The 57,671-nt window shown below is 37.3% G+C and carries 54 protein-coding genes (1 of these 54 running past the window's edge); 24 read left to right on the top strand and 30 right to left on the bottom strand.

The genetic code is table 11. The features are described 5' to 3' along the window. The 5 genes from avs4 to ruvX all read right to left on the bottom strand — a co-directional run. On the bottom strand, positions 1-1,553 hold the start of the coding sequence (gene avs4 / locus BUA76_RS14265; RefSeq protein WP_072885472.1) for an AVAST type 4 anti-phage nuclease Avs4. 3,115 nt of this gene lie to the left of the window's left edge; the window shows 1,553 of its 4,668 coding nt (coding positions 1-1,553); its start codon is at positions 1,551-1,553; its stop codon lies beyond the left edge, outside the window. A gap of 52 nt (positions 1,554-1,605) precedes the next feature. Next, positions 1,606-2,073, bottom strand: coding sequence for a hypothetical protein (locus BUA76_RS14260; protein WP_143149916.1), 468 nt, complete (start codon positions 2,071-2,073; stop codon positions 1,606-1,608). 263 nt (positions 2,074-2,336) lie between these two features. Next, positions 2,337-2,900: a DUF5606 family protein gene (locus BUA76_RS14255; RefSeq protein WP_072885470.1), complete on the bottom strand. Its 564-nt coding sequence runs from the start codon at positions 2,898-2,900 to the stop codon at positions 2,337-2,339. Positions 2,901-2,999: 99 nt separating this feature from the next. Beyond that, positions 3,000-3,572, bottom strand: coding sequence for a peptide deformylase (gene def, locus BUA76_RS14250; protein WP_072885469.1), 573 nt, complete (start codon positions 3,570-3,572; stop codon positions 3,000-3,002). Next, on the bottom strand, positions 3,569-3,985 hold the full coding sequence (gene ruvX / locus BUA76_RS14245) for a Holliday junction resolvase RuvX (RefSeq protein WP_072885468.1): 417 nt from the start codon (positions 3,983-3,985) through the stop codon (positions 3,569-3,571). Before ruvX ends, def begins: the two co-directional genes overlap by 4 nt. Before the next feature lie 111 nt (positions 3,986-4,096). On the opposite strand from ruvX, the gene BUA76_RS14240 reads away from it, so the two are divergent. After that, positions 4,097-4,576: a SixA phosphatase family protein gene (locus tag BUA76_RS14240; protein WP_029298721.1), complete on the top strand. Its 480-nt coding sequence runs from the start codon at positions 4,097-4,099 to the stop codon at positions 4,574-4,576. An 800-nt stretch (positions 4,577-5,376) separates the two neighbouring features. Here the strand turns inward: BUA76_RS14240 and BUA76_RS14235 are convergent. After that, the gene (locus BUA76_RS14235) at positions 5,377-6,921 is read right to left on the bottom strand and encodes a serine hydrolase (protein ID WP_072885467.1); all 1,545 of its coding nucleotides are present in this window, start codon (positions 6,919-6,921) and stop codon (positions 5,377-5,379) included. A 244-nt stretch (positions 6,922-7,165) separates the two neighbouring features. Here BUA76_RS14235 and BUA76_RS14230 point away from each other — a divergent pair, with 244 nt between their 5' ends. From BUA76_RS14230 to BUA76_RS14215, 4 genes are all read left to right on the top strand, one after another. Further along, positions 7,166-7,663, top strand: a complete 498-nt coding sequence (locus BUA76_RS14230) for a metallophosphoesterase family protein (RefSeq protein WP_072885466.1) — start codon at positions 7,166-7,168, stop codon at positions 7,661-7,663. 81 nt (positions 7,664-7,744) lie between these two features. Beyond that, on the top strand, positions 7,745-8,239 hold the full coding sequence (locus BUA76_RS14225; protein WP_072885465.1) for a Smr/MutS family protein: 495 nt from the start codon (positions 7,745-7,747) through the stop codon (positions 8,237-8,239). Between the two features lie 18 nt (positions 8,240-8,257). Beyond that, complete coding sequence (locus BUA76_RS14220) at positions 8,258-8,974, top strand: DUF3822 family protein (protein ID WP_072885464.1); 717 nt, start codon at positions 8,258-8,260, stop codon at positions 8,972-8,974. Between the two features lie 60 nt (positions 8,975-9,034). Further along, positions 9,035-9,607: an RsmD family RNA methyltransferase gene (locus BUA76_RS14215; RefSeq protein ID WP_072885463.1), complete on the top strand. Its 573-nt coding sequence runs from the start codon at positions 9,035-9,037 to the stop codon at positions 9,605-9,607. A gap of 76 nt (positions 9,608-9,683) precedes the next feature. Here the strand turns inward: BUA76_RS14215 and BUA76_RS14210 are convergent, their stop codons facing one another. From BUA76_RS14210 to BUA76_RS14185, 6 genes are all read right to left on the bottom strand, one after another. Beyond that, positions 9,684-10,481: a T9SS type A sorting domain-containing protein gene (locus tag BUA76_RS14210; protein WP_178337341.1), complete on the bottom strand. Its 798-nt coding sequence runs from the start codon at positions 10,479-10,481 to the stop codon at positions 9,684-9,686. Between the two features lie 699 nt (positions 10,482-11,180). Then, positions 11,181-12,011, bottom strand: a complete 831-nt coding sequence (gene murI / locus BUA76_RS14205; RefSeq protein ID WP_072885461.1) for a glutamate racemase — start codon at positions 12,009-12,011, stop codon at positions 11,181-11,183. 109 nt (positions 12,012-12,120) lie between these two features. After that, positions 12,121-13,245, bottom strand: coding sequence for a radical SAM family heme chaperone HemW (gene hemW, locus BUA76_RS14200; protein WP_072885460.1), 1,125 nt, complete (start codon positions 13,243-13,245; stop codon positions 12,121-12,123). 50 nt (positions 13,246-13,295) lie between these two features. Continuing rightward, on the bottom strand, positions 13,296-14,246 hold the full coding sequence (locus tag BUA76_RS14195) for a PorP/SprF family type IX secretion system membrane protein (RefSeq protein ID WP_072885459.1): 951 nt from the start codon (positions 14,244-14,246) through the stop codon (positions 13,296-13,298). A gap of 51 nt (positions 14,247-14,297) precedes the next feature. Next, positions 14,298-15,371: an RluA family pseudouridine synthase gene (locus BUA76_RS14190; RefSeq protein WP_072885458.1), complete on the bottom strand. Its 1,074-nt coding sequence runs from the start codon at positions 15,369-15,371 to the stop codon at positions 14,298-14,300. Between the two features lie 71 nt (positions 15,372-15,442). Next, complete coding sequence (locus BUA76_RS14185) at positions 15,443-16,540, bottom strand: PASTA domain-containing protein (RefSeq protein ID WP_072885457.1); 1,098 nt, start codon at positions 16,538-16,540, stop codon at positions 15,443-15,445. Positions 16,541-16,691: 151 nt separating this feature from the next. Between BUA76_RS14185 and BUA76_RS14180 the strand changes: the two genes are divergently transcribed. The 3 genes from BUA76_RS14180 (at position 16,692) to BUA76_RS14170 (ending at position 18,941) form a co-directional block, all read left to right on the top strand. Beyond that, complete coding sequence (locus BUA76_RS14180) at positions 16,692-17,681, top strand: D-alanine--D-alanine ligase (RefSeq protein ID WP_072885456.1); 990 nt, start codon at positions 16,692-16,694, stop codon at positions 17,679-17,681. Positions 17,682-17,760: 79 nt separating this feature from the next. Then, positions 17,761-18,228 carry a pantetheine-phosphate adenylyltransferase gene (gene coaD / locus BUA76_RS14175; RefSeq protein WP_072885455.1) on the top strand — a complete coding sequence of 156 codons (468 nt, stop codon included), beginning with the start codon at positions 17,761-17,763 and terminating at the stop codon, positions 18,226-18,228. An 80-nt stretch (positions 18,229-18,308) separates the two neighbouring features. Continuing rightward, a complete protein-coding gene (locus BUA76_RS14170; RefSeq protein ID WP_072885555.1) occupies positions 18,309-18,941 on the top strand; it encodes a trimeric intracellular cation channel family protein in 633 nt (210 codons plus the stop codon). Positions 18,942-19,039: 98 nt separating this feature from the next. On the opposite strand, the gene BUA76_RS14165 is transcribed toward BUA76_RS14170, so the two are convergent. Both BUA76_RS14165 and BUA76_RS14160 read right to left on the bottom strand, forming a co-directional pair. Beyond that, the gene (locus tag BUA76_RS14165) at positions 19,040-19,606 is read right to left on the bottom strand and encodes a hypothetical protein (RefSeq protein WP_072885454.1); all 567 of its coding nucleotides are present in this window, start codon (positions 19,604-19,606) and stop codon (positions 19,040-19,042) included. A 90-nt stretch (positions 19,607-19,696) separates the two neighbouring features. Next, positions 19,697-20,191 (bottom strand): dihydrofolate reductase, encoded by a 495-nt coding sequence (locus BUA76_RS14160; RefSeq protein ID WP_072885453.1) that lies wholly within the window; start codon positions 20,189-20,191, stop codon positions 19,697-19,699. 74 nt (positions 20,192-20,265) lie between these two features. Between BUA76_RS14160 and BUA76_RS14155 the strand changes: the two genes are divergently transcribed. The 5 genes from BUA76_RS14155 (at position 20,266) to BUA76_RS14135 (ending at position 24,699) form a co-directional block, all read left to right on the top strand. Then, complete coding sequence (locus tag BUA76_RS14155) at positions 20,266-20,874, top strand: LemA family protein (RefSeq protein WP_072885452.1); 609 nt, start codon at positions 20,266-20,268, stop codon at positions 20,872-20,874. After that, on the top strand, positions 20,874-21,305 hold the full coding sequence (locus BUA76_RS14150) for a TPM domain-containing protein (RefSeq protein ID WP_072885451.1): 432 nt from the start codon (positions 20,874-20,876) through the stop codon (positions 21,303-21,305). Before BUA76_RS14155 ends, BUA76_RS14150 begins: the two co-directional genes overlap by 1 nt. After that, positions 21,286-22,086, top strand: coding sequence for a TPM domain-containing protein (locus BUA76_RS14145; RefSeq protein ID WP_072885450.1), 801 nt, complete (start codon positions 21,286-21,288; stop codon positions 22,084-22,086). Before BUA76_RS14150 ends, BUA76_RS14145 begins: the two co-directional genes overlap by 20 nt. Before the next feature lie 210 nt (positions 22,087-22,296). Next, positions 22,297-22,818 carry an NAD(P)H-dependent oxidoreductase gene (locus tag BUA76_RS14140; protein ID WP_072885449.1) on the top strand — a complete coding sequence of 174 codons (522 nt, stop codon included), beginning with the start codon at positions 22,297-22,299 and terminating at the stop codon, positions 22,816-22,818. A 3-nt stretch (positions 22,819-22,821) separates the two neighbouring features. After that, positions 22,822-24,699, top strand: coding sequence for a monovalent cation:proton antiporter-2 (CPA2) family protein (locus BUA76_RS14135; protein ID WP_072885448.1), 1,878 nt, complete (start codon positions 22,822-22,824; stop codon positions 24,697-24,699). Here the strand turns inward: BUA76_RS14135 and BUA76_RS14130 are convergent. Continuing rightward, a complete protein-coding gene (locus BUA76_RS14130) occupies positions 24,696-25,514 on the bottom strand; it encodes a head GIN domain-containing protein (RefSeq protein WP_072885447.1) in 819 nt (272 codons plus the stop codon). The genes BUA76_RS14135 and BUA76_RS14130 overlap by 4 nt on opposite strands. Positions 25,515-25,741: 227 nt before the next feature. Here BUA76_RS14130 and BUA76_RS14125 point away from each other — a divergent pair, with 227 nt between their 5' ends. The 3 genes from BUA76_RS14125 (at position 25,742) to BUA76_RS14115 (ending at position 29,108) form a co-directional block, all read left to right on the top strand. Next, positions 25,742-26,107 carry an SPW repeat protein gene (locus tag BUA76_RS14125; protein WP_072885446.1) on the top strand — a complete coding sequence of 122 codons (366 nt, stop codon included), beginning with the start codon at positions 25,742-25,744 and terminating at the stop codon, positions 26,105-26,107. 138 nt (positions 26,108-26,245) lie between these two features. Continuing rightward, the gene (locus BUA76_RS14120) at positions 26,246-28,387 is read left to right on the top strand and encodes a M3 family metallopeptidase (protein ID WP_072885445.1); all 2,142 of its coding nucleotides are present in this window, start codon (positions 26,246-26,248) and stop codon (positions 28,385-28,387) included. 343 nt (positions 28,388-28,730) lie between these two features. Then, entirely contained in the window at positions 28,731-29,108 is a 378-nt protein-coding gene (locus tag BUA76_RS14115) for a YchJ family protein (RefSeq protein ID WP_072885444.1), read from the top strand. 74 nt (positions 29,109-29,182) lie between these two features. On the opposite strand, the gene BUA76_RS14110 is transcribed toward BUA76_RS14115, so the two are convergent. From BUA76_RS14110 to BUA76_RS14100, 3 genes are all read right to left on the bottom strand, one after another. Next, on the bottom strand, positions 29,183-29,683 hold the full coding sequence (locus BUA76_RS14110; protein WP_072885443.1) for an FKBP-type peptidyl-prolyl cis-trans isomerase: 501 nt from the start codon (positions 29,681-29,683) through the stop codon (positions 29,183-29,185). A 102-nt stretch (positions 29,684-29,785) separates the two neighbouring features. Beyond that, the gene (locus BUA76_RS14105; RefSeq protein ID WP_072885442.1) at positions 29,786-30,037 is read right to left on the bottom strand and encodes a VF530 family protein; all 252 of its coding nucleotides are present in this window, start codon (positions 30,035-30,037) and stop codon (positions 29,786-29,788) included. Between the two features lie 76 nt (positions 30,038-30,113). Beyond that, positions 30,114-30,968, bottom strand: a complete 855-nt coding sequence (locus BUA76_RS14100) for a hypothetical protein (RefSeq protein WP_072885441.1) — start codon at positions 30,966-30,968, stop codon at positions 30,114-30,116. Positions 30,969-31,051: 83 nt separating this feature from the next. Between BUA76_RS14100 and BUA76_RS14095 the strand changes: the two genes are divergently transcribed. Genes BUA76_RS14095 through BUA76_RS14085 form a run of 3 tightly spaced genes read left to right on the top strand, consistent with a single transcriptional unit; the run spans position 31,052 to position 35,765 of the window. After that, entirely contained in the window at positions 31,052-32,257 is a 1,206-nt protein-coding gene (locus tag BUA76_RS14095; RefSeq protein WP_072885440.1) for a metallophosphoesterase family protein, read from the top strand. 3 nt (positions 32,258-32,260) lie between these two features. Beyond that, positions 32,261-35,296 carry an AAA family ATPase gene (locus BUA76_RS14090; protein WP_072885439.1) on the top strand — a complete coding sequence of 1,012 codons (3,036 nt, stop codon included), beginning with the start codon at positions 32,261-32,263 and terminating at the stop codon, positions 35,294-35,296. A gap of 22 nt (positions 35,297-35,318) precedes the next feature. After that, a complete protein-coding gene (locus tag BUA76_RS14085; RefSeq protein WP_072885438.1) occupies positions 35,319-35,765 on the top strand; it encodes a PH domain-containing protein in 447 nt (148 codons plus the stop codon). A 41-nt stretch (positions 35,766-35,806) separates the two neighbouring features. Here the strand turns inward: BUA76_RS14085 and BUA76_RS14080 are convergent, their stop codons facing one another. The 3 genes from BUA76_RS14080 to BUA76_RS14070 all read right to left on the bottom strand — a co-directional run bounded on the left by BUA76_RS14080 (position 35,807) and on the right by BUA76_RS14070 (position 40,137). Beyond that, positions 35,807-36,826 (bottom strand): LLM class flavin-dependent oxidoreductase, encoded by a 1,020-nt coding sequence (locus tag BUA76_RS14080; protein ID WP_072885554.1) that lies wholly within the window; start codon positions 36,824-36,826, stop codon positions 35,807-35,809. 80 nt (positions 36,827-36,906) lie between these two features. After that, positions 36,907-37,983 carry an acyltransferase family protein gene (locus BUA76_RS14075; RefSeq protein ID WP_083573240.1) on the bottom strand — a complete coding sequence of 359 codons (1,077 nt, stop codon included), beginning with the start codon at positions 37,981-37,983 and terminating at the stop codon, positions 36,907-36,909. A gap of 12 nt (positions 37,984-37,995) precedes the next feature. Further along, entirely contained in the window at positions 37,996-40,137 is a 2,142-nt protein-coding gene (locus BUA76_RS14070; RefSeq protein ID WP_072885437.1) for a S9 family peptidase, read from the bottom strand. A 253-nt stretch (positions 40,138-40,390) separates the two neighbouring features. Between BUA76_RS14070 and BUA76_RS14065 the strand changes: the two genes are divergently transcribed. Together BUA76_RS14065 and ygiD are read left to right on the top strand one after the other, a co-directional pair. Further along, entirely contained in the window at positions 40,391-40,903 is a 513-nt protein-coding gene (locus tag BUA76_RS14065) for a YceI family protein (protein WP_029298650.1), read from the top strand. A 218-nt stretch (positions 40,904-41,121) separates the two neighbouring features. Further along, positions 41,122-41,949, top strand: a complete 828-nt coding sequence (gene ygiD / locus BUA76_RS14060) for a 4,5-DOPA-extradiol-dioxygenase (RefSeq protein ID WP_072885436.1) — start codon at positions 41,122-41,124, stop codon at positions 41,947-41,949. A gap of 64 nt (positions 41,950-42,013) precedes the next feature. On the opposite strand, the gene BUA76_RS14055 is transcribed toward ygiD, so the two are convergent. The 4 genes from BUA76_RS14055 to hutH all read right to left on the bottom strand — a co-directional run bounded on the left by BUA76_RS14055 (position 42,014) and on the right by hutH (position 46,221). After that, positions 42,014-42,286 (bottom strand): hypothetical protein, encoded by a 273-nt coding sequence (locus BUA76_RS14055; RefSeq protein ID WP_072885435.1) that lies wholly within the window; start codon positions 42,284-42,286, stop codon positions 42,014-42,016. A gap of 304 nt (positions 42,287-42,590) precedes the next feature. Then, the gene (locus BUA76_RS14050; protein WP_072885434.1) at positions 42,591-44,087 is read right to left on the bottom strand and encodes a S8 family peptidase; all 1,497 of its coding nucleotides are present in this window, start codon (positions 44,085-44,087) and stop codon (positions 42,591-42,593) included. 112 nt (positions 44,088-44,199) lie between these two features. Then, entirely contained in the window at positions 44,200-44,646 is a 447-nt protein-coding gene (locus BUA76_RS14045) for a GNAT family N-acetyltransferase (protein WP_072885433.1), read from the bottom strand. 87 nt (positions 44,647-44,733) lie between these two features. Beyond that, on the bottom strand, positions 44,734-46,221 hold the full coding sequence (gene hutH / locus BUA76_RS14040; protein ID WP_072885432.1) for a histidine ammonia-lyase: 1,488 nt from the start codon (positions 46,219-46,221) through the stop codon (positions 44,734-44,736). A 131-nt stretch (positions 46,222-46,352) separates the two neighbouring features. Here hutH and BUA76_RS14035 point away from each other — a divergent pair, with 131 nt between their 5' ends. After that, positions 46,353-47,114, top strand: a complete 762-nt coding sequence (locus BUA76_RS14035) for a hypothetical protein (protein WP_072885552.1) — start codon at positions 46,353-46,355, stop codon at positions 47,112-47,114. Between the two features lie 147 nt (positions 47,115-47,261). Then, on the top strand, positions 47,262-49,055 hold the full coding sequence (gene uvrC, locus BUA76_RS14030) for an excinuclease ABC subunit UvrC (RefSeq protein ID WP_072885431.1): 1,794 nt from the start codon (positions 47,262-47,264) through the stop codon (positions 49,053-49,055). 35 nt (positions 49,056-49,090) lie between these two features. Here uvrC and BUA76_RS14025 read toward each other — a convergent pair whose 3' ends face one another. From BUA76_RS14025 to BUA76_RS14015, 3 genes are read right to left on the bottom strand one after another with little or no spacing between them, the layout of a single operon-like run. Next, a complete protein-coding gene (locus tag BUA76_RS14025) occupies positions 49,091-49,849 on the bottom strand; it encodes a hypothetical protein (protein ID WP_072885551.1) in 759 nt (252 codons plus the stop codon). 10 nt (positions 49,850-49,859) lie between these two features. Further along, on the bottom strand, positions 49,860-50,939 hold the full coding sequence (locus BUA76_RS14020; RefSeq protein WP_178337347.1) for a putative type IX sorting system protein PorV2: 1,080 nt from the start codon (positions 50,937-50,939) through the stop codon (positions 49,860-49,862). Positions 50,940-50,953: 14 nt separating this feature from the next. Beyond that, the gene (locus BUA76_RS14015) at positions 50,954-51,832 is read right to left on the bottom strand and encodes a DMT family transporter (protein ID WP_072885429.1); all 879 of its coding nucleotides are present in this window, start codon (positions 51,830-51,832) and stop codon (positions 50,954-50,956) included. Between the two features lie 461 nt (positions 51,833-52,293). Between BUA76_RS14015 and BUA76_RS14010 the strand changes: the two genes are divergently transcribed. Then, on the top strand, positions 52,294-53,922 hold the full coding sequence (locus BUA76_RS14010; protein ID WP_072885428.1) for an acyl-CoA carboxylase subunit beta: 1,629 nt from the start codon (positions 52,294-52,296) through the stop codon (positions 53,920-53,922). Positions 53,923-54,289: 367 nt separating this feature from the next. On the opposite strand, the gene BUA76_RS14005 is transcribed toward BUA76_RS14010, so the two are convergent. Then, on the bottom strand, positions 54,290-55,729 hold the full coding sequence (locus tag BUA76_RS14005) for an AAA family ATPase (protein ID WP_072885427.1): 1,440 nt from the start codon (positions 55,727-55,729) through the stop codon (positions 54,290-54,292). Between the two features lie 49 nt (positions 55,730-55,778). Further along, on the bottom strand, positions 55,779-56,900 hold the full coding sequence (locus BUA76_RS14000) for a vWA domain-containing protein (RefSeq protein ID WP_072885426.1): 1,122 nt from the start codon (positions 56,898-56,900) through the stop codon (positions 55,779-55,781). Between the last annotated feature and the right edge of the window lie 771 nt (positions 56,901-57,671).

Below are 57,671 nucleotides of genomic sequence, written 5' to 3'. Positions count from 1 at the left end.
TCAATTTCTTTACTGTTTTCAGATAAATGGTCAGATAACCACAATCTAAACGCTCTACGAATAGGTAATGAATTTCCTAAGTCTTCAAAAAATTCTTTTGTGTTTGAATAATTTGAAAAACTTCGGGAAACTATTTTGTTTAATGTCCATTCTTCATAAATGTCATGAGTAATGAAATAACCATTATGAACGTCGTCATATCCAAGTATTTCGTCTTGTCTTAATTGAAACAATGCAGACTGTGGCAAATTATCTATATTGATATAAAATCGTCCTGTTTCACATCTTTGTCTAGCAATGCTGATAATACACCTTTCCCTTTCAAGATTTAAGTTATCTTTTGTTATGGTATTTTGTATTCTCTTTTTCCAAAGCAAATCAATAAACTCATTATAATTTCCCTTTTTGTCAATGTTTGAATACTGTTGAACATATTCTCTTAGATAAAACAAGTTTCTAAGGCGTTCTAAGAATTTTTGATTGTCGGGAAGTGAGAATTTGAATTCATCTGCTATTGATTTTAATTCATCAGCATTAATCAAAGAAACGTCAATTACGTCAAATGGCAGCTGATAATTCTCCTTAATATGAAAAGTTAAGTCGTTAAGATATGCGTAACGTGTTGTAAAAATGACATTCCAATCATTCTCTTTTAACTTTTGTATTAGTGTGGTAAGAATATCGTTATTAGAAATCTCTGCGAGTTTTTCTGCGGAATCAATGACAAATATTTTAAGTGGCTCATCTTTGTAAGCATTGAGAAACTGAGCAAATGTAAATTTGTGGTCAAAGTAAAATACGTCATTAATATGATTTACATTAAGTTCATTTGCTTTAAAAACACAAATCGGTATTATCTTAAAGCAAGAATTATAAAACTCCTTAAAAATCGAGGTTTTACCGCAGCCACCTTCACCTGAAATAATTATGTTTTTTTTATTTTGAGAAGTGTTTGCAATTGCTTCAACAACAGAACTTCGGTCAATTTTAATTTGTTTGTTTGCGAATGATATTTCTGTTTGAATTGCTTGTAAAATATTCTCGTTGTGTTTAGAAATTTCATCAAGCAAATATCCTTCGTTTGGGTCAAGACTGAAAAAAATGTCATTGATGTATTTGTTATCTGGCAAGGACAATTGTACTTCAAAATGACTTGGAACACGCCATTGAATTACAATTCCGGCTATTTTTGCGGCATTCTCAATATCTATTTGATACTGTGGCTTTTTTTTGTTTTTGTTGCTGCTTTCAGAAAGTTCCTGATTAGTATAAAAAAGTAATTCGTCTAAATGCATGTTTTTAGACTTAGCTTTTTTTATTGAGTCAATGATATCACTTTTGTTGTCAGCTATTGAAGTCGTATAATATTTAGATTGAAAGCCATAATACTTTCCATCCTTTTCTATTGGTTCTGTTTCGATTCCTGCTTGATTTTTGTAACGAAATAACCCTATCCTATTATTAAACTCTGCACAAAAAAGCAAATATGACATTTGTTCAAACGCCCACGTTTCTTGCTTATCGTATTTAATATTAAAAATACTCCAATTCATTGATTTTTAGATTTCAGGATATAACATTAAATTTTCACAGTTAGTATGTATTTCAAATAATATTATTAATTTTTATAAAATTTATAATATCAAGCATTATTTCATTAGACCTATTTGTAAGTTTTAGAACTTTATTTGATTTATCAAACCTTTCCCAATCGGAGCTACCATTAATATTATTTATTTGATGCTTTATAATGTTATAGCCATTATTTATCAAGAAAGCTTCTGTGTCAAGCTGATTTTTACCGTTCAATTGTTCAGCTAAAATTAAAATATCAGGTAATCCTTTGTAATTTTGAAATCTTTGACCAAGTTTCACACCAGATTCAGAAGGAGATGATGAAATTACATATGGATTAACTTTTAAAGTTGAAAATATTAAAGGATTGATAAATAAATTCTGCCAACCAGCACGTAATTGCTTTAAAGTACGATTTTGATATTGATTAACAAAATGTAATATCGTTGAAGTCTTACCAGAGTTTTGAATTCCCTCTATTATTATAGCTAATTTCATATAAATGTTATTTAAGGTTAGATTATGGTTATGAGTCATATAACTACACAATAATCTTATTAAATCTTTATAAAATAAAATGTATTGAACTATTGAATTCAATTTCACTTATATCTTCATTACCAAATGTAATAATAAGAATTTATTCATCTTTACGGCAATCCGTATTTTCACTGAATTATTAATAGAATTTTTTTATTTTATCGCAAAACAAAAAACCCCATCAAATCTGATGAGGTTCATATTTTAAGTAAGATAAATAATTATCCCTGTTTTCTGTGCGTGCTTTTCGGAGCGGCTTTGGCTGCAGAAGTGGCTTTTACTTTTGGAGCGGCCGGCTTTTCAGCTTTTGGGGCTGCTTTTTTAGGCGCTTCTTTTTCTACGTTGAGTTCTTCCGTTGCCGGTTCGCCATCCAAAGTTTCAGGCTCTGCTTTTACAAAGCTTTCCGGAGTGATGTATCCTGCTTTCTGAAGGATGTTGTACCACTGCGCCAGCTTTTTGATATCGGAAGCATATACTCTTTCGGTATCGTAGTTTGGAAGAGAAGCCGTCATGAATTCTTTCAGTTCAGCATCCGTTGCTTTGTGGTGGATGGCTTCCTTGTACTCATAGTTTTTTGCAATATTTTCAAAAACTTCGAACAAAGGAACTTCTTTATCAAAGGTAAACATGGCGATATTATCCAGTAAGCTTACCTGGCTGGAGTTCCCGATGCTTACTTTTTTCTTCGTGGTAACATCTTCAATGATAAATCCGTTTCTTAATTGAGAAACTAATTTGTAAAGTCCTGGTTTTCCTGAAATTGAAATTATTTTTTCTAACAGCATAATTTTATTTTTTGTAAATTCTGCAATCGGCTATTCCACTTCAACAAGCTCGGTGTGACAACGTTTTGCTTTTCTAATTTTCTTTATTCTTAATGTAAACTATTTTGGAAATCTCATTTTATAATTGATGCTTACGTCACCCTGGGTAATTTTGGTCAGCTTCCCTTTTACCAGCTTCTTTTTCAGCGCGCTGAGGTGGTCTGTAAACAAAATTCCTTCAATGTGATCATATTCATGCTGAATTACGCGGGCTCTAATATCGGAAAAAGTTTCTGTATGTTTTACAAAATTTTCGTCATAATATTCGATCACGATCGTACCTTTTCTCTTCACATCTTCTCTCACATCCGGAATAGAAAGACATCCTTCGTTGAACTTCCACTCTTCCCCGGATTCTTCAAGGATTTTCGCATTGATGAACACTTTTTTGAATTCTGCCAGTTCGTCCTTGATGTCCTCATAATCCTCGTCTTCCGCCAAAGGGCTCACATCGATCACAAACAGACGGATATCCAGCCCGATCTGCGGGGCCGCCAACCCAATTCCATTGGCACTGTACATGGTCTCGAACATGTTCTCAATCAGTTCCTGCAGGTTGGGATACTCTTTGTCAATATCCTTTCCTACTTTTCTTAACACGGGGTCACCAAAGGCTCTTATCGGTAAAATCATCTTGTTCTTTGTTCTAAAAAATTCTGCAATATGATGGTTGCACTTACTTTATCTATTAATCCTTTCTGCTGCCTCTGTTTTTTATTCTTTCCGCTCTGGGAGATAAAAAAAGAAGCCATCTTGGATGTAAATCGCTCATCGAAGCGGTTGACCTTAACAGCCGGAAATTCTTTTTCAAAAATTTCTATGAACTGCAAAATGTCGTTTTCCACTTCGGAGATATTTCCTTTCAGGTCTACAGGAAGCCCGATCACGACTTCATCCACCTTATTTTCGCTGAAATATTTCTTTAAAAATTCAGTGAGAAGCGGCGTCGATACCGTATCCAGACCGCTTGCAATGATCTGCATATCGTCGGTTGCAGCGATACCACAACGTGCCTTTCCATAGTCTATTGCAAGGATTTGTCCCATAGGTTTGCAAATTTAGTAAATTTTAATGATTTTATTCCAAACACATTTTTTTTATAAATCATGTTTATTCCGCTAATTTTTTTATAATTTTAATTTTCTAAAAACGAAAATATGAAGAAACTCATTCTTGTAAGACATGCGAAGAGCGACTGGCCGGAAGAAACGGAAGACTTCGACAGACCATTGGCAGACAAGGGGTTGGAAGAAGCAATGCATATGTCCCGATTCATGAAAAATAATAACGTGGCGATCGATTATTTTGTCTCGAGCCCCGCCGTGCGTGCATTGAATACGTGCAAAATTTTCAACCAGTCCTACAACATCAATATTACAACGAATGAGAAGCTGTATAATCCTTCGGAAAGCAATTTTGAATCGGTGATCTATGATCTGGATGACAACGTGAATTCCGTAGCGTTTTTCTCTCACAACAACGGGATTTCCAATTTCGCGAATTCTATTTCCGAAGATATTTTCCATTTCCCGACCTGCGGCGTTGCGGGTTTTGAGATCGACTGCAATTCGTGGTCGGAATTTGACGGTGCCAAAAAGAGATTGATCTTCTTCTACGATCCCGGAAAGATTAAATAAAACATCGAGATTCTGTTTAAATTTTACGTAATAATTTTTGAGACATTTTTCTTAATTTGCTTCATTCAAATAAACTTTGTTTATTCTTAATTCTACATTAAGAAATTTAGTTTATTACACCTAAAATATAAGAAATCAATACATTGATTTTAAATTAAGATAATTAAGAAAATATCTTAACTTCTTAATGTTAAAATATAATTCTGTCTACTTTTTATATAACCACAAAAGTCTCAAAAGATGAGTTTGACTTATATGTAAAGTTGATGGCTACCAATTAAAAAGATCAAATAGATTAAAAAATCTTCAATTTTTATTCTTTTGTGTTCTAAAATAGGCGCAAAGCTTTATCCTTTAATCTAATGTGACTTATGTGTTTAAAAGTGTTTGTAATATTTATGGTAAAATCTCCCACAGATTGCGCAGATTTTCACAGAGAAATTAACACATGAGTCACAGAAGATTTTTTTTAAATATTGAAAATATTTCAGAGCACATTAGAAAAAAAAATCAAAGATTTTTCACTTTTGTACGCTTTTCAACATCAAGAATTCAACATCTTTATACAGCCTAACATCTTTTGCCACTTTTGCGGTTAAAAAAGTTCCCACAGATCGCGCAGATTTCACGGAGAAATTAACACATGAGTCACAGAAGATTTTTTTTAAATATTGAAAATAGTTTTAGAACACATTAGAAAAAAATCAAAGATTTTTAAAGACTTATGTGTTCTAAATATACGCAAAGCTTTATCCTTTAATCTAATGTGACTTATGTGTTAAAAAGATTTTGCGGTTAATTTATTTCCTTCTCAAATCCAGATCATCAAAATCAAAGCTGAAATCCGTCACATCGGAAATCGGTTTTAATCTCGCCGACCGGGCTTTTCCCGTTTCATCATAATCAAAAATAATGTAGGCATCGGCATCATAGCTTCTGTCGTCCCATTTGATGATGAAAGAATTATTGGAATACGGAAGCAGCTCGCCTTTTAATCTTGGAGAATTTTTGCATACGATTCTGTAGCTATTCCCCTGCTGGGAAATTTCCACATCTCCAAACCATTGATCAGTGTACGTTCCGGTAAATTGTTCTGCTTTTGGCTGAAGGTTTTTATCTTTTCTGAAAGCTTCCGATTTTGCAAACGCTTCTTTTTTCTGTTGGTTAAAACTTTCTTCCATTTTTTTCATCCTTTCGCCGTAGGTTTTCAGCCAGTTTCGGTCTGCAATTCCCAGGTAAGAGTCTTTCACCGTATTAGTAATCGTATTGAACGCCGCTCCGGACTGTTGGTTGGTTAATACGACAATTCCCAGTTTCATATCCGGAATTAAGGTAAACTGCGTAACCGTACCGATCAATCCTCCCGTATGCTGAACCTGTTTATGACCTTTCACATCACTTAAAAACCAGCCTAACCCATATCCGTAGAAACTGGTGTCATAAGGATTTTTAGCAGCAACTGCTTCAGGAATTTGGAGACTCCAAAGCTGCTGTACATTTTTATCGGAAACCAATTTTTTACCGTCTTTGGTGGTGAAATTATTAAGAAGACATTCTGCCCAAAGCATCATATCTTTGATGTTGCTCATAATTCCTCCGGCTGCATTGGCCGTTTCATTCCAGTCGTGAGGAACAGCGATGGCTTTTCCGTCAACCGGAGCGTGTGCGTCAATTTTATTGGCAACCGCCTTTGCCCTGTTGTAACTTCCGAAACTGGATGTCATCCCAACCGGTTTCATGATTCTCTGCTCAATAAATTCAGCCCAGCTTAACCCGGAAATTCTGTGGATCACTTCTCCTGCTACAATGAACATGATGTTGTTATAATCTAATGTGGTTCTGAAAGGATTTTCCGGTTTTAAATACCGTACATTGTGAACAATATCGTTGACCGTTAAATTTCCTCCTTCCGGAAAGAACATCAAGTCTCCCTGCCCCAGTCCTAATCCGGCTCTGTGCGTTACCAGATCTTTGATGGTTACATTTTGGGAAACATAGGGATCGTACATCTGGAATTCCGGGATGTATTTTGATACTTTATCATCCCAGTTCAATTTTCCTTCATCGGCTAAAATTGCAAGGGCTGTACAGGTAAAACCTTTGGAGTTGGAGGCAATGCCGACCAGCGTATTGTCGTCCATCGGCTGCTTGGTCGTTAAAGAACGTACACCAAATCCTTTAGAGTAAATTACTTTTCCGTCTTTGATTACTCCAACCGACATTCCCGGAACATCGAATGTTTTCAATGTATTTTGTACCAATTCATCCAGTTTTTTCTCTTCAACCTGCGCATTGGCCAAACCAACCGTCAGCAAAAGAAGGAAAATAGAAAGTTTCTGCTTCATTTTTTAAATTTTTTCAAATGTAGTAAATAAAGCCGTTTACAATCTCCTGCGTTGAATCATTTTTATAAAGGTTGTTTAAACTAATCAATTAATCTCTGCGCCTTTTGCTTTTAAATAAAATTTGAACATATTTTAGATTCTTCTTTTCATAATGCTCCGCAAAATTTCATTCAGAATGACATCCGTATCTATTCAATGAAATAATTTAATTTAAACTTATCTTTGTACAAAATTCAAATATTCAATGACCAAAATCCTGCTCCTTTCCGATTCCCATTCATATATCGACGACCGAATTTTAGAATATGCAGGTCAGGCGGATGAAATATGGCACGGCGGAGATTTCGGCAGCATGGAGGTAATTGAACAGCTGGAAAAAATAAAGCCGCTAAAAGGCGTTTACGGAAATATCGACAATGCAAAAATACGTTCGGAATTTCCCGAGGTGAATCGTTTCTTTTGTGAAGATGTGGAAGTTCTGATGATCCATATCGGTGGCTATCCCGGAAAATATTCTCCTTTGGCAAAACAGGAAATTATTTCAAAAGCGCCAAAATTATTTATTTCAGGACACTCTCACATCTTAAAAGTGATGTCTGACCCGAAAAACAATCTGCTGCATCTGAATCCGGGAGCCTGTGGAAAGCAGGGATGGCATAAGGTAAGAACGATGATGCGTTTCGTAATTGACGGTGCAGAAATCAGGGATCTGGAAGTTATTGAATTGGGACCGAAGTTTTAAAATAATTTTTAAACCATTAAGAAAAAAAATGAGGAGTTAAGAATAGTAAGAGATTGCTTCGTTCCTCGCAATGACAGTACTATGAAAATTGGAGATAAAGTTTCTGTAGTGGATGAAGATTTGAGCGGAATTGTAACTTCGGTCAATGGAAATATTGTTGTCTTTAAAGATGAGTACGGCTTTACCTATCAGTATCCGAAAGAAAAGCTGGTTCCGAAGATTTCCGATTTATATGAAAATATCAAAATTGTAAAAAAAGCGGAGCCTAAAAAGAATATTTCTAAAAAGCATCAGAAAAACGCTTTGGTTCTGGATCTGCATTTTCATAATCTCGTTAAAAATCCTAATGATTACGACAGTTTTGAAAGGCTTTTTATTCAGAAGGAAAGATTACTCGAAACGTTGAGTTTTTGCAGGAAAAACCATCTTAAGCGACTGGAAATCGTACACGGAATTGGCGATGGTGTCCTTCAGAGGATGGTTTTAGACGTTCTTGAAAGCCAGACCGGACTTGATTTTTACAATAAGGAAATACTTCACCATCAATCGGGTGCTGTAATGGTAGAATTTCACTAAATTTGCAGGAATTGAACTATGAACATACTTAATTTACTTTTCACCAAAGACGGATTGACGTACCAGATTGCTAAAAACAAAAGCATCGTGGAGGAAAAATCCTACTTCAAAGATGAAGAATCTCCGGAGAATCTTATTGCAGATCAGCTGGATGAAGTATTGATCAAACAGCGGTTTGATGAAATTCATGTTATTTCCGCGCTCAACCATTTTACATTGATGCCGGAAGGCTTTTCCGAACATGAAACAGGATTTGACCTGATTGCTTTTAATGCTCCCGTTGATAAGGAAAAAGAAGAGCTGATGCTGTCGATCAATGAGAAATTTAAGGTTCAGTTTTATTACACCTTTCCGAAGAATTTTTATAAAAAAATAAAAGACCTGGCTTTGCCTGTAAACTTTAATTTTTCGGGTGAAAAGTTTCTGAATTCCATTCAGAATAAAAACAATAAGGAGATTCATATCAACCTTTATCATAATCAGTGTGAATTTTTTGCCATTGACCAGAAAAAAATTATCTTATACAACAATCTGGATGTGAATTCTGAGGTGGATTTTCTGTATTTCATCATGTTTACTTTAAGCAAAATCGGTTTCGGGATCAATGAAACCCATTTCTTTGCCTACGGTGAAACTACGGAGAATGAAACTTTCATTTCAGAATTACAGAAATTTGTGAAAAATCTGAAAATCGTCTACGATAATATTCCGAATAAAAATTTTATATTAAATTAGATTGCAGAACCATATCAGGCATCATTTCCTGATATTTACTTTAATCTACAACCCAACATTATGTACAGAATCATATCCGGCAAATGGAAAGCCAAGAAGATAGCAGCACCGAGAAATTTTGACGTAAGGCCTACCACAGACTTTGCAAAAGAGGCACTTTTCAGTATTTTGGAAAACACGTATGACATGCAGTCGGTTTCCGTGCTTGATCTTTTTGCAGGCATCGGTTCCATTACGCTTGAATTTGCTTCCAGAGGCTGCCAGGATATAACTTCTGTAGAAATGAACCCAAAACATACCGCTTTCATTAATGCAACAGCTGCTGAACTGGATATGGCTTTACAGGTGAATGTTCAGCGCGGAGATGTGTTCGACTGGCTGAAAAAATTCAGGAATAAAAAGTCCTTTGAAATCGTGTTTTCCGATGCGCCTTTCGAAATGGAAGAAAAGAAGTATCAGGAAATTATTTCCCTGGTTTTAAACAATAAATACCTCAAAGAAAACGGAGTTTTAGTGTTAGAACACCAAAGCAGGATGAAATTTGACCACCCGAATTTGGTTGATACCAGAAAATACGGAAACGTGAGCTTCAGTTTTTACGAACCGAATCACGAGGAATCTGAAAATCTTTGATTCTGTTAAGATGATATAATTAAACAGAGTGGAGACATTAGCTTCCACTCTGTTTATAAAAAACAAAATTAGCTTTTTATGGATTTGAATTCTTAATCAGCTTTGCAGAAACTGTTTTTTTATCTTTTGTTTTGATACTTAGAATGTACGTTCCATCTTCTAATGTAGAAATATTTACTTTTTTATGATCACCAACATGAGCGTCCATAATTTTTTTCCCGGAAACATCATAAAAGGTTACGAATGAACTTTTTTCAGGAAGTGTAACTTCTGATATAGCCGGATTTGGGAATATAAGACTCTCGTTTTTAGACTCTTGCACTTCATTTGTTCCTAGTAAAGTTTTCTGACCTGCCAATATCGACTGATTGGGAGTAGAGTTATAGGCATAAGATTTTACTGTAAGCACTCTTGTATTGGAGAAATTTACCAAGACCCAACCATAGTATGTATTGGTTCCAATCTTAAATCTTACACCAATATAGCGATCTCCTAATCCACGAAAATTAGCATCTGTAGTACTTTCGCCAACAAACGGTTCGGGATAGGAGTTTCCCCAAGTTAAACTAGCATCTATTGTCTGGTTAGCCTGTAGAGGTACAAGTATTTTACCTCCAAAAGCAGTAACTGCCGTTCCTTTTAATGCCATTTGATTGTTAGGTCCTCCGAAGGTCATATGCATAAACCATTCATTTCCCGGCGGCCCCCAATCTTCCCATCGGAAATCGTATTCTTTAGTTCCATCACTATTAAAGTCTATTGGAATAATATCATTATATGCACCACCATTTGAATACATCGTAATTGTAAAATCAGGGATAATATCCTTGTAGACGATCTGCGCCTTAAATAGCTGAAAAAATGAAACTATCAAGAAAACACATGTGAGTTTCGTGAAGATTTTTAAGTTTGTTTTTCGAAAAAGTAATTTTTGCACCATAATTTGTTGTTTAAAAGTTAAAGCACCAAATATACAATTTTTATTAATATCACAATAAAATATTTAATTATATGAATTAAATTCAATTATTTTAAAAATTTAAACAATAATATACAAATTATTGTCATATAAATAATTTATGATGCAATATCAATATTCATAAATCTATTATGTATTTTTATCAAGAAGGCTTATAAAGCTAACACTCAATTTTTTCTGCGGAGACTTATTGTATTTCGAAATGCCAGTAAAATAATTCATTAGATCGCATGATGCTAATGAAAATACGAAAGTTTGTTTGCTGTAACCATCGGAGAATGATCTAAAAACAACAAAACCAAGCGGTACATACGCCGAAAAGAAGATTACAAATTAAGAATTTAATTATAGACATTAATAAACCTAATTTTTCAGGAGCTTTTCTCGCTTTCCATTACAATCTTTTTTTGCAAAAAAGGATTTTCATTGCAATCGGGGCTATTATAGTTTACTCAGTAGTATATAGACCTTTTGTTATCCCGTAGGAATCCGTTTGCGTATGCTTCGTTTGGATCTTTACGGGGTGACAAAGTGCATGGTTAGAATCAACCAGCCGAAAAAGATAAAGCTGTTTCCGGTAGAAACAGCTTTTATTTACAACACTTTTAATTCAAGATCGATGGTTTTGCCAAAAAATTTCTTTGAAATTTTCTCGAAGTTTTTAGTTAGATCCGAAAGGTAAAAATGATAGTTCGGATTCGGGTTCTGATCATTCAGCAGATGATATTTATCCAGAATACTTTTCAGATGATTGGCTACTATATTTGGAGAATCAATCACACGGACACGGTTTCCGTAATACTGTTTGATTTCGTCAATAAGAAGAGGATAATGAGTACATCCTAAAATTAAGGTCTCGATATTTTTCAGCTTACTGTTGCTCAGGTAATTATAAATAATCGCGTGGGTAATCGGATGGTTTTTAAAGCCTTCTTCAATGGCAGGAACCAATAGCGGTGTAGCCAGTTCATCCACTTTAATCCACTTATTGTGTTTTCTGATGCTTTTTTTATATAAGCCCGAATTCACTGTTGCTTTCGTTGCAATTACTCCCACATTATTATGAATTTCGTACGAAACTTTTTCTGCAACAGGATTGATCACGTCAATTACCGGAACTTTTCCTGCCACTGACTGCATGACTTCGTTCAAAGCATTTGCCGTGGCGGTATTGCAGGCAATCACTATTGCTTTACAGTTCTGCTCCAGCAAAAAATTGGTGATCTTTGTAGAATATTCAATGATGGCTTCCCTGGATTTTTCACCGTAAGGAAGATGTTTGGTGTCGCCAAAATAAATAAGATCTTCATGAGGGAGAAGCCTCTTAATTTCTTTAGCAACCGTTAAACCTCCAACTCCGCTGTCAAAAATACCAATCGGCTGTTTGGATGAAAGATGAGCGTAATCTTGCTTTTTCGTTTTCAAAATTGAACTGAAATTTTATACAAAAATAGTGAAATTGTTGGATGCCTGAAGCCGGAAGCCGGAAGTTTTTTACAAACCATTCTTCTGTCGCCCGGTTCAAACCTTCTATCTAAACCATAAACAAATCCGCAGCAATTCCGTCTGCCATAAACCAATGTCTTTCAGGTATTTTTAAATGATTTTCTTCAATGACCAAAATACCTTCTTCAAGCTTTGATTTAATTTCGTTATAGAAATATTCCATTATTTCACCGTTGAATTTTTCATTCAGACCATTGAGATCAACACCCCAGGTTGTCCGCAAACCGATCATCATCATTTCGTTAAACTGATCCTTCTGTGAAAGAATTTCTTGCTCTTTTGCCAAAAGACCGGAACTTAATTTTTTAACGTATTGCTGATTGTTGGCAACATTCCAGCTTCGGACATTAAATCCGTTGTAAGAGTGTGCCGAAGGCCCAATTCCCAAATACTCTTTATATTTCCAGTATGCGGAATTGTGCCTTGAGTAAAATCCGGGTTTTGCAAAATTGGAGACTTCGTAATGTTGAAACCCTTTATCTTTAAGAAAATCAGATAAATAATAGAATTCCTGATTCTGTTCTTCCTCTTTCGGGCTGATTATTTTCCCCTTTGAAATCCAGTTTCCCAACGCTGTTTTGGGTTCTACTGTTAAAGCATAAGAAGAAATATGCGGAACTTCCAGCGCAATCGTTTTATTTAAATTTTGTTTCCAGATTTCCATATTGGAAGTTGGCGAACCGTAGATTAAATCAATACTTAAATTCTCAAATCCGAAATCTTGGGATCTTTTAATCGAGTCCTCTGCTTCGGAGGAGCTATGTGCACGGTTCATCAGTTGTAAGTCTGCTTCAAAAAAACTCTGCGTGCCGATAGACAAGCGGTTTATCGGAGAATCAGAGAGCCCTTTCAGAAAGCTTTTATCCAGATCATCGGGATTGGCTTCCAGCGTTATTTCAATATCGTTTTCAAAATTAAAATGTTTTACAACCTCATCAATTAGAGATTTTATTTCATCCGGTGAAAGTATGGAAGGGGTTCCGCCTCCAAAATAGAGAGACTGAAGGGTTTTATTTTGCAATTCATCCTTCCTGAGGAGGATTTCCTTCTTCATCGCAGCCAGCATTTCATCTTTAAAATTCAAAGATGTTGAAAAATGAAAATTGCAGTAGCTGCATTTCTGTTTGCAAAAGGGAATGTGAATATAGATCATAAAAAAAGCTCTGAAAAATTCAGAGCTCAAATTTATTTAAATTAAATCAATTAATATCTATAACCTCTGTGGTTAATAAAGTTATCGAAGTTGTATCCAACTCCAAGCATGAAGCTGTTTCCTCCATATTCCTGGATATCAGACAATCCGATGTTGTAAGTTGCACCAATCATAAATTTGTTGAATCGTACTTTCACTACCGGCGCAATCTGCAATTGCTGGCTGTCGAATCTGTTCTGAACAGATCTGTAGTTTACCCCGAAAGAGAATGCATTGATATCATTAAAGAACGTTGCCATCAAATTGTAATCAATCGTTCTTGTAGAGTTTGTATTAAGGTTGATTAAAGCTGAAGGAGTGAAATAGATATTATCACCTACATGCCAGTCATATCCTAAATTTAAAAAGAATTTAATTGGAGAAGGCTCACGTCCGTTAACAATCGCTTCGTCGTTGGTAAGGGCAATATCATTCACGGAAACTGCTGCAAAGATATTTCTGTACGTTGCCGCTACCCCGAAATTTGCATAAGCCATAAAAATGTTGCTTTCACTTCCCTGTAATAAAGGATCTGAAGCATCCTGTGTATTAATTTTTGAATAATCAAAATTCATGTTGTAGAAGCTTACGCTTGTACCGAAAGAGAATTGGTCTTTTCTGTCTCCTTCGCTGCTAAGAGGAATAAAATATGAAGCACCAGCCGTAATACCTCCTGCAGAAATAGGACCATTACTGTCTCTGAATACAGATAAACCTGCTCCTACTCTATCAAAGATGTTCGCGTTGATCCCCACGGATTGTACATTAGGAGACTCACTGAACTTCGAAAATTGCTGCTGATAGTTAAGATTAAGTTGCACATAGTCTGTTTTTCCGTATTGTGCTGGGTTGAACAGAAACTCACCATCCAAAAGGTATTGTTGATAGTATGGTAATGTTTCTTGTGCTTTGTATGCATTTGACAAAAGAGCTAAACATACGATAGCATATAGTTTTCTCATAACAAATCTTGATTTCAATTCAACAAATATAAAAAAATTCTCAATATATTTTTAGTTTTCTAAATAATTTCTCCATTTTTTTACAGCATCCGCCATATCTTTCGGCATTGGGCTTTCAAAATATAATTCCTTTTTTGTAGTGGGATGTATAAAACCTAAAGTATGGGCATGGAGCGCATGTCTGGGCAGAATTTCAAATACATTTTTTATAAACTGCTTATACTTAGGAAGATTCACACCACGGAGAGGTGTATGTCCTTCATATCGTTCATCATTAAATAAGGTATGCCCAATATGTTTGAAGTGCGCTCTGATCTGGTGGGTCCTTCCTGTTTCCAGTTTACATTCTACCCAGGTCATATATCTGAATCTTTCCAGAACTTTGTAATGCGTCACGGCATGTTTTCCCTGGCTTCCGTCTTCATAGGTATGCATCTGCATTCTGTTTTTCGGGTGGCGGCCGATATGACCTCTTATCGTGCCTTCATCATCCTGTACATTTCCCCAGACGAAAGCCCAATATAATCTTTTGGTTTTTCTGTCGAAGAATTGTTTTGCTAAAAAGCTCAACGCATATTCATTTTTTGCAATAACCAGTAATCCGGACGTATCTTTATCAATCCTGTGGACCAGCCCTACCCTGTCGAGATCGGATTTTTCTCCATTCTGTTCAAAATGATACGCTAAAGCATTCACCAAAGTTCCGTCCCAGTTTCCGAATCCGGGGTGCACCACCATTCCGGGATCTTTATCTACAACGATCAGATCATCATCTTCGTATACGATATTGATGGGAATATTCTGCGGAATAATAAAATTCTCCCTTGGCGGATGCGCCAGCAGCACGGAAATCTGATCGCCTGGCTTTACACGGTAATTCTGTTTTACAGCAACGCCGTTTACGATAACGTTTCCGGCCCTGCAGGTTTGGGAAATTTTATTTCTTGACGAATTTTGCCGGAAGATCAATAGGAATTTATCGATTCTCAGAGGTTCCTGACTTTTATCCACCGTAATATTAAGGTGTTCATAAAGTCCTTTATTTTCCTCATCAATATCAATATTGTCGATACTGTTCTGGTCTGATAATTCTTCATCGAAAAAATCTTCGTTATCTTCTGCCATTGTTCTATTTTTTATACAAAAGGCTTCAACATAGTGAAAGTTGAAGCCTGTATTTTTATGAAAATTTGTTGTTATTCTACAACTATTTTTTTAGCTTTCGGCTTTTCTGAAGGTTTCTGTGTAGTTGCAGCAGGTTTATTAGCCGTATTGGTTCCAGTGGTAGTGGAAGACGGAGTTTTCGGCTTTGATGGATCATTTACCGAGGAAGTAGTAGTCTTTGCCGCAGGTTTCTGAGTATTTGTTTTCTGAACCTCAGCAGAAGGCGTGGGAGTTTCTCTTTTAGGTGTTGTTGACGGCGGAGGCGGAACATCAGTCTGCTCTTGGTAAACAGGCATTTCCTGATACTGAATAGGCGGCAAACCTGTATCTACCTTCATTCTATAAATAGAATTCAACTCTTCTATTTTTGCTCTCAGTTCAGCCGGAGTTCTTTTACTTGCCCAAAGATCCATCTGCATTCCCTGATCTCTCACATCTCCTGCAGCAGGATCCTGATAATAGATAATATCCGATTCGTCTTTACTGCCGTCTTCATGCTCTACAAGACCCACTTCAAACATACTTCTGGCGATCACCGCTCTTGCTTCTTTTACCGTAAGTCCCACAACATTAGGAATAGTTATATTTCTCAGCGGCCCTGAACCGATCACAACATCCACCACAGAAAATCTTGGAAGTTTGGTTTTAGGTTTAACAGCCGTTCCTTTGTACAATATTCTTAACACTGCATCTTTCTGAATGCTTGGTTCAAAAATAGTATCTCCAACTTTTAATCCTACCTGTTCCAATCTCTGGAATGCAAGACCTGAATATTTATTAATGACATCAGGAACTTCCACTCTGGCCCAGGTTCTCGGATTCACTTTCAGCTGAATTGCTCTTCCGTCTTTTACACGGGATCCGGGCGCAGGATACACCTGCAATACCTGGAACGGTCTGTATTTGGGATCATATTTAAAACTGTCCACTTCATAATCCAACCCTGAATCGTCCAATATTTTGATTGCTTCCTGTACCGATTTATTGACAATATTGGGAACGGGAATTTCCTGACCGTGATTGGTGTGATACTCCAGCCAACGGAATGTAAGCCAAACCAATCCCACGAAAACACCGATGGCAACAACTAAGTTCAGTAAAACTTTCCAATTGAAAAGTGATTTAAGCATACTAAAAATACTATAATTAGACAGCAAATATAATTAATATTTTAGAATGTGCTTCGATTTACCTTGAGCATTTTCGTTTTCAAAATTTAAGAATTTCCAAAATTGCATGATATAAAATCATTAAATTTGCCCTAATTGATACTTTAAGAATATGAGCAAAAAAAGTGTTGCTGTAGTGATGGGAGGCTATTCTGAGGAATACGTTGTATCACTCAAGAGCGGACAACTGATCTATGATTCCCTGGACAGAAATCTCTATGATGTATATAAAGTAGTTGTTCTTCGGGATGAATGGTATTTTTTAGATGAAAATAACCGGAAATTCCAGATCAACAAAGGTGATTTTTCTGTAACAACAGATAACAATACATCGTTGAAATTTGATGTCTGTTTCAACATTATTCACGGCACACCGGGTGAAAACGGAATTCTTCAGGCATACTGGGATGCTATCGGACAGAAATATACAGGCTGCGATTTTTACCAGAGTGCCCTTACTTTCAATAAAAAAGACACGTTGGCCGTACTTTCAAAATACGGTATCCCTTCTGCTAAAAGTGTTTATCTAAGGAAAGGCGAAGAAATCAATCCAGATGAAATTATAGAAAATCTTGGACTCCCTGTTTTTGTTAAACCGAACCAGTCGGGATCTTCATTGGGAATTTCAAAAGTAAAAGAGAAATCAGAACTTATTGCTGCAACGGAAGTCGCTTTTAAGGAAGATGATGAAATTTTAATTGAAAGTTTCCTTGACGGAATGGAAGTATCCGTAGGCGTTGTCGATTATAAAGGAGAAGCCATTGTCCTGGGCATCACCGAAATTGTTCCGAAAAATGAATTTTTCGATTACGAAGCTAAGTATGAAGGAGCATCGGAAGAAATTACTCCTGCAAGAATTGATGATGAAACGAGAATCCGCGTAGAAGAGATTGCAAAAAGAGCGTACAATTCTCTTGGAATGAGCGGTTTTTCACGAAGTGAATACATTCTGATGGACGGAATTCCCTACATGCTGGAAATGAATACCAATCCAGGCTTTTCTCCTGCAAGCATTCTTCCGCAACAGGCTAAAATTTACGGAATTTCTATCGCAGACCTTTGCGGAAATGAAGTTCAAAAAGCATTAAATAAAAATAAATAAGAAGTTAGATATTAGAGGTGAGCGGTAAACGGTTTGTAAAACCTTAATCCGAAACCTAAAACTCAAAACTATTTTACGCATGAAAATTGCTGTTTTCCCGGGTTCATTTGACCCTATTACTTTAGGACATTACGATATCATAGAACGGGCAGCGCCGCTTTTTGATAAATTAATCATTGCCATCGGGCAGAATTCCCAAAAGAAATATATGTTTCCTCTGGAAAAAAGAATGGAGTTCATTCAAAATTCCGTTGCCGAATTTCCGAATGTAGAGGTTGATTATTTCGAAGGCCTCACTGTAGATTACTGTTTTGAAAAAAATGCTCAATACATTATCCGAGGATTGAGGAATCCTGCCGATTTTGAATTCGAAAAAGCGATTGCTCATACCAACAGAACTTTAGCCCACAAAAAACTGGAAACTGTATTTTTATTAACCTCATCAGGAAAATCCTTCATCAGCAGCAGCATTGTGAGGGAAATCATCAACCACGGCGGAGAATATGAGCTGCTGGTTCCGGACTCGGTGAGAGTTGAGAAAAAATAAAATAATTGATAAATGATGATTGATGACTGATACAATATTCAAAAAAATCAATAATCAATCATCTTTTATCATTCATGAATATGCACGAACAGTTCAATTTTGCCATAGAAGTCCTGGGAACGATATCTTTTTCGATGTCGGGAAGTTTTGCGGCGATGCAGAAACGGCTCGATCCGTTCGGGGTACTGATCATTGCATTTGTAACTTCAGTGGGTGGAGGAACGGTAAGAGATTTATTACTGGATATCCCGGTATTCTGGATGCATGATCTTTTAACATGTGCTTTAATCATCCTGACCAGCATTTTCACCATGGTTTTTAAATCTTTTGAAAAAAACTTTAGGGTAACGTTATTTATTTTCGATAGTTTCGGACTGGGCTTGTTTACGATTATCGGCGTTCAGAAAGGACTTCATGCAGATATTCATCCTTTAATCTGTATTGGATTAGGAACTATTACCGGATGTTTCGGAGGTATTATCCGGGATATTCTACTCAATAGAATCCCTTTGATTTTCAGAAAAGAAATCTATGCAACGGCCTGTATCGTGGGAGGTTCTGCATTTTTATTACTGACCAAGTTTACCACTTTATCATATACCATCATTCAGATTTTCACTATTTTACTGATTGTTTCCATCAGAACGTTAGCCGTGAAATACCACTGGCAGATCCCGAAATTTTATGGGTATGAAAATAATTCTGAGATGTAAAATTAATTTTAATAATAAGAGATTAAATATTAAATTACCTTGTATAAAACAAAAGCATCCAAAAAATTAGATGCTTTCATTTTTTTATTTAATTTTCTTTAAAAGAATTTCCCTCTGTTTCTCATATTAGGATTATGCATGTGTTTCTGCATAGTCGGCATTTTCAGCTGTTCTTTCATCATTTTGATCTGATCGGTCATCATTCCGGCGCTGTCCAGCCGTTTCGCCTCATCAAGTAATTTTTGTCCTTCCTGTTTTCTTCCTTTTGAAATCGCAGCAGCGGCAAGATTTAACGTAGCCATTGCACGGTCATGCTTCATATTAAGACCGTACTCTAATGCTTTTTTCATGAGAGGTTCTACCTTTGTCGGATGATCTTGTGCTTGTGTTAATCCGGTAAGGTAATGAAAATAACCATACTGAGATTTGTGAAGCTGTGTCTGGTAATTCGTGATATTTTTCAGCCAGTCTGCCGCCTTTTCCATATTCTGTTTTCTCAGCTGCCAGAAAGCAAGAAGAATATATTCATTTTTAAAGAAAAGCAGAATCGGAATAGCAGATAGAATAACCAAAACAATTCCCCATCCGATATTTCTATTCATCATCAGATAAACTGCTATTGCAATAATTATCGCAGAGATTACGAACTTTATGTATTTATTCATTATTAAATTTTAAAAGTGCAAAGATAGAAAAATTAGAGGTTAGAAACTAGAAGTTGGAAACGAGAATTTCCACAACTTCTAACTCTTTGATTATTCACTCTTAATTTTCTCATACGTTTGAAAGCAAAAATCATATTGATTCTTTTCATCTTTTTCGTGGCAGATTTCATCTGTTTTTTTCCAGATCTTAGAATCGATCTTTGGAAAGAAAGTATCTGCTTCAAGATCAGCTTTTACTAAAGTTACTTCAAGCTTATCAACCATATCCATTGTCTGTTCATAAATTTTACCACCGCCGATGATGAAAATTTCCTCATCAATTTTCTTGGCAAATTTTACGGCTTCCTTTATACTTCCCACAATCAGAATCCCTTCTTCAAACCAGTCGTTCTTTCTAGACACAACAATATTCGTACGATTGGGAAGAGGTTTTCCGATGCTTTCATATGTTTTTCTTCCCATAATCACCGGATGTCCGGAAGTGATCTCTTTAAAGTGTTTTAAATCTTTTGGGAGATGCCAAAGTAACTGATTTTCAAAACCAATTTCATTCTTTACTCCCATTGCCACGACTATTGTTGTCATTAAAATTATTTTTTACAAAATTAGCACATAATTTGTATATTTGATCAGCACAAAAAATATTAAAAAATTAAACTATGAAAAACAGAGGCTGTCTGAGCGCCGGAACCATCGGCATTGCTCTTCTGATTATCGTTGCAGTTTTATTCTTCTGGGGAAAAAGCGGCTACAATAATTTTGTAACGAAAGAACAGAACGTAAATACCAAATGGTCTAATATAGAAACGGTTTATCAGAAAAGAGCCAACCTGATTCCCAATCTTGAAAGAACCGTAAAATCTTATTCCAAATTTGAGCAGGAAACATTAACAAAAGTGGTTGAGGCCCGTTCAAAAGCAACCTCCATCAACATCGATCCTACGAATATGACAGAGCAGGATTTGGCAAGATTCCAGGCTGCACAGGGTGAATTATCCGGAGCATTAAGCAGATTGATGGCTGTTGTGGAATCCTATCCGAATTTAAAAGCAGACCAGCAATACATTAATTTCCAGAGAGAATACACTGCCATTGAAAACAGCATCCGTACAGAAACGGTATACTACAATCAGGCAGCTCAGGATTATAATACAACCATTAAAAAGTTCCCGAATAATATTTTGGCAAACTTTACCAACTTTAAAGAAAAACCTTATTTCAAAGCTGCGGCAGGCGCAGAAAAAGCACCTGAAGTATTCACTGAATAATGGCCAGAAATTTCCTAACCAATCAGCAGATAGCTTCCCTCGTGGAGGCTATTCAGTCGGCAGAAGAACATTCTACCGGCGAAATCCGTGTACATATTGATTCCAATACGGACACTGACAATGCTAAAACCGCATTCAAGGTCTTTGAAGAATTGTGCATGGCAAAAACTGCCGAAAGAAATGCCGTGCTTTTCCATGTTAATTTTGAACAAAAGTACCTTACCATTATCGGTGACACCGGTATTCATGAAAAAGTACATCAATCTTACTGGGATCATCTGCATGATTTCATGACTTCTGAATTTGCCAAAGGAAATTATTACAAGGCACTGAAAAGTGCCATTCTGGAAACCGGTCTTGAACTCAAAAAACATTTTCCTGTAACAGGAGAAAACCCCAATGAGCTGTCTAATGAAATTACCTTCTCTTAAAATAGTATTTTCATTTCTACTTTTATGCTTTTACACATTTGTATCAGCACAATATTCTATTCCGGACAAGCCGGCGGTTTTATATCCTGTTTTTGATGAAGCCAATCTTCTTTCCGAACAGGAAAAAAACGACCTTAATAAAAAACTGATTGCCTTTTCAGATTCTACTTCTACGGAAATTGAGGTAGTTATTATCAAATCAACAAAAGGCGAAGATGCCAATTTCCTGGCTACCCAATTTGGTGAAAAATGGGGAATCGGGCAGAAAGATGTTGACAATGGTGTTGTTTTTTTAATTGCAACCGAAGACCACACCATGTCTATCCAGCAGGGACGGGCAGTTGAGCAATATTTAACAGCTTCTGTTGCAGGACAGATTCTTGATTATATCGTAACCCCGCATTTTAAGCAGGGTGAATGGTTTGAAGGAATTGACCGCGGAACTTCTGCAATTATGGAAGCCGTGCAGGGAAAATTCAAACCTTTAAAAAAGAATCAGAAGAACGAAAACGGAGGTCTTATTAAAATTATCATTATAGCTTTTGTCATCTTCATTATTTTTGCCATCCTTTTCGGAAACAGAGGCGGTGGAAATGATGATGACGACGATGTTATCCTTTCGAGAAGAGGCCGACGAAATTATTCCGGCGGGTTCTTTCCTTTCCCGGGCAGCTTCGGGGGTGGAGGTTTTGGTGGCGGAAGTTCTGGCGGGGGCGGAGGATTTGGCGGATTTGGCGGGGGCGGAAGCTTCGGAGGCGGGGGCGCTTCCGGTGGATGGTAGATTCGATTATTTTAATTTCAATTAAATCATTTACAATAATTTCTATACTCTTTTCTTTCCATAACCATATGGGAAAATTTCATATAATTAATAAATTATTATTAAGTATTCCTTAATTAATAATGAAAAACTGTATTAAAAATTAATAACATCCTTCTAAATCTGTTTTAAAAACAGATTTTTTTCATTATATTTACCTAAAACAGGTTTATGAAGAAGACGTTGGTAGTTTTTGCACATCCTTATTTAGAGCACTCCAACTCGAATGCAGAGCTCATCAATTTCTATGTTCGCCACCAGCATTTTACCTTAAGAGACCTTTACGAAGAATATCCGGATTTTCATATTGCCGCATTCAGGGAAAGAAAAAGAATAAAAAACTATGAACGTTTTATTTTTCAGTTTCCCCTGATCTGGTTTGGAATGCCTCCTCTGCTGAAACTCTGGATTGATGAGGTATTTGACCGCGACTGGCTCAAAGAAGGAAATTATAATCCTCTTGAGGGAAAGGAAGTTTATATCCTGGTCACTACCGGCGGAAAAGAAAGATCATTCCACAGAAACGGAACCTACAAATTCACTGTTGAAGAATTAATCAGCGGGCTCATCGTTTCGTTAAATGTCTTTAAAGCTAATATTAAAAGTATTAAAATCGTTTACGAGGCCAGTAAGCTTTCAAAAAAAGAAATCATAACCCATAAACAGGAATTTTCAGAACTTCTTAATCAATAAACTATGGAGACAAGCCTAGCCATGAATACCCTCTTATTCCTGGGCGTTGCCATTATTATGGTTCCCCTGGCAAGGAAATTCGGACTAAGTTCTGTGATTGGCTATATTGCAGGCGGAATTATCATCGGCCCTTACGCATTAAAACTCACCGGAAGAGATGTGGATGACATCATGCACGCCAGTGAATTTGGGGTGGTAATGCTGCTTTTTCTAGTCGGATTGGAGCTTGAGCCAAAAAAATTCTGGGACATGCGGAAGAAAATTATCGGGCTGGGGCTTACTCAGATGCTTCTTACCATTTCGTTGCTTTTCCTGGTTTTCATAATGGTTGGATGGCCTTTAGACAAATCAATCGCTATCGCCATGTGTTTCGCTCTTTCTTCCACAGCGATTGTTTTACAGACCTTACAGGAAAAAAATAATTTAAAAACATTGGCAGGTGAGGCTTCGTTTTCCACACTTTTATTCCAGGATATTGCGGTAATTCCTATTCTGGCGATATTGCCGCTGATCGCACATTACAAGGCAAGACATCAGGATAATGAAATTCAGGTACTCATTCAGACCCTTCCGGAATGGATGCAGTTTGCAACCGTAATTTTAGGCGTGGTGATATTAATCTTGCTGGGAAGATATGTCTTTGTACCTTTTTTAAGATATGTTTCAAAATCCGGAATGACGGAACTTTTAACGGCTTCTTCCCTATTTCTGGTCATAGGAGTTTCGGAATTAATGGTTGCCATTGGCTTATCGCCCGCTTTGGGAGCTTTTCTTGCGGGTGTGATGCTGGCCAACAGCGAATTCCGGCATGAGCTTGAGGCCCATATTGATCCGTTTAAAGGATTGCTGCTTGCTGTTTTTTTTGTGAGTGTAGGCTCAACAATGAATTTTAATGTCATTCAGGATGATCCCATTTTTATTTTCAGTACTGTTTTTGCGGTATTGATCATTAAATTTATTGTTCTATTTTTTATCGGGAGATTTTTTAAAATTGATACCCCTCAAAGTCTGTTTTATGCTTTTGCGCTTTCACAGGTAGGAGAATTTGCTTTTGTATTGATCAACTATGCTTCCAATCTTTATCTTTTTGGGCCTGAACTTAATGCACAAATGATGGCGGTTACTGCCATTACGATGTGTATCACTCCTTTTCTGTTGATTATTAATGACAGACTGATCACTCCACGTTTTATCAAAGAAGTTCCTGATTCTGATAACGATTTTAATATTCTGGAAAGCAATCCTCGCCAAAAGAAAATTATTATTGTAGGATTCGGGCATTTTGGAAGCACGGTAGGAAGACTTCTGAAGGCCAATAAAATTTCTGCAACGGTTTTAGACAGAGATTCTGACCGTGTTAAATTATTAAGGAGCTACGGTTTTAAGGTATATTATGGTGATGCTACTAAAATTCCCACTTTACGCGCTGCAGGAATTGAAGATGCAGAAATACTGGTTCTCTGTCTGGATGATCCGGATGACAATAAATTTGTTGCTGAAATAGTCCGCGAAAATTATCCTCACGTAAAAATATTTGTAAGAGCTAAAAACAGAATTGATGCATATGACTTTTTAAATAACGGTATCAATAATATTTATCGTGAAACCTTGGGTACAGCCGTTGATATGGCAGTGGACGTACTCCACGAAACAGGAATGCGTAAATATGCCGCAAGACGTCTCGGGCAAAGATTTATGGCTATTGATAAAGAATCCATCAGAAAACTTGCCAAGGCTGAGGAAGATGATGAAATTCATCTTTTTACCACAAAAGAAATCCTCCAGAGAGAGGAGGAATTATTGGCTTATGACAATCTTAATTTTGAGAATAATCAATGGGAAGATTCGTCTAATGATGAAGACGATAATGAAAATAATTAATGAATACTTACGCTTCCACCGCTATTTTCCTGTTTCGTTACAGAAGTTACATTTCCTTTCTTAGAAACATCTATACTCCCTCCCGAAGAAGCTTCCGCATTAATGGATGATGCAGCACTGATATCAATACTCGCTCCGCTTGAGGCTTCCGCTTTTAAGTTATCTGCAACAAGATTTTTGGCAGAAATGCTGCTTCCTGATGATGAAGAGACTTCTGCGTTTTTAGCTTTTCCTGAAAGATCCATACTGGCTCCCGAAGAGGCATCAATATCAAGATCCACTGCCCATATTTTACCTGAAAAACGGCTGCTGCTTCCGGCAGAAATATCAAAATCATTGGCTTCAAGATTTCCGCTCACTGATCCTGCACTAGATACTTCAATACTTGTTTTTTCCTGAACGAATTTATCTTTAACCACTATGCCTGCCGCAGAATTAGCTTCTAATTTCGTAAAATCTTTAGCATAAATTTTTGCAGTAACATTATGGTTATTCATCACCCTGATTCCCTTTTTATAATGAATATGAAGTTCACCACCGCTGATATCAACCAACACATCATCAATGATATTTTCAGGGGCGGAAATAACGACCTTCTCCACATCAGATTTTATAATTTCTGCCTCTATGGCCTGTGAAACTTCAATCTCGTCAAAATTACCTGTTACCTGTTTTTCTCTTACAGGTCCGTGATCGGTATTCACTACATTTTTCACCCAGCTCCCTTCACCGTCATTCTGCTTCTTTTCTTTGTTGCCATCACAAGATGCCAATACTACAAAAGCTGAAAAAATAATAAGTTTTGTTGATTTCATACTCAATGGTTTTTATGATTATCTTATTTATAGACACCTAATTTATAAAAAATATTACATCTCTTTTAAATATTATACGATCAGAATCATAATACTCAATCTTCAAATATTTTTTTTCTATTGACACACAATAAAAAACGCTAAAAATCAATAATTTATACCACATTTACAGACTCAATGGTACATGTATTGGACTATAGTTTCCACACATTACAAAATATAATATTATGATTTCATCAAAAACACACGCTATTCTGGATTATCTTGTAGGCATCATATTAATTGCCGCACCATGGATTTTAGGATTCGCTGATGACAGCGCAGCAACCGTAACTCCTGTGCTTATTGGTGTTTCTACACTATTGTACAGTATTCTGACAAACTATGAGTATTCTATTGCAAAAGTAATTCCCTATAAAATTCATCTTACAATAGATTTTGTAGCGGGATTTTTGCTGATGGTTTCCCCATGGCTGTTCGGATTCAGTGACCGGATTTACCTTCCGCATGTTATTTTGGGAGCTTTTGAAATTGTTGCGGTGCTGCTTTCCCGTAAAGCAACATCAACAGTTCATACACCCAAGCAGATTTAGAACTCATTTAATTTTTTCAATGCAATACCACAGCGCTTTTCCGGATTCGGAAAAGCGCTGATTCTTTAATCATAAGATATAAAATCCTGCACTTTTAACGGAAGATTTAATATCTTTAGGCATTATTAATAAATCATTATGAAGAAGATTTCATCAGTATTATTAATTTCTGCGTTAGCATTTAATCAATCCTGTACTACAATGAAAAGCACTGAAACTCAAACGGAAGTTCCCACCCCGGACGCTTCCCTGTCGTCTAATCCCTTTATGAAGAAAAGCAAACTTCAGTATGAGGCACCGGAATTTGACAAAATTAAAGATGAACATTTTAAACCCGCATTTGATTTCGGACTAAAGCAACATGATGCTGAAATTCTGAAAATCGCCAATAATCCTGAAGCTTCAACTTTTGAAAACACATTAGTAGCCCTGGAAAAAAGCGGTGAAGTGCTGAAAAGAGCCGTGATTGTTTTCTCCAATCTTACCAGTGCCAACACCAATCCTACATTGCAGGCTCTGGATGAAGAATACGCACCGATTTTTGCGGCACATTCCGATAAAATGTATCTGAATGAAAAACTTTATAAAAGAATAAAAGCCATTTCGGAAAACGGACTTGATTCTGAAAGCAAAAGACTTTTACAGTACTATAAACAAAATTTTGAAATTGCCGGAGCTAATCTTTCCGCAGCAGATAAGGAAAAATTAAAACAGATCAATCAGGAATTAGCTTCTTTATCTACTCAGTTTTCTAATAAATTGCTGGAAGCCAGAAAACAGGGCGGTGTTTTCTTTACGGATGCAAAGGAACTTGACGGACTTTCTGCCGATGAGATTGCGGCTGCCGCTACCGATGCTAAAAATGCAGGAAAAGAAGGCCAGTATCTTTTAGCTTTACAGAATACAACCCAACAGCCTCTTTTGCAAAACCTGAAAAACAGGGCTACAAGAGAAAAACTGTTCAAAGCATCCTGGACGAGAGCAGAAAAAGGTGACGGAAATGATACGAGAGAAACGATTGAAAAATTAGCAAAACTAAGACTGAAAAAAGCACAGATTTTAGGCAAAAAGAGCTTCGCAGAATGGAAATTGCAGGATCAGATGGCAAAAACTCCTGAAGCTGCCACGAAATTAATGAACCAGATTGCAACACCTGCCGTGGAAACTGCAAAACGTGAAGCAAAAGACATTCAGGATCTTATCAATCAGCAAAACGGTGGATTTGAAGTAGAACCTTGGGACTGGAACTACTATGCCGAGCAGGTACGAAAAGCAAAATTTGATTTGGATGAAAGTGAAATCAAGCCTTATTTTGAAATCACAACAGTTCTGGAAAAAGGAGTTTTCTTCGCTGCCGAAAAGTTCTACGGACTGACTTTCAAAAAGAGAACAGACCTGCCGGTTTATCATCCGGATGTAGTAACCTATGAGGTTTTTGATCACGACGGTAAATCTATTGCGATCTACTATCTTGATTTCTATACAAGGGATTCTAAAAACGGAGGCGCATGGATGAGCAACTTTGTTGAACAGTCTTATTTACTAGGCACGAAACCTGTTATTGTAAACTGCTACAATTACCAGAAGCCGGCTCCGGGAAAACCTTCATTAATCAGCTTTGATGATGTTTCAACGATTTTCCATGAATTCGGACACTCTATTCACGGAATGTTTGCCAGCCAGAAATATCCTTCTCTTTCAGGAACCAATGTACCGAGAGATTTTGTGGAATTTCCTTCACAGATCAACGAACACTGGGCACTGGATCCTGTGGTTTTGAAAAATTATGCTTTACATTATGAGACAAAACAGCCAATACCTCAAACTCTGGTAGATAAGATAAAAAAAGCTTCCACATTCAATCAGGGTTATATGACTACAGAATTGGTATCCGCTGCCGAACTGGATATGGACTGGCATACGGTAACCAATGAAAGTGAGTTAATTCCTGTTTTAGATTTTGAAAAACAATCATTAGCAAAGCACGGATTTACTTTATCAACAGTTCCTCCAAGATATCATACCCCTTATTTTGCGCACATTTGGGGTGGCGGTTATTCTGCCGGATATTACGCATATCTTTGGTCTGAAACACTGGATAATGACGCTTGGGAATGGATTAAAAATAACGGTGGACTTACCCGGGAAAACGGAGACCGATTCAGAAAGTATATTCTTTCTGTAGGAAATTCTGTTGACCTGAATCAGGCATTCAGAGATTTTACGGGCCACGATCCGGATATCAAGCCTTTATTAAGAAGCAGAGGATTTATTAAATAATTTTTAAGAGCATTCAATTTTTGGATGCTTTTTTTTATTTCTAAACACTAGCAGCACAAATATTCATCAAAATTTTTCTCTCGCTGATTATTCAAATAATAATATTTTTAAATGTTCTGAAAATATCACGAAATATATTAAATCTATATTCTTTGGGAGATTTTCTCTCGCTGATTTTACAGATAATGCTGACTTTTAATTATTTTGAAAATTATATAAGTTTTGGCTAAAGCCTAGTGGAACTGATTATTTTTTAGCCGAGCTAAAGCCCGGCTCTATTGACATCCGACTTTTTGTAATTGGTAAAATATTCGCGTAATTTTGTGTTCAAAGAATAAACAAAATGAATTGCCCCTGCTGTTCCGGAAAAACCTACGAAGAATGCTGTAAGCCTTATCATACAAGAGAAAAATATGCTCCAACAGCGGAAGCTTTAATGCGTTCAAGATTTTCGGCTTTTGCTATTCCGAATGGTGAGTATTTAATGGAAACAACGCTTCCCAGCAAAAGAAAATATCACAGTAAAAAAGACTTACAGGAATGGGGAGTGCGTAATACCTGGACAAAGCTGGAAATTGTAAACAAGCCTTCTTTACATAAAGTAGAGTTTAAAGCTTTTTATACGGATGAAAATAACGAGCCGCAGATTCATCACGAATTATCAACTTTTAAAATGATTCAGAACCGTTGGTATTATGTAAGCGGTGAATTTTTAGAGTAAAGCAACTTGAAACAGAAATTAAAAGCTTAGATAATTATTAAAAAAATGTCCGAAAAAAATCGGACATTTTATATTTAATGGGCTTCATTTCCGTCAACTCCGTGAGCATGACCATGTGCAAGCTCTTCTTGTGTTGCAGGACGCGTGTTCAAAACTTCTACCTGGAAATCTAAAACTTTTCCGGCCATGGGATGGTTAAGATCCGCTACTACCGCTTCCGGCGTTACTTCTACCACAAACGCCTGAAAATTATTCCCCTGGTTATCCGATAATGGTAAAATAGCTCCAACCGGCGGAACTCCGGATTCCTGGAACATATCGATCGGCAATTGTGCAATGGCATCCGGCTGTCTTTCACCGTAAGCTTCTTCCGGCTGAATTACAAATGATGCTTTATCTCCAGCATGTAATCCCAAAATATTCTGCTCAAATTTTGGAATCATCATTCCAACACCGTACAAGAACGTTAGTGGATTTTCTGCTGTGGTCTCTTCTACAAGAGTTTTACTACCGTCTTCTTCGATGGTGTGAAGGATGTAACTTACAGCTACAACATGATTGTTTTCGATTGTCATATTTTTTCTTTTTTTCGTGAATTTTCACGATTAACATTACAAATATACTGTTTTTGGATTCATTGGGCGAAGAATAACGGGTAAAGAAGCATCCTTCACATTCTACTTCTGACCTCTCGTTTCTTTTCTTTTTTTCTCTCTCAGCATAAAAAGATAGAGGCTTTCCACTTTTGTTCTTGCCCAAGCCGTTTTCCTGAGAAATTTCAGGGATGAGCTGATGCTGGGGTTATCTGTAAAACATTTGATATTGATTTGCTCGCCAAGCCTTTCAAAACCGTTGTAATATTCTACAAGTTCTTCAAGAATGGCATCAAGCCGTTTGCCATGAAGGGGGTCTTTAGATTGCTGTTCCATCTTGTAAAAGTAGAAATAAATTGGTATTTGATCACAAGCAATCCTGAAATTTAGATAAATGTAAATTATGCTTGCTTCATTCTTCTTCCTTTTCTGTCTTCGATTTACCCTTTTTATTTTTAAGCATCTTTTCAGTCATACCCTTAAAGTCTTCTGTTTTCATAATTACCAGGTTATTATCTGAATTCCAGATGCTGACAAATTTTTTAGAAATCGTAGTGTAACTTTCCCAGCCGGTAAATTTCTGGTATAACATCAGTGTACAAATATCAGTGGGTGTGATCGCCTGCCATTTGTCAATAACATGGCTGTGCATTCCGCTTATTGTATGACCGATTTTTTCATCATTAATTTTTTGGACGATCATACTATTGTGTAGTTTTTCAACATTTTTCACCTGATTCTCATTATCAAAAGTGATCAGGTAATCATTTCCGAAAATGACGGCATTTCCTGCAGAAGTTGCCGTTAAAACATACACTTTTTTAACTTTATTCCTTATTAGAGGCACGATATTAAGATTTGTATCTTTATATATTTTAAAGATCGAATCATTCTGCATTCTTTTCAAAGCATTTTGCCTTATTGTAAAATATTCGGTTTCGTGAGGAGTAAAATCTCTTTCGCTAAGATCAATTTGTGCATCTTTCGGATTGTAATTCGCCGGAAATGAAATTGTGCCAATTACTTTTTGGCTTTTAGAGAAAAAAATACATTTGGGGATTCCTTCGTCCAGATAAGAAAAATAACCTCCGATATTTTCACGGTTCTTATAGTTTTCAATAAAAATATCAGTCCCGTTCCAGCTGGTCATCTCGCTGTGATACAAGGCAATTCCCTCCTCATTAATCTCTTTTGAGAATTTTTCAGGATTCTGTGCCGTCACGGGAAAAGTGAACAATACAGCTAGTATTGTAAGAATTTGATTCATGTTGTTAGTTTTTTCAAAAGTAGTGATAATAATGTTGCATACCACAATTCTTACTTTTCATTTATCTTCTTTACATTTACATTATGAAAATTCTGCATACTGCCGACTGGCATTTGGGTAAACGTCTCGACCGCTTTTCAAGGCTGGAAGAGCAGGTTTTGGTAATGGAAGAGCTTATACAAACTGCCGATGAACAACATGTTGATTTAATTCTGATTGCCGGAGATCTGTTTGATAATTTCAACCCGGGGGTGGAAGCCGTTGAGTTATTTTACAAAACATTAAAAAGATTGTCGTTAAATGGAAAGCGGCCTGTGATTGCTATTTCAGGAAACCATGATTCTCCAAGCCTTATTGATGCGCCCGATCCTTTGGCCCGTGAATGCGGAATTATCCTTATTGGCCATCCCAAAGCCACCATCGCTCCTTTTGAGCTGGAAGATTTTAAAATTTCAAAATCAGCAGAAGGATTTATCGAGCTTAGTTTTAAAAACCATAATTATCCGGTAAGAATTCTTCATACACCTTATGCCAACGAAATCAGGCTAAAACAATATTTTGGCGAGCAAAAAGAAGCAGAACTGAACAACGTTCTTGCACAGCACTGGCAGAAAAATGCAGCTGAATTCTGTGATGAAAACGGAGTAAATCTGCTTATAACCCATCTGTACATTAACAAAAAAGGAAAACCTCTGCTGGATGAGCCCGAAGGCGAAAAACCCCTTAAAATAGGAAATGCAGACCTGATCTATTCAGATATCATTCCTCATCAGATTCAATATACGGCGCTTGGCCACCTGCACCGTTTTCAGAATATCGGAACCGAAGAAAAGCCAGTGGTGTATTCATCTTCTCCCCTTTGCTATAGCTTCAGTGAGGCAGGGCAGACCAAATATATCTCTATTGTTGAAGCTGAACCGGGCAAAACTGTCCGTTTTGAAAGAATCCCGATTAAAAACGGTAAATGCCTGGAAAGAAAAAGCTTTGACTGTATCGAAAAAACAGTGGAATGGCTTACCACAAACCAGGAAACTTTTGTAGAACTTACTCTTGAAAGTGAGACCTTTCTGACAGCTGATGAAAGAAAACGGCTTTACCAGTCACACAAAGGAATTGTACACCTCATTCCGAAAATCAAAAATCAGGAACTGAATGAAAACCAGCTTCGGGATATTAATCTCAATCAGGATATCCAGTCTTTGTTCAGAGATTATTTTAAATCTAAAAACGGCGGCCAGGATGCCAATGAAGAACTTATCAACCTTTTTAACGAAATTCTTAATCCTTAGCCTATGATTCCGATTCAGCTTACTTTAGAAGGTATTTATTCTTATCAGGAACGTCAAAAAATAGACTTTGAAAATCTTACGGAGGCCGGACTTTTCGGTATTTTTGGAGCCGTAGGTTCGGGAAAATCTTCAATACTGGAGGCGATTTCATTTGCGTTGTATGGAGAAACGGAAAGACTTAATGCCCGCGACCGGCGAACCTACAATATGATGAATCTAAAATCAAACCGATCTTATATTGAATTTGATTTTATCAATTCTGAAAATAAAAAATACCGTGCGACACGTGAATTTAAAAGAAATTCTAAAAACTTTGAAGATGTAAAAACACCATTGGTAACATTTTATGAATGGAAAAACAATAACTGGATTCCGCTTGATCACTCAAATGCTGAACAGATTGTAGGATTAAGCTATGCTAATTTTAAAAGGACGATCATCATTCCTCAGGGACAATTTAAAGAGTTTCTGGAACTTGGAGCTGCCGAACGAACGAATATGATGAAAGAGATTTTCGGGCTTCAGCGCTTTGATCTTCAAAACAATGTTTCCATTATTAATGCAAAAAACCGTTCAGAACTGGATCAGCTGGAAGGGCAGCTGAAAGGATTTGAAGAAGTAAATGAAGAGCAGATTTTATTGAAAAAGGAAAATTTAAAGCTCGAACAGCAGAAATTTGACGACATCCTGAAAAGTTTCAGAGAAACGGAAAACACCTATTCCAGACTGAAGAGTTTAAAAGAAGATTTTGAAGTATTGAAAGAGAAGAAAGCTCATTTTCAAAAGCTATCCGAGCAAAAAGAAAATGTTGATCTTCTGGAAATAAAAACAGAACTCTATGACCGGATATCAAGAATATTTATGCCATTATTTTCTGAAAAAAATAAGCTCGCAAAAGAGATTGAAGAACAAATACGGCTCAGGGAGCTCCAACAGACCATTGTAAAAGCCACAGAACTTCAGTTTGAAAAACTTAAAAGGGAGCTTGCAGCGATACAACCTCAATATGAAGCCCTGCATCAGTCGAAAATACAGGAAAATGATCTGAGTCTGATCGTGCAGATGATAAAAGTTTCGGATGAAATTAAAATCCTGAAGGAAAGAACCGAAAACGGTTTTCAAAAGGTAAAAGAAGTGGAAATCATTCAGAAACAGATTCAGGAAAAAATGGAAGAGCTTTCCAAAAAATCTGAACTTTTAAAACCCGGAAAAATTGATCCCGGATTACTTGTGAGTGTAGGAAACTGGTTTCTGGAACATAAAAAATTAAAAGAAAACCTGAACATCCAGATCAAAAAAGCTGATGCCAAGAAATATGAAATCGTTGCCATTTCCGGAGAACTTGAGCTGTTAAAGATCAATCCTGAAACCTTTAAAGTTGATTTCAGGATTCAGATTCAAGAACTGGAAAATCAGAAAAAAATCCTTTCTGACAAACGAAATCAGCTGGAAGTTCAGCAGAAACTTTCTCATTTTGCCAGCGAACTGCACGACGGTGAAGCCTGTCCGCTTTGCGGCGCTCTGGAACATCCGAATATGGTGGAATATCATGATGTAACCTCAGAATTACATGGCATTCAGCAGCAAATGGATCAGCTGGATCAGCAGAAAGAATATATTCAGAAACAGATATCGGAAGCGGAAAAAATTCTTGATCGAAAGAAAATTTTTGAAGAACAGCTGAAATACGAAGCAGATCAGACGAAACAGATTCAGCTTCAAATTGAAAATCATCTTAAAAAATTTACCTGGAAAGAATTTAATGTAAATAATGAAGCTGATTTTGAAGAACAAAGACAACGTTCTTTTACTATTGAAAAGCATTTAGAAGAACTGAATGAGCAAATCAGCGCGGAACAGAAAAACCTCGATAAGGAAAGAAACAACCTCGACAGCTACAACAAAGCATTGGAAAAATTCCGGCTGGATGAAGCCAAAAAAGAAGAGCAGATCAAAACCAATAAAGCTAACCTGAAAATCCTGGAATGGAAAAATTATGCTGAAAAATCTGTTCAGGAAGTAGAAGAAACTTTTCATAAGCTTTCTCAATCCAACCGCGAAACGGAGCAGAATTACCAGCAATTAATAAAAGAAGAAAAAGAAATTTCACCAAAACTTGCCGAACAAAAAACTATCGTCAATCAGCTTGAAAAAAGGATTTCCGAGCTGGAACAGGAAATTGCGGGCAATACGCTGTTAATTGAAACAGCATTATCCGAACAGCAATTTGACCAGCATAAAGTGCTGGAAATCCTGGCAGAGAAAATTGACGTTGAGGAAGCAAAAAATCTTATCCAGGAATTTAAAATTAAGTTTCAAACGCTGAAAAACAGCATTACCGAGCTTGAACAAAAATTAAAAGATTTCGCTTTTGACCAGGAAGAGTTTTCAGCGGTTGAAAGCCGATTTGCCACCCTTGAAGCAGAAGTGAAAACCGCTAATGATACTGTTGTAAAAATTAAATCTGAAATTGAAAGGCTTGAAAAAGAATTTAATAAAAAAGAAAATCTTCTAAAGCTTTTATCACAGCTTCAGAAACGGGCTGAGAACCTTAAAATCATGACCAATCTCTTTAAAGGCGCCGGATTTGTTCAGTATGTTTCATCTATTTATCTGCGGCAGCTTTGTGACCATGCGAATGTACGTTTTCACAGGATGACAAGAAATCAGCTGAGCCTGCAACTTAATGATAACAATGATTTTGAAATCATTGATTACCTCAACGAAGGTCGCAGCAGAAGTGTAAAAACCCTTTCCGGCGGGCAGGCTTTCCAGGTTTCACTGAGTCTGGCTCTGGCTTTGGCAGAAAGTGTTCAGAACAATGCAAAAGCGGAAAAGAATTTCTTCTTTATTGATGAAGGCTTCGGGACACAGGATCTGGAATCAGTGAATATTGTTTTTGAAACCCTTGTTAATCTTCAGAAAGAAAACAGGATTGTGGGTATCATTTCCCACGTAGAAGAGCTGAAGGAAAAAATCCCCGTATCGCTGAATATCATTAAAGATGAGGAAAAAGGCAGCCAGATTGAAATCGTATAACTTTATTAAATATAGTTGAATCATGCAAAATCTACCCGTTATTTTAAAACCCGGAAAAATAAAAAGCAGTATTTTACTGGTAATCAGTATCGGATTTGTTGCTTTAGGAATTTCACTTCTGGATCGAAATATGCTTATTGCGGTTCTGAATATTGTGTTTTTTGGTCTCTGTTTCATTGTTTTTCTTCTCAACCTTATTCCCGGTTCCTCTTATCTTAAGATCGATGAAAAAGGAATTGAGATGAAAAATCTTTTCAGGACGACTTTTATTCCCTGGCAGGCGGTGAATTCTTTCGGAACCAAATGGGTCGCTTTTAATAAGCTTGTCGTTTTTGAACTGAATAAAAATCTTGCCGGAGAAAAACTGAAACGTAGACAGGGAGGGTTTCCTGACACATACGGAATGTCCGCAACAGCACTTGCTGAACTTCTGAATGAATACAAAGCGAAGTTTGATCCTTCCGTTTAAAAATTAAAATTCCGCTGAAAATAACTTCAGCGGAATTTTTTTTATTTTACCTGTGGTCCTACTTTTTCTCCGAATAATTCGATGGATTTTCTCATGATGGCATCTTCCGGAGCACCCACGTCCATATGTCCGATGAATCTCGTAATCCCGAAAATCTCTTTCATATAAGCAATTTTATCGGCAACTTCATTAGCATTCCCAATGAACAATGCACCATCTTTACTTCTTCCGCCTTCATACTGCATCTTGGTGTAGGGAGCCCAACCTCTGGCAGAACCTATTCTATCCATCTGTGACTTATAATTGTGGAAATAGCCGTCTATTACTTCCTGGTCTTCACTTACAAAAGTATGCGAGTGGATGGCAATCTGCATTTCAGATTCCGGATGTCCGGCTTTCAGATATTCCTGTTTGTAGAAATCGATCAGATTTTTAAACTGTATCGGCATTCCTCCAATAATTGCCACCACTAAAGGCATTCCTAATTTTGCGGCACTTAAAACAGACTGTGGTGTTCCGCCTACCGCTCTCCAAATAGGAAGTTTTCCGCCATTTTTAGCTCTTGGATAAACAGTTTGGTTCTGCATTGGCGCACGAAGTTTTCCCGACCAGGAAACATTTTCTTCGGAATTGATCTTTAAAAGAAGTTCTAATTTCTCATCGAAGAGCTCTTCGTAATCATTCAAAGAATAGCCGTACAGCGGAAAGGATTCAATGAAGCTTCCACGGCCCACGAAAATTTCCGCACGTCCGTCTGAAATCAGATCGATGGTTGCAAAATCTTCATAGACTTTTACGGGTTCGGAAGAGCTGAGAACCGTTACCCCGCTTGCAAGCTTTATATTTTTGGTAACACTTGCCGCTGCAGCAAGCACAATTTCCGGTGAGGAGACCGCATAATCGGGACGGTGATGTTCGCCCATCGCAAAAACATCAATTCCCACTTCGTCCATAAGTTTTACCTGATCAATTATTTCACGGATTTTAATTCCCGCATCTCTATATTTTCCGGTTGACTGATCTATTGAAAGATCGCCAAACATTCCGATACCTAATTCCATATTGTTGATTTTCATAGATACAAAGTTACTTTATCCAAAAAACAGACACATTGATCTTTGATAAGAACGAATTGCTGAATCTACACCCTGCTTTTAAGTTTTAGAAATTGCTTCTCAAAAAGATGATAGGATAACATGGAAAAAACGACCGAAAAGATGAATGACAGGAGCACAATAATGATCCAATTCCATTCAAAACGGTTTCCTATTTTCACAAAAAGCATGATAAAAATAGTATGGAGCAAATATAATGCGTAGGTGTACTTTCCTAATTTAGCAAGAATGCTTGTATCGGAGATTTTAAAAACATTCTTTGTTCCCAGCGTCGAAAGGATCAGTCCTGAAAATAAAATACTCAGCAGAAATGAGATTGCTTTGGGATCAAATATAATGCGAGCATTTGCTGTCAGAACAATTATTGTCAGAACAGATAACGCATAGAAGTATTTATAAATTGCAGGAATCTGTTCCAGTTTTTTGATGATATTTTTCCTGAAAACAAAAATATAAGCCGGAATTCCGCCAAAAGCAAAATAATGAATATTGGTAAAAAGATCCAGTGTAATGATCCCGTAATGTTGATACACTGCCTGCATCACAAATGAAAAAATGATACATCCTAACAGCAGTTTCGGAATATTCTTTAACGAAATCCAGTAAAAAGCCAGTCCCCAAAAGATATAAAAATGTTCTTCAATACAAAGCGACCAGATGACATTTAACGGTGAAACATTGGGAAATGTACCCGTCCACATCTGCATATAATTTTCTAAGAAGGTAAGGGTGAAAAACCAATTGGGTTCATATCCTTCATTGGAATAGGAAATGTGAAAAAAGTCCAGGACAAAAGGCGTGCAGAAGGCCAAAACAACCATGGCGTAATACAAAGGCCAGATCCTTAAAATTCTTCTTATAAAGAACTTTTTAAGATCAATTTTTCCGTGAGCATTTATTTTCTCAACGATCAGAATATAGGTGATTAAAAAGCCGCTCAGTACAAAGAAAAAAGAAACCCCAATTCCCCCTTCTTTAGCAAAATAATGAAGAAAACTGTCTTTTGGAATCGGCGAATGGTGCAGGAAAACCAACAAAAAAGACAGAAACCTCAACGAATCAAACGTATGAAAGTGTACTCTGTCTTTTTTTATAAAATTCATTATGAAGGCAAATTATTTTTTCAGATATAAATCAAAATAATCTGTTACTTTCTGCATAAGGTGAACTCTGTCTTTTCCGATTACATTGTGCGGATGTCCCGGATATACAAAATAGTCTACCTGTACTCCATTATCAACAGCAGATTTGATAAATTTAACCGAATGCTGCCAAACCACTACATCGTCCTGCGCTCCGTGGATCATCAATAGTTTTCCTTTCAGGTTCTGTACTTTATCCAGAAGATTGGATTTTGCATAACCCTGCGGATTTTCCTGCGGCGTATCCATATATCGTTCTCCGTACATAATTTCGTACATGCTCCAGTCGATTACCGGTCCGCCTGCAACGCCTACTTTAAAGACTTCAGGATGACGAAGCATAAAACTGGTGGTCATAAATCCTCCGAAGCTCCATCCGTGGATTCCCATTCGCTCAGAATCAACATAAGGTAATGATTTCAGGTAATCTATCCCTCTCATCTGGTCATTCATCTCGGTAGTTCCCAGATTTCTGAAAACCGCCTGCTCAAATTTCAGTCCTCTGTTTGCAGAGCCTCTTCCGTCCATCGTAAAGATGATGTATCCGTTCTGCGCCATATATTCGTACCAAAGATTGCCGGATGCCGGGAAAGAATTGGTAATTAACTGCAAGTGCGGGCCATTGTATAAATAGACAATAACCGGGTATTTTTTAGAGGCATCAAAATTGGTCGGAAGGATGATCTTTCCGTATAAAGGCGTACCGTCGTCGGCTTTTAAAGTTACGTTCCTGATTTCCGGTCGCTGGTAATTCTTCAGCGGATTTTCGGCTGTTAAAATCGTATTTGATTTCAGGTTGTTGGTATTGATGATATTCGCTACCCTCGGCGTATTGGCATTGCTGTAGATATCATACAAATGGTTTCCGTCACTGCTTAAAATTCCTGTATGAATACCGTCTGCATTATCCAGTCGCTGCATTTTGAAATTGGTCCAGTTGATTCTGTACAAATGTTTCTCCAAAGGAGTTTCTTTGGTGGAAGCAAAATAAATTTCTTTTTTCTTTTCATTAAAACCTAAAATATCCGTAACCAGCCACTCTCCTTTGGTAATTTGTGCAATCAGTCCTTTTTCCAGGCTGTAATGAAACAAATGATTGTATCCTGTTCTCTGGCTCTGCCAGATAAAATCCGTGTTGGAATCTGGGAAGAAGATAAGCGGATGCTGAGGTTCTACGTATTTATCGCTGGTTTCCTCGAATAATGTTTTCACAAAATTTCCCGTTACCGCATCATATTGATTCATCTTAAGGTGATTCTGTCCTCTGTTCAGTACGCCTACAAAAATATATTTCGAATCCGGGCTCCAGGTAACCGCTGTTAAATACTGGTCTTTTTCGCCTTCAATTTTTAAAAAGGTGGTTGATTGATTTTTGATATTAAATACGCCCAACGTTACCTGATGAGAGGTCTGCCCTGCCATTGGGTATTTGATATTATGATTCACCGCCGGAGTTACGGACCAGTCGATGATCGGGTAATCTGCAACCATGGTCTGATCCATTCGGTAAAAAGCTAAGCTTTCAGAATTCGGTGCCGGAAAAATTCCGGTATCAATTCCGAATTCATTGCGGTGGACATTGGAGGCTCCGTTCAGTATATTTTCATTCGTATCATTTGTTACGGCAATTGTTTTACCATTTTTATTAACAAATAAATTATTCTTTACCGTAAAAGCAAAAGTCTGGTTGTCCCCGAAAAGTTTCAAATCTGAAGCATTTTCATCCATGGCAATCTGATTTTTTATTTTCCAGTCGCTTCCTGATTTTTCAATCCACGTCATCTTTCCGGCAGTATTGAAGTAACCTCTCGAATTGCTGACGAATTTAATTTGTGGAACTGCTTTTAATGTATTTTCGGTAAGATTTCTATTGATCTGTGTTAAAGAAACCAGCGTATCCTGCTTATTTGTTTTCATGTCGGTAATAAGGTAACCGCCTTTAACTGCCTGAATATAGGATTTCCCGTCGCCGGACCATGAAAATTGGGAAATATTTTTCACTGCAAGATTACTTCTCAACCCATTAACAGCCTCTGCCATCGTAAATTTCTGAGTCTGGGCAAATGCAGAATTCCCCAAAAACAGCATCAGTAAAGAAAATTTATATAATTTCATTTGGTAAAAATTGAATGCTCCAAAAATAAGAAATAAATACGAGCCGTTAAGAAAATGTTAAAATAAAACAATGCAATTGGAATGGTGTTATTTATGGCTAAATATTTCTTACCTTCTTGTTATTGAAATTGTAGAAATAAGTGAAATTTTTAATTAAAATCTAAATACAATCATTTCTTATCCTACGTCAATGAAACATACCTGTATTCTGATCTAAATTTGCATCATTAATAACAATCAAAATTACAAAACAATGGCAACAAAATGGACATTAGACCCGGCACATAGCGAACTTACTTTTAAAGTAAAACACATGATGATTTCCAATATCAAAGGAAATTTCACCGATTTTACCGCAGAAATTGATGCTGAAGACGACAGCTTCGCCAATGCTAAAACTACCGCAACCATTCAAACTGCTTCTATTTCTACCCATAACACGGACAGAGATAACCACCTGAGATCTGCAGAATTCTTTAACGCAGAAGCAAATCCTACGATTACTTTTGAATCTTCAGCCCTGAACAACGAAGTAACAGGAAATCTTACCATCAACGGAATTACAAAGCCTGTAACATTAGATGTAGATTTTAACGGAATCAATGTAGACCCGTGGGGAAATACAAAAGCAGGTTTTTCTTTTGAAGGGAAAATCAACAGAAAGGATTTCGGACTGAACTGGAATGCTGCTCTTGAAGCTGGGGGCGTAATGGTAAGTGAAGAAGTAAAGATCGCCGGTGAATTACAGTTTGTAAAACAAGCGTAATCATATAACAGCATTTTTGGGGAGTCCCGAAGGGACGACCTATAATAGAATCGGATGCTAATCCGATTTATTAAAAAGACAAAAATACATGAGTCCCGAAGGGACGAACTGTTCACAACAGGATGCCCATCCTGTTCAAAAACAAAATATATAATTAAACATAAAAGGTTCAGGGATTAAAAGCCTTGAACCTTTTTTAATGAATATGAGATAAAAAAATGAACCTCAACGATCTTCAAAACCTCAGTAACCTTTTCAGCAATACCGAAAAAATGCCTATTTTGTTTCTGGGACACGGGTCTCCGATGAATGCTGTCGAAGAAAACCAGTTTGTACAGGGATTCCGCAAGGCTGCTTTGGAAATTCCGAAACCGAATGCCATTCTTTGTATTTCAGCACATTGGCTCACGAACGGAACTAAAGTAACGGCCATGTCGATGCCGAGAACAATTCATGATTTCGGTGGTTTTCCGCAGGTTTTGTTTGATGTACAGTATCCTGCTCCGGGATCTCCTGAACTGGCCAGAGAGGCGGCTGAATTGTTAAAACCCATACTTGTAGAAGAAGACCACAGCTGGGGACTGGATCATGGTGCCTGGTCCGTTATTAAACATATGTATCCCGAAGCGGATATTCCGGTAATCCAGATGAGCATTGATTATTCAAAACCTCCGCAATATCATTTTGATTTAGCCCAAAAACTAAACAAACTTCGCGAAAAAGGAATTCTGATTATTGGCAGCGGAAATATCATTCACAATCTGAGACTGATCGACTGGAGAAATATCAATACCGTTGGAGCGGGATGGGACTGGGCCATTGAAGCACGCGAAAAAACCAACAACTGGCTTTTGGACGGCAATTTCAAGAATATTATCGACTATCAAAACCAGGGAATTTCATTACAATATTCTGTTCCGACTCCTGATCATTATCTTCCCTTAATTTATATATTGGGATTGAAAACCTCATCTGAAGAACTGTCTTTATTCAATGATGAATTAATCGGCGGTTCGCTCAGTATGACGAGTGTGAGAATCGGCTGATGGTTAAAACAATAAAAATCGGGAGATAAAAAAATCCCCCGATCTTAGAATATGCATAAAGCTTTTAAATTCTTGTGATACCAACAACGTGTGGCTGACCGTTAATCGGCTGATAGATTTCCACAATTGCCTGCCAAACAACATCTGCAGGGGGCATTGAAGCGTCGCACTTGAAACGGTAATTGGTGCCATTTACCACTTGTGTAGATACTTCGTACGGTGTATAGATTACCCCTACAAATCCTTTCATAGCTTCGTCAAATACTTTTTGATCTTCCGGAGTAAGAGGGTGAAATGCTGTCCAGCCTCCTACTAATGTTTCTTGTTGTTCTGTCATGATTAATATTTTTGTTTCCCTACTCTTATGGCCTTTCGGATACGCCCCGTTTGAATGGTTTCTGGCTCCATAGTTTTAGTTTTTAAAATTCTCCAGATACATCAATAATTATAAATCATCAATTGTAAAAGTCGAAATGTTTTGTTGTGATCACATGACAAAGCTACTTCAGAAAACAGATAAATAATAGAGTAGATATACTCAATTTTACATTACGTATAATTACTTAATAATCAATTGGAATTAAAAATAAAAAGACAGCAATAATCATCACTGTCTCTATGTTGATCTATAAATGATGAATTTACTGCACTGCCTGCAGAACATTGATATTACCATATCCGTAATCAGAATTCGGATTAGGATAATAAGTTGCGGACTGACGCATTTTGTTAAGCACCTGATCTCTTGTCCAGAAAGGATTTTTAGACCATACCAAAGCGGCAATTCCTGCAGTGGAAGCGGTTGCTACCGAAGATCCCCCCACATAATCGGTTTGTCCGTTATAATAGCTCAGCACCGGAATACTGTTTCCGGAAGCTCTTTCCATCTGATAAGTAAAATCGATCTCCGCACCGGAATGACACACATCACATTTCTGATTCGACGTATTTTCTTTTACCCCTGTCACCGCTTGTGTTTCAGACATCCACGCCGGAAAGATAACGCCTACGAAATTGGTAAAACTGGTAGAGGTTCCGCCTGCACAGAAGATTAATTTACCTTTTGAATAGGCATATTTCACCCCGTCTTCAATTTTTCCGACTGAGAAAATATGGCCCATCGACATAGATATAATTTTCACATTGTTATTGTTTCCTAATTCCGTGAAGGCGATTTTTACTCCGTTCTGTTCATGGTAACCATCCAGAACGACATTGGATGCCGCTCGGTAAGTAACGAGATTTGCGTTATAAGCAACTCCCACCGGCTGTCCCATATTATTTCGCGGGGCTGCCATTGCTGAAGCCATGCTGGTTCCGTGTCCGCATTGATCTGCCGAGCCGTCGTATCCTGTGCTCCACGGCCATATGGAATCTACATAGACTCCGTTTTTACTGATGCTTCTGCCGGAAGACAATCCGTTGTTGAAGCTTGATCCTAAAAGTGATTGCACAGAAGAAACACCGCTGTCAATGACGCCAATGGTAACTCCTGCTCCGGTACTGTAGCTCCAGGCATTGATAATATTATGTTTTGAAAAAGACCACGGAGCTTTTGCATTAGGCGTTACGGTTGTGTAATCTGATGTACTCAAGGCAGTCGATTCAAATCCGCATCCTGATGACGAGCTGCTGGATTTGGCAGTGCCGTTCAGTTTTCTTTCATTTTCAAAATAGCGGTAATCTGCGGGTTCCACATAGCGGATATTCTTCATTTTTCGCAGAGCGATTATCGTTTCCTGCTTTTCAATAGAAACATCCATCTGATTGAGGTACGGATCGGAGGACAATACAATTCTGTCGCTTTTTCCTTCATATTTTTCAATTACCTGTAAAATATCTTCTTCAATCGATTTGCTGTCGGGAGTCTGACTTCTGTCAAAGGAAGATCCAAAACCTATCGAAGCAATTTTATTTCCCTGAAAAATAGCACTCCACACAAAATGGTCGGAAGATTCTTTCCAGGAAAACCTTCCTTTAGTTCTGATGGTTTCATTAATCTGACCGTTGATCTGTTTTGCAGAAAGAGGATCTTTCTGAGTGATTTCCATATCTGCCGTTGCATTCTGCAGATCATCTCTGTTACATGCTGTAAAAACAAAAAACAGCATAAGTACTAAAAATACATTTTTCTTCATATAAAATAATATTTGATTGTAAACCAAGATATCACTTTACATTGAATTACAGAACCTTAAAGATCAAATTTTATCATGTTTTTATTATGCTAAAAATAATATTCATTAAAATTTACAGGGTTTTCTCGTAGCAGACACTCTTCTCAATACCAGTGTACTGACCATAATTGGGAATTCTTTGATAGCCGCTTTTTTCATAAACCGAGAGCGCCTCGTTCTGTTCCAGTGAGGTTTCCAGCACCGCTTTTTTATAGTTCAATTCTTTTGCCCATTCTTCAAGTTCTTTTACAATGGCAGTTGCCAAACCTCTTTTTCTAAAATCCGGATGGGTATACATTCTTTTAATTTCAACGGTATCATTTTCAAATTTTTTGAAAGAGCCGCAGGCAGCAGGAATTTCATCAATGTAAACTACAATACAGTTTTTAATCACATCGATATTATTAAACTGATTATAAAATGCCTGGTCTTCACCATTCCGAAGGGCCAGATCAGCGTCTAAAAGTTTCACCAAATCCCGAAAATCTTTGCCGGAAGAATCTGTTCTCTGAATTTTCATAACTAAATTTTTATTGGATTAAAAAACCAAAAGCTCCGGACGAAGGAGCTTTTGTATAAAATTATTATAAGAGTAATTTGATTACTATTAATTTACAACGAATTTCCTTTCATTAATCAATTCTGCGATAGCCAGCATATCTTCACCAATCAATCGGTCGTCTTCAAGTTTAGTAACTTTTGATCGCAAGATTGAGAAGTTTTCTTCAATGATTTTAGAGCATTTTGCCGGTCTCCTGAATTCTAATCCCTGTGCGGCAAACATCAATTCGACAGCTAAAATATTTACAAGATTTCCCAGAACCTGATTAAACTTCCTTCCTGAAATGCTTCCCATGGAAACATGGTCTTCCTGTCCGAGACTCGTAGGAATAGAATCGGCAGAAGCAGGAAAACACAATGTTTTATTCTCCGTAACCAAAGCTGCTGAGGTATATTGCGGGATCATGAATCCTGAATTTAGTCCTGAACTTTCCGTTAATAATCTTGGTAAACCGTATTTTCCTTCCAACAGTAAGTAGCTTCTTCTGTCGGAAATATTGCCCAGCTCAGCAGCCGCCAACGTTGCATAATCCAATGGCAACGCCATCAGCTGACCGTGGAAATTCCCTCCTGATATTGATTCTTCGGCGCTCAGAACAATCGGGTTATCCGTAACGGAATTCAGTTCCGTTTCCGCCATCATTTTTAGATGTTCAAATGCATTTCTGCTTGCTCCGTGAACCTGTGGAACACATCTCATAGAATATGGATCCTGAACACGCTCACAATCTTCGTGAGCCTGCAGGTTTTCCGAACCTTTCAGAAATTTCAGCATTCTTGCCGCAACTTTTTTACTGCCTTCAAAAGGTCTGATCTCATGAAGCTCTTTCTTAAAAGGGCTTGCAGAACCTCTGTACGCTTCAAGGCTCATTGCAGCCGTCATATCCGCAAGATCAAGTAAATATTCAAATTTTTCTAATCCTTTAATCGCATGTGCTAAGATAAACTGGGTTCCGTTAATCAGCCCCAATCCTTCTTTTGGTCCCAGTGCCAATGGAAGAAGATCATTTTTCTCTAAAATTTCTGCTGTAGGGAAAATTTCTTTTCCTACCCATACTTTTCCTAAGCCCAAAAGCGGCAATACCAAATGTGCAAGCGGGGCAAGGTCACCGGAGGCGCCAACAGAACCCTGTTCCGGAACAACAGGGATGATATCTTTTTCCAGCATGAGAATCATTCTTTCGATGACTTCCAGAGAAACTCCTGAAAATCCTTTAGACAAAGCATGAACTTTGGCAATCATCATGATTTTTGAAAGTTCTTTATCTATAGGCTTGCCCACACCTACTGCATGGGAAATGATCAGATTGTATTGTAAAAGTGCCGTTTCATCGGCTGAAATTTTCGTATCGCAAAGAGGGCCGAAACCCGTATTAATCCCGTAAACACAGCGGTCTGATTCTACAATTTTCTGAACATTCTTCTGCGATTTTAAAATTTGCTCTCTCGCTGTCTTATTAAGTTTAGCTTTATTGGGAGTTTTACAGATCTCCAGAACATCATGGAAACTTAAAACATCTACACCGTATATCATTCTCTAAATTTTGTCTTAAAATTACACATTTAGCCATAATTGGGAAAGCTTATTTTATGTGATGAAAATTTTCTGAGAATGAGCATATTAATTTCCTATTTTTGCTGCTGAATAAAAAAATTAATATCCTTATGAAACTTAAAACATTACTGTTTGCAATGGTTCTTACCAGTACTGCATCGTTTGCACAAAAAGTGAAATACTCCAAAGAAGAAATTAAAAAGATGGAACAGTATCTTTTCAATGAAGGATTCAACATGCCATCGCCAAAGAAAACCTCAACTGTTATTTTAAAAGACGGAAGTGTTCACAAAGGTTTTTGCAGTAAAACAGACTCCAAAAAAGGACAGATTTTTGAAGTATCTTTAAAAGACAGCATTACGAAAAAAAACGAAACTTTTGATGCTGATCATATCGCTGAAATGTACATCTACCCAAGCAATGCTGAGAAAATTGCAAAGGTGGCCAAATACATGGGGAATATCAGAAATTACAGTACCCGAAAACTTACCAAAACCACCAATAGCGACAGGATATATTTTGTAAACCAAACGGTTTCTTTAAAAAACAAAAAAGACGATAAAGAATTCCTGATGCAGGTGATCAATCCGGGATTTGATGATATCATTTCTGTTTATCATGATCCGAGAGCTAAGGAAACAGGAGGTGTTTCATTCGGGTACGGACCTCAGCTGGGCGGTGGTGTTATCAAATCTTATTATGTAAAAAAAGGAGATAAAGTGATGTGGCTTCATAAAGATGATTTTGAGGACAACTATGATTTTCTTTTTGGGGATAATGCAGAATTCATGAAAAGGTATCCTAAAAATTCTGTGGAATGGGATTATTTCAGTTTTTTGGTGAATGAATATACATCAATGAGCAACGGATAAAAACATATTAAATATTGCAAATGCTGCCTAATTAAGGGCAGCATTTTTTTTTGTCAAATATTGTAAACTTTAAAAATTAACATAAATTCTAAAGCCGTGATGATTCTACAGCTTTTTTTATGCCTTTAAATTCCCTAAATTTGTTATATGAATCCCTCTCTAGAATTACAGCTGAAAACTTTACCATCTGAACCCGGCGTTTATCGTTATTATGATAAAAACGATCAGCTGCTGTATGTGGGTAAGGCCAAAAATCTGAAGAAAAGAGTACTTTCTTATTTCAATAAAACCCTTTCCGGATACCGTACAAGAATAATGGTCGGAAAGATCAACCGGTTGGAAACTACAATTGTCAACAGTGAATATGATGCACTTTTATTAGAAAATAATCTTATTAAAGAACATCAGCCGTTTTATAACGTCATGCTGAAAGATGATAAGACCTATCCGTGGATTTGCATTAAAAATGAAGATTTTCCGAGAATATTTTTAACGAGAACTAAAATCAAAGACGGTTCCGAATATTACGGACCTTACGCGAAAGTACGTCCGGCAAAAATTTTACTGGATACCATCAAACATATTTACAAGCTGAGAACCTGCAATCTTAATCTGGCTCCTGCGAAGATTGAAGAAGGTAAATATAAAGTCTGTCTGGAATATCATATTAAAAACTGCGAAGGCCCCTGTGAAGGACTGGAAAGCAAACAAGATTATGACGAAAAGATCGACGCCATCCGGGGCATCATCAAAGGAGATTTCCGCAAGGCAAAAGAATATCTGATGAACCAGATGATGAAATATGCTACCAACCTGCAGTTTGAAAGTGCACAGATCGTTAAGGAGAGACTGGACGCTCTAGAAGATTACCAGGCTAAAAATACGGTAGTAAATCCAAGCATCGATGATGTGGATGTTTTTGGAATGACCAGCGATGAGACTGCTGCTTATGTAAACTTTTTTAAGATCAGAAACGGAAATATCATTCAGAGTTTTACAACTGAAATCAAAAAAATCCTTGAGGAAACCGATGAAGAAATCATGGAGCAGGCTTTAGTTGAAATCCGTCAGAAATTTGATTCGGATTCTAAGGAAGTGTTGCTGCCTTTTCACCTGGCTATTGAAATCCCAAATGTAAAGCTGATTGTTCCTAAGGTGGGAGATAAAAAACGTATCGTAGAACTTTCAGAAAAAAATGCGAAAGAATATCGTCTTGAAAAGCTGAAACAGGTACAGATTGTAGATCCGGAAAGACATACCAACCGCATCATGGCAGAGATGCAGAAACTCTTAAGGATGCCGGTAGAGCCCCGCCACATTGAAGGTTTCGATAATTCTAATATTCAGGGGACCAATCCTGTTTCTGCATGTGTTGTTTTTAAAGACGGAAAACCCAGCAAAGCCGACTACAGAATTTTCCACCCAAAAACCGTGGAGGGACCGAATGATTTTGCTACGATGGAAGAAGTGATTTACCGTCGTTATAAAAGAATGCTGGATGAAGGCGAAGAATTACCACAGCTGATCCTGATCGACGGCGGTAAAGGCCAGCTTTCTTCAGCGGTGAAAAGCCTGCGTTTATTGGGATTATATGGTAAAATTACCATCATCGGCATTGCAAAAAGACTGGAAGAGCTTTTTTTTCCGGAAGATTCTATCCCGTTGTACCTTGATAAAAAATCGGAAACACTGAAAATCCTGCAGAGAGTACGGGATGAAGCGCACCGGTTTGGGGTAAAGCATCATAGAACCAGAAGAAAAAATTCAACGATAAAATCTGAACTGGAAGAAATTCCCGGAGTAGGTGAGAAAACAATTGAGATGCTTTTATCCAGATTAAAATCCGTAAAAAGGATTAAAGAATCAAGCCTGGAAACGCTTGAAGAAATTCTTGGTAAAAGTAAAGCGAAAGTTATTTATGACTTTTTTAATAATGAATAAAAGGTTGGAAATTTCCAACCTTTGTTTATCTGAAGCTATTTCTTGACAAATATCTCTTTGCCATATTCACCGTTGGCTTTAGGCATTTCTATGACAATATTTCCGTTTTCATAATATCCTAATGTGCTATCTCCGTTCTGCAGTTTCACTCTGAAAACATCTGCTTTTGTAGTTGTTTTGAAAGTAGCATACGGCGAAGAGCTGTTAGAATTAACCAGAATAAACTGATTGTTATCAAGCTGCACCTTCATGACATCAACTTTACCATTACTGAATTTTACGGCATTATTATCAGATGAAGCCGAGCTTGAAGTCTCTGTTTCTTTTGTCTCTGTAACGGAAGCTGTTGTGCTAATAGTGGAAGCAGCAGCAGTAGACTGAGCGACAGGACTGGAAGGAGAAACCGACACAAAAGTCTGCTTAAGTGCATCCTGAAAACCTTCTTTAAATTCTTTAATATTTGAGCTGCCTTTGGTTGAGGATATTATTTTATTATTACAGTCGCGGAACTGGAGCAATACCTTATTTCGAAGGAGACCGCTGTCATTTACCACATCTGCCATCAATACACTGCATGGATTAGCCTGTGCTTCCGCCGGCCACTGCAATTTGTCGTACGGCACTATAGTGTAATTTTTACTTTTAAGTGTTTTCCTCAGCATATCTGCCAAGCCAAAATCTTCCTTAAAGGTTTCGAAATGTAGCGGAAGTGAGATGTATTTATAATCGGAAACCTTCTGTCCGAAAGCAAACATCGAATATGCTGTAAATATAACCAGTGAAATTTTTTTCATTTTAAATAAATTAATCATTTCTGAATTGTCCCATATCCAGTTTCAGGGAAAAGAAGTTGGAATAAAAATTGGATCCTCCGATTCCGGAATTGGTAATGGCATAATCCAACGTAAGACCTCTGTATCTGATCCCGATTCCCGCACTCGGCTGGAAGGAAACTTTTCTTCTGAGATCTTCAATATCTGTAATCGACTGAAATCTGTTCACCCCAAGTCTCACAAAAATCATTTTCTGATACCCAAGTTCTGCTCCTGCATAAGGAGTAATACTTGCGATGTCTGACGAAATAAGAGCGGCTGTTTTAGCAAAATCGATATTTAAACCGGCTTCCGGCAGAACATATACACTGCTGTTAATCTCGAAGATTTTACTTGCCCCAACATTGAGCTTTGGCATGGTAAGCTCCATTTTATCTTTCGGTGCCGGGTTGAATTCTTCTCCGTTTACTACCGTGGAAAGCTCTTTCTGATTCACGCTCCAGAAGTTTACCGTTGTGGTGGCATCTCTCAGCATCCCTCCCAGTTTCCATCCGTTGTCCATTTTATAGATGGCACCGACATCAAATCCGAATCCGTATCCGTTGGCAAATTTACCCACATTCCGATATACAATTTTGGCATTAATCCCTACATCCAGTTTAGTATTCCCCCCGGGATTAAATGCATAGGAAAGTATGGCTGCGTAATCTGACTGTGAAAACTTTGTAATTTTATCGTAATCAATATTTCCTTCAGTATCAATAAGCTGTGTAGTATTGAGGATGTTATCGACTCCCAGTCTCACAACAGAAACCCCGAAAACCCCTGTTTCCAAAACTTTGGCATACGCAAGATAATCGTATTTGGCAATAGACTCAAAATATTCGGCGTGCATGGCTGCGCCCTGCCAGTCTCTTTCTATACCCATAAGTCCTGCAGGATTCCACATCGGAGAATATACATCATCCTGATTGGAAACTACGGCTCCACCCATTGCCAAACCTCTGGCTCCGGCTCCGATGTTCAGGAACTCGTTGGAATACTTTCTGATGATCTGCGATTGTGAGATGCCGTACATCAGTAATAATACAAGTAAAAGATATTTTTTCATCATACAGTTGATGCTTAATTTAAAGTTTTTTGTTTCTTAGCTTTTATTAATCCGTTGGTAATGATTGCCAGTATCATAACTCCTGAAGCCACATAAAAAACAGGACTCATATGTTCTGATTCTCCAAAGATAAAAAAAGCTAGTATAATTCCGTAAACCGGTTCTAAATTAACTGTTAAAATTAGTGTAAAAGGCGAAATATATTTCATCAGATTCACCGATTCCAGCATCGGAAAGGCGGTGAAAACACTTGCTAACAAGCATATTAACGCAATATCACGGTAACTTATTTCATTCATGTGAAAAATTTGTCCGGTAAACAGATAAATTATCATTAAAATAGACCATCCGGAGAATATTTCGTAAAAAATAATATTTCCTGAGCTTGTTTTCCCAAACATTTTACCATTGAATACTGAAAAAACAGTTCCGAAAATGGCACAAAATACTCCGTAAAAGATTCCTTCCTTGAATCTGAATTCCGTTTTGAATATCAAAAGAATACATGCCACAATCACAACACCCATGATAACTTCCGAGATATCAATCTTCCGTTTAAAAATAATAGGTTCCATAATGGAAGCAAATAAGGTTGATAATGAGAGGCAGCTTAAAGCAATGGAAACATTGGAAATCTTAATGGAATAAAAAAAACAGTACCAATGCAAAGCCATGGAAAAACCTATTGCCGCAAGCTGGAAAAAGATCTTTTTTGAAACTTTAATGCTTTCTTTTTTAAAAATTCTGATATAAATATATAAGAAGACAGCAGCAAATAACATTCTGTAGAATACAAGAATCTCCGCATTGGCATGAATCAATTTTCCCAGAATTGCTGTAAATCCCCATAAAAACACAATCAAATGCAATCTGAAAAGAGCCAGTTTATGCATATCCTACTTCTTTTTTTATTTTTTGCAAATTTACAAATCGGATTTAGATTGCTGTATACTATTTATAACTAAATCGGCATATTTATAATTTTTTTATTTCTATTGAATGTATTCAATTTTATACTTAACTGCGGAAAATCAAAGTTTAATGGAGTCTGTTGTATTAGAGAAAAGGCTTGTGACTCGTGTTGCACAGGCAAACAAAAACCCTGAAAATTTATTCAACTTTCAGGGCCTTCAAATAATAAACTATTAAAAAAATAAACTAGGAACTAGAGAAAAGTGTAAGATTTCACTCTCACTTTCTCTAGTGTAAAGTTAGCAAATTACGCACCAGAAAAAATATATTTTTTGTTAAAAATTTCATAAATTTCTGAAAACCAATTTATTAAACAAATGTTTACATCAATTTTTATTCCATTCAAAAAATAGTATCTTTAAAACGAAAAAATTGTGATTATATGGACATTGAATTCAATAAAAGAGAAGATCAAAACAGATTAAAGTTATCAGAAATAAATCGTCTGCTTTCTGAAATCAAAAAGGGAGGCGGAGAAAAAAGGCTGCAAAAACTTCGTGATGAAGGGAAAATGACGGCAAGAGAACGGATTGAATATCTTCTTGATAAAGATTCAGATTCCATAGAAATCGGCGCTTTTGCAGGGTACGAAATGTACGAAGAGCACGGCGGCTGCCCTAGCGGCGGTGTTGTAGTGGTTATGGGGTATGTATCCGGAAGACAATGTATCATTGTTGCCAATGACGCTTCTGTGAAAGCGGGTGCCTGGTTCCCGATTACGGGAAAAAAAAATCTGAGAGCCCAGGAAATTGCCATGGAAAACAGACTGCCAATTATTTACTTAGTTGATTCAGCTGGCGTGTATCTTCCTATGCAGGACGAAATTTTTCCTGATAAGGAAATGTTCGGAAGAATTTTCAGAAATAATGCGAAAATGAGTGCTGCAGGGATTATCCAGATTTCTGCAGTAATGGGAAGCTGTGTAGCTGGTGGAGCTTATCTTCCGATCATGAGTGATGAGGCAATGATTGTTGATGGGACGGGGTCCATTTTCCTTGCCGGAAGCTACCTGGTAAAGGCAGCCATTGGTGAAAGTATTGACAATGAAACCTTAGGCGGAGCAACAACACACTGCTCGATTTCCGGGGTTACTGATTATAAAGCAAAAGATGATAAAGATGCCCTGAACAGGATCAAAAATATCATGAAGTCTCTGGGAAGTACAGAAAAAGCAGGTTTTGACAGAATTGAAAGTGCCCAGCCGAAAGAAAAGCCGGAAAATATTTTCGGAATCATGCCGGTTTCAAGGGCAGAGCAATATGATACTTATGAGATTATTAAATGTTTAGTCGATCATTCTGAATATGAAGAGTATAAACCTGATTACGGTAAAAGTATCATTTGTGCCACAGCAAGAATCGACGGATGGTCTGTAGGAATTGTTGCCAACCAAAGAAAGCTTGTGAAAAGCGGAAAGGGTGAAATGCAGTTTGGAGGAGTAATTTATTCTGACTCTGCTGACAAAGCCACAAGATTTATTGCCAACTGTAATCAGAGAAAGATTCCGTTGGTATTTTTACAGGATGTGACCGGTTTTATGGTTGGTTCTAAATCTGAACACGGAGGAATTATTAAGGACGGGGCGAAAATGGTGAATGCTGTTTCCAATTCTGTAGTGCCTAAGTTTACCATTATTACAGGAAATTCTTATGGTGCCGGAAATTACGCCATGTGCGGAAAAGCGTATGATCCGAGGCTTATCGTTGCGTGGCCATGGGCAGATCTTGCGGTTATGGGCGGAGCTCAGGCGGCAAAAGTGCTGGCCCAGATCCAGGAATCTACACTGAAAAAACAAGGGAAAGAAATTACGGAGGAAGAACACAATGAAATTTTAGATACCATTTCAAAAAAATACCAAAGACAAACGGAAGCGACTTATGCAGCAGCCAGACTCTGGACAGATGCCATCATCAATCCGGCAGATACACGAAAGTGGATTTCTATGGGAATTGAAGCTGCCAATCATTCGCCAATTACGGAGAAATTTAATCTGGGAGTGATACAGGTGTGAAATTGATAATGGTTACTGTTAAGGGTTAATTGATTATAAAAGTTAATTGATTATAAAAAAAGATGCGGAAAAATTCCGCATCTTTTTTACAGATGTCTGAATTACTATCTGTGTCTTCAGCCTAGCCCCGATTGAAGCTATTGTTTGAGCTCATTTCTGTTTTCGGGTTGCGGCGGCTTCGCCGCCGCAACCCGAAAACAGAAATGAGCGAGTGCGGAAAGCGGGAAAAGCTCCAAATAAAAATTATCCATTGCTTTTTCGATGCGATACAATTGCTCCAAAAAGATGATATACTATAATTCGACGGAGTTAAAAAAATTCTAAACGATAAACCTACAAAGTCGACATCATTGGATGAATTCTTTTATCAGGAAAAGAACACTCCGCTGCGGAATCTTTCTTTGTTCAGTTTTTTGTTCGCCGACAATCCCCAAAGAATAAACTCTTTCATGAACAAAAGATCTTCCTTCTTGGTATCCGGCTGGTATTTTTCAATAATCTTGTCGAGTGCGGTGATGCGGTTAAGCGCTTTAGCGTAGGATTCATCCGAAGATTCGTCGGTAATTTCTATAAAGCCGTCATCTTCAAGAAACCAATCTGTAATCTGTTGAAAAGGTCCCGCTACATCTTTCTTTTCCAGCTTTTCAACTTTCGGGAAGTAAGAGGTGAACAACGTTTTAATAGCATTGTCGATAAGGATCTGTGCTACTGCTTCCGCGCCTTCCTGTTCGCCTTCATAAACAAGTTCTACCTTTCCGGTAATGGCCGGAATGACGCCCATGAAATCACTTAACCGGACAGAAGTATTCTGATCTCCCGTTAAAAGAGATCTTCTCTCTGCCGTACTTAAAAGATTTTCGAACGCCGTGATGCTCATACGTGCACTCACGCCGCTTTTATAATCAACAAATTCACTGTCACGGGCTTCAAAACCGATCTGCTCCAAAAGATCTTTTGCCAGTTCCGGAACATATATTCCGTTATTCTGTCGACTGTCTAAGCTGGATTCATATTTTGTAATTTCCTTCGCGACATGTATATTTTCCGGATAATGGGTAAGGATTTGTGACCCTATTCTGTCTTTTAGAGGTGTAACAATGCTTCCTCTATTGGTATAATCTTCCGGATTAGCCGTGAATACAAATTGGATATCCAATGGCATTCTGACTTTAAATCCGCGGATCTGAACATCGCCTTCCTGCAAAATATTAAATAAGGAAACCTGAATTCTGGCCTGAAGATCTGGTAATTCATTAATTACAAAAATACTCCTATTGGCACGAGGGATCATTCCAAAGTGTATAACCCTATCATCCGCATAAGAGAGTTTAAGGTTGGCAGCCTTGATGGGATCTATGTCACCAATGAGATCGGCAACCGTTACATCCGGTGTGGCCAGTTTTTCAAAAAATCTATCGTCCCGGTGAAGCCATTCGATAGGCGTATTATCACCTTCTTTTTCAATAAGTTCCTTAGCATATCGTGAAATTGGATTGAAAGGATCATCATTAATTTCACTTCCGCTCACATATGGGATCCATTCATCAAGCAACGTTGTCATCATTCTGGCCAGCCGTGTTTTTGCCTGGCCGCGTAAGCCTAATAAATTGATATTGTGGCGGCTGAGAATAGCGTGCTCCAGTTGTGGGATGACCGTGGTTTCGTAACCAAAAATTCCTTCAAATACATTCTCTTTATTTCGAATCTTATTAATCAGATTGTCTCTTAATTCGTCTTTTATGTTTTTAATTGTATATCCTGATTCTTTTAATGAACCTAATGTTTTTATATCTGGCTTTGCAGTCATTGTATTCTATTGATTTGGATTATAATTAATGTTGATAAACACTTTAAATTTAACGTATTCTTTTTTTGCGGTTTGCTTCATAATCTTCAAAGATCATCTGTCCGAGACCGTTAAGTCCGGTATAAAAGGCTTTGCCCTGGTTTGCTTCTGTAAATTCCTGAACAAATCGTTGAAGATAAGAATCCTGGGCGATCATAAAGGTAGTGATCGGAATATGTAGCCGGCGTGCCTGAGCAGCCATATTATAGCATTTTTGTACAACATATTCATCCAGCCCGTAAGAATTCATATAATAGGTACCGTCCGGTTCCCGTACACAGCTGGGCTTACCATCGGTGATCATAAAAATTTGTTTGTTGGTATTTCGTTTACGCCGTAAAATATCCATAGCAAGTTGCAGTCCTGCAACCGTATTGGTATGATAAGGACCTACCTGCAGATAAGGCAATTCCTGAATTTTAACCGGCCAGGCATCATCTCCGAAAACAATAATATCCAACGTATCTTTCGGATATCTTGTTGTGATCAGCTCAGCAAGTGCCATCGCAACTTTCTTTGCAGGCGTAATGCGGTCTTCACCATATAAAATCATACTGTGACTGATATCAATCATCAACACGGTACTCATCTGGGATTGATGAACACTATCTTCAACCATCAGATCATTTTCTGTAAGGTGAAACTCATCAACTCCATTATTGATCTGGGCATTCTTGATACTTTCAGTAATAGAAATTTTCTCTACCAGATCGCCAAAATTATAGTTTCGGAATTCGCCCGTAGTATCTTCTCCTGTTCCGCTTTTGTTTGTCTTATGGTTACCGGAACCACTTTTTTCGAGATTACCGAATATCTGGTTAAGCGCCTGCTTCCTGATATTTTGTTCCATTTTGGCACTTAGGCGTATGCCGTTTCCGCTTCCATTGGGATTCACTTCCTCACGAATGTATCCTTTTTTCTTCAAATCTTCTATAAAATCATCAATGGTATAATCCGGTGTTGTTAGTTCATATTCTTCGTCCAGCATACGCAGCCAGTCGATCGCTTCATCAAAGTCCCCTGAAGTATGGGTTAGCAGATCCGTAAAAATTTCCAGCAGCCTGTCAAATACAGACATTTCGGGCGGCTGGTAATTACCGAATCTGAAACCTCTCACAATATGCTCTTTCATATCATAAAGTTACAATATATATCAGCGAACCGTAAAAGATTTCATCTATTTTAATTTTTACAATTAGAAATAACATAATTTATTAATTTTCCAAGGAGCTATATCTCGCTATCCACTCATACTCCTCGCGCCGGGGTTTTTCCGGGCATAATCCCCTTCTTTCATCTTCTGCTGCGGGGTAACCGTTTCTATCGAGGCTAGGTGGAAGTGAAAAAGTGAGAAGTAAGAAGTAAGAAGTAAGAAGTGAGAGGTAAAAAGTGAGAAGTGAGAGGTGAGAGGTGAGGTGAGAGGTAAAGTTTTAGGTCGTGAAGAAGAGGTATGAGTGATAGAGGAAAGATATTGACCAGGGTGTTCCTGTATGCCGCCTGAATTTAAATAATAAAATGAACATTTGGTGTACTAACTGCTTATTGCTTCTTTACCAAAAACCCGTCATTTAACTTGAAAACAGTAAAAGACGGTCAATTATTTTTAAATTTTGCTACCGAACTCAGGTTAAATAATAAAATGAACATTTGGTGTACTAACTGCTTATTGCTTCTTTACCAAAAAACCGTCACTTAACCTGAAAACAGTAAAAGACGGCCAATTATTTTTAAATTTTGCTACCGAACTCAGGTTAATAATAAAATCCGGGACTTCCAATCTGATCGTAAATATTTTAAATATTAAAACGTCAAACGCTGAATATTCAATCTTAATTTAAACCCTAACGTTAAGTCTTAAACTCTAAACCCTGAACTTAAACCCTGAAACTTTAAACCCTGAACG

Source organism: Chryseobacterium takakiae (assembly GCF_900129385.1).
Taxonomy (GTDB): domain Bacteria; phylum Bacteroidota; class Bacteroidia; order Flavobacteriales; family Weeksellaceae; genus Chryseobacterium; species Chryseobacterium takakiae.
The sequence above is the reverse complement of the archived record's forward strand: the minus strand, read 5'-3'. Positions and strand labels throughout refer to the sequence as shown.

What these genes read in the sequence shown, in the direction of transcription:
- BUA76_RS14235 (WP_072885467.1), bottom strand. Translation starts at nt 6,921, where the DNA reads ATGAAGCAGAAACTTTCTATTTTCCTTCTTTTGCTGACGGTTGGTTTG.
- BUA76_RS14130 (WP_072885447.1), bottom strand. Translation starts at nt 25,514, where the DNA reads ATGAAATCAACAAAACTTATTATTTTTTCAGCTTTTGTAGTATTGGCA.
- BUA76_RS14155 (WP_072885452.1), top strand. Translation starts at nt 20,266, where the DNA reads ATGAAAAACAGAGGCTGTCTGAGCGCCGGAACCATCGGCATTGCTCTT.
- hemW (WP_072885460.1), bottom strand. Translation starts at nt 13,245, where the DNA reads ATGATCTATATTCACATTCCCTTTTGCAAACAGAAATGCAGCTACTGC.
- ruvX (WP_072885468.1), bottom strand. Translation starts at nt 3,985, where the DNA reads ATGGGACAAATCCTTGCAATAGACTATGGAAAGGCACGTTGTGGTATC.
- BUA76_RS14185 (WP_072885457.1), bottom strand. Translation starts at nt 16,540, where the DNA reads ATGCTTAAATCACTTTTCAATTGGAAAGTTTTACTGAACTTAGTTGTT.
- BUA76_RS14135 (WP_072885448.1), top strand. Translation starts at nt 22,822, where the DNA reads ATGGAGACAAGCCTAGCCATGAATACCCTCTTATTCCTGGGCGTTGCC.
- BUA76_RS14160 (WP_072885453.1), bottom strand. Translation starts at nt 20,191, where the DNA reads ATGACAACAATAGTCGTGGCAATGGGAGTAAAGAATGAAATTGGTTTT.
- BUA76_RS14195 (WP_072885459.1), bottom strand. Translation starts at nt 14,246, where the DNA reads ATGAGAAAACTATATGCTATCGTATGTTTAGCTCTTTTGTCAAATGCA.
- coaD (WP_072885455.1), top strand. Translation starts at nt 17,761, where the DNA reads ATGAAAATTGCTGTTTTCCCGGGTTCATTTGACCCTATTACTTTAGGA.
- BUA76_RS14035 (WP_072885552.1), top strand. Translation starts at nt 46,353, where the DNA reads ATGAAACTTAAAACATTACTGTTTGCAATGGTTCTTACCAGTACTGCA.
- BUA76_RS14080 (WP_072885554.1), bottom strand. Translation starts at nt 36,826, where the DNA reads ATGGAATTAGGTATCGGAATGTTTGGCGATCTTTCAATAGATCAGTCA.
- BUA76_RS14145 (WP_072885450.1), top strand. Translation starts at nt 21,286, where the DNA reads ATGAAATTACCTTCTCTTAAAATAGTATTTTCATTTCTACTTTTATGC.
- BUA76_RS14225 (WP_072885465.1), top strand. Translation starts at nt 7,745, where the DNA reads ATGAAAATTGGAGATAAAGTTTCTGTAGTGGATGAAGATTTGAGCGGA.
- BUA76_RS14010 (WP_072885428.1), top strand. Translation starts at nt 52,294, where the DNA reads ATGGACATTGAATTCAATAAAAGAGAAGATCAAAACAGATTAAAGTTA.
- BUA76_RS14020 (WP_178337347.1), bottom strand. Translation starts at nt 50,939, where the DNA reads ATGAAAAAATATCTTTTACTTGTATTATTACTGATGTACGGCATCTCA.
- BUA76_RS14125 (WP_072885446.1), top strand. Translation starts at nt 25,742, where the DNA reads ATGATTTCATCAAAAACACACGCTATTCTGGATTATCTTGTAGGCATC.
- BUA76_RS14095 (WP_072885440.1), top strand. Translation starts at nt 31,052, where the DNA reads ATGAAAATTCTGCATACTGCCGACTGGCATTTGGGTAAACGTCTCGAC.
- BUA76_RS14015 (WP_072885429.1), bottom strand. Translation starts at nt 51,832, where the DNA reads ATGCATAAACTGGCTCTTTTCAGATTGCATTTGATTGTGTTTTTATGG.
- BUA76_RS14180 (WP_072885456.1), top strand. Translation starts at nt 16,692, where the DNA reads ATGAGCAAAAAAAGTGTTGCTGTAGTGATGGGAGGCTATTCTGAGGAA.
- BUA76_RS14075 (WP_083573240.1), bottom strand. Translation starts at nt 37,983, where the DNA reads ATGAATTTTATAAAAAAAGACAGAGTACACTTTCATACGTTTGATTCG.
- BUA76_RS14170 (WP_072885555.1), top strand. Translation starts at nt 18,309, where the DNA reads ATGCACGAACAGTTCAATTTTGCCATAGAAGTCCTGGGAACGATATCT.
- BUA76_RS14025 (WP_072885551.1), bottom strand. Translation starts at nt 49,849, where the DNA reads ATGAAAAAAATTTCACTGGTTATATTTACAGCATATTCGATGTTTGCT.
- BUA76_RS14055 (WP_072885435.1), bottom strand. Translation starts at nt 42,286, where the DNA reads ATGACAGAACAACAAGAAACATTAGTAGGAGGCTGGACAGCATTTCAC.
- BUA76_RS14120 (WP_072885445.1), top strand. Translation starts at nt 26,246, where the DNA reads ATGAAGAAGATTTCATCAGTATTATTAATTTCTGCGTTAGCATTTAAT.
- BUA76_RS14105 (WP_072885442.1), bottom strand. Translation starts at nt 30,037, where the DNA reads ATGGAACAGCAATCTAAAGACCCCCTTCATGGCAAACGGCTTGATGCC.
- BUA76_RS14100 (WP_072885441.1), bottom strand. Translation starts at nt 30,968, where the DNA reads ATGAATCAAATTCTTACAATACTAGCTGTATTGTTCACTTTTCCCGTG.
- def (WP_072885469.1), bottom strand. Translation starts at nt 3,572, where the DNA reads ATGATTTTACCGATAAGAGCCTTTGGTGACCCCGTGTTAAGAAAAGTA.
- BUA76_RS14050 (WP_072885434.1), bottom strand. Translation starts at nt 44,087, where the DNA reads ATGAAGAAAAATGTATTTTTAGTACTTATGCTGTTTTTTGTTTTTACA.
- BUA76_RS14005 (WP_072885427.1), bottom strand. Translation starts at nt 55,729, where the DNA reads ATGACTGCAAAGCCAGATATAAAAACATTAGGTTCATTAAAAGAATCA.
- BUA76_RS14115 (WP_072885444.1), top strand. Translation starts at nt 28,731, where the DNA reads ATGAATTGCCCCTGCTGTTCCGGAAAAACCTACGAAGAATGCTGTAAG.
- BUA76_RS14065 (WP_029298650.1), top strand. Translation starts at nt 40,391, where the DNA reads ATGGCAACAAAATGGACATTAGACCCGGCACATAGCGAACTTACTTTT.
- BUA76_RS14085 (WP_072885438.1), top strand. Translation starts at nt 35,319, where the DNA reads ATGCAAAATCTACCCGTTATTTTAAAACCCGGAAAAATAAAAAGCAGT.
- BUA76_RS14240 (WP_029298721.1), top strand. Translation starts at nt 4,097, where the DNA reads ATGAAGAAACTCATTCTTGTAAGACATGCGAAGAGCGACTGGCCGGAA.
- BUA76_RS14260 (WP_143149916.1), bottom strand. Translation starts at nt 2,073, where the DNA reads ATGAAATTAGCTATAATAATAGAGGGAATTCAAAACTCTGGTAAGACT.
- BUA76_RS14045 (WP_072885433.1), bottom strand. Translation starts at nt 44,646, where the DNA reads ATGAAAATTCAGAGAACAGATTCTTCCGGCAAAGATTTTCGGGATTTG.
- BUA76_RS14090 (WP_072885439.1), top strand. Translation starts at nt 32,261, where the DNA reads ATGATTCCGATTCAGCTTACTTTAGAAGGTATTTATTCTTATCAGGAA.
- BUA76_RS14255 (WP_072885470.1), bottom strand. Translation starts at nt 2,900, where the DNA reads ATGCTGTTAGAAAAAATAATTTCAATTTCAGGAAAACCAGGACTTTAC.
- BUA76_RS14140 (WP_072885449.1), top strand. Translation starts at nt 22,297, where the DNA reads ATGAAGAAGACGTTGGTAGTTTTTGCACATCCTTATTTAGAGCACTCC.
- BUA76_RS14070 (WP_072885437.1), bottom strand. Translation starts at nt 40,137, where the DNA reads ATGAAATTATATAAATTTTCTTTACTGATGCTGTTTTTGGGGAATTCT.
- hutH (WP_072885432.1), bottom strand. Translation starts at nt 46,221, where the DNA reads ATGATATACGGTGTAGATGTTTTAAGTTTCCATGATGTTCTGGAGATC.
- BUA76_RS14000 (WP_072885426.1), bottom strand. Translation starts at nt 56,900, where the DNA reads ATGAAAGAGCATATTGTGAGAGGTTTCAGATTCGGTAATTACCAGCCG.
- BUA76_RS14215 (WP_072885463.1), top strand. Translation starts at nt 9,035, where the DNA reads ATGTACAGAATCATATCCGGCAAATGGAAAGCCAAGAAGATAGCAGCA.
- uvrC (WP_072885431.1), top strand. Translation starts at nt 47,262, where the DNA reads ATGAATCCCTCTCTAGAATTACAGCTGAAAACTTTACCATCTGAACCC.
- BUA76_RS14190 (WP_072885458.1), bottom strand. Translation starts at nt 15,371, where the DNA reads ATGGCAGAAGATAACGAAGATTTTTTCGATGAAGAATTATCAGACCAG.
- BUA76_RS14150 (WP_072885451.1), top strand. Translation starts at nt 20,874, where the DNA reads ATGGCCAGAAATTTCCTAACCAATCAGCAGATAGCTTCCCTCGTGGAG.
- BUA76_RS14110 (WP_072885443.1), bottom strand. Translation starts at nt 29,683, where the DNA reads ATGACAATCGAAAACAATCATGTTGTAGCTGTAAGTTACATCCTTCAC.
- ygiD (WP_072885436.1), top strand. Translation starts at nt 41,122, where the DNA reads ATGAACCTCAACGATCTTCAAAACCTCAGTAACCTTTTCAGCAATACC.
- BUA76_RS14230 (WP_072885466.1), top strand. Translation starts at nt 7,166, where the DNA reads ATGACCAAAATCCTGCTCCTTTCCGATTCCCATTCATATATCGACGAC.
- BUA76_RS14165 (WP_072885454.1), bottom strand. Translation starts at nt 19,606, where the DNA reads ATGAATAAATACATAAAGTTCGTAATCTCTGCGATAATTATTGCAATA.
- BUA76_RS14220 (WP_072885464.1), top strand. Translation starts at nt 8,258, where the DNA reads ATGAACATACTTAATTTACTTTTCACCAAAGACGGATTGACGTACCAG.